Source organism: Klebsiella sp. HMSC09D12 (genome assembly GCF_001808475.1).
In the GTDB taxonomy this organism is placed as follows: Bacteria; Pseudomonadota; Gammaproteobacteria; order Enterobacterales; family Enterobacteriaceae; genus Klebsiella; species Klebsiella oxytoca.
In genome coordinates, this window is record NZ_KV793507.1 from 1 (window position 1) to 56,401 (window position 56,401).

Annotated in this window: 55 protein-coding genes (1 of these 55 cut by a window edge); 20 read left to right on the top strand and 35 right to left on the bottom strand. The window is 54.9% G+C overall.

From position 1 onward, the window contains the following. The 9 genes from HMPREF3178_RS31960 to fkpA all read right to left on the bottom strand — a co-directional run. The coding region (locus HMPREF3178_RS31960; RefSeq protein WP_001560014.1) for a hypothetical protein at positions 1–73 on the bottom strand (73 nt) is incomplete at its 3' end. A gap of 70 nt (positions 74–143) precedes the next feature. Then, positions 144–2,258, bottom strand: a complete 2,115-nt coding sequence (gene fusA, locus HMPREF3178_RS25920) for an elongation factor G (RefSeq protein WP_004115957.1) — start codon at positions 2,256–2,258, stop codon at positions 144–146. A gap of 96 nt (positions 2,259–2,354) precedes the next feature. Further along, positions 2,355–2,825, bottom strand: a complete 471-nt coding sequence (gene rpsG, locus HMPREF3178_RS25925; protein ID WP_004106370.1) for a 30S ribosomal protein S7 — start codon at positions 2,823–2,825, stop codon at positions 2,355–2,357. A 95-nt stretch (positions 2,826–2,920) separates the two neighbouring features. Beyond that, a complete protein-coding gene (rpsL, locus tag HMPREF3178_RS25930) occupies positions 2,921–3,295 on the bottom strand; it encodes a 30S ribosomal protein S12 (RefSeq protein WP_002920115.1) in 375 nt (124 codons plus the stop codon). 124 nt (positions 3,296–3,419) lie between these two features. Further along, positions 3,420–3,707 (bottom strand): sulfurtransferase complex subunit TusB, encoded by a 288-nt coding sequence (gene tusB / locus HMPREF3178_RS25935; protein WP_017145328.1) that lies wholly within the window; start codon positions 3,705–3,707, stop codon positions 3,420–3,422. 35 nt (positions 3,708–3,742) lie between these two features. Beyond that, positions 3,743–4,102 (bottom strand): sulfurtransferase complex subunit TusC, encoded by a 360-nt coding sequence (gene tusC / locus HMPREF3178_RS25940; RefSeq protein WP_017145327.1) that lies wholly within the window; start codon positions 4,100–4,102, stop codon positions 3,743–3,745. After that, the gene (gene tusD, locus HMPREF3178_RS25945) at positions 4,102–4,488 is read right to left on the bottom strand and encodes a sulfurtransferase complex subunit TusD (protein ID WP_004106378.1); all 387 of its coding nucleotides are present in this window, start codon (positions 4,486–4,488) and stop codon (positions 4,102–4,104) included. The genes tusC and tusD overlap by 1 nt, the downstream gene beginning before the upstream one ends. Further along, positions 4,488–5,210 (bottom strand): helix-turn-helix transcriptional regulator, encoded by a 723-nt coding sequence (locus tag HMPREF3178_RS25950; RefSeq protein ID WP_004106380.1) that lies wholly within the window; start codon positions 5,208–5,210, stop codon positions 4,488–4,490. Before HMPREF3178_RS25950 ends, tusD begins: the two co-directional genes overlap by 1 nt. Positions 5,211–5,376: 166 nt before the next feature. After that, positions 5,377–6,213: an FKBP-type peptidyl-prolyl cis-trans isomerase gene (gene fkpA, locus HMPREF3178_RS25955; RefSeq protein WP_004106382.1), complete on the bottom strand. Its 837-nt coding sequence runs from the start codon at positions 6,211–6,213 to the stop codon at positions 5,377–5,379. A gap of 222 nt (positions 6,214–6,435) precedes the next feature. Here fkpA and HMPREF3178_RS25960 point away from each other — a divergent pair, with 222 nt between their 5' ends. Continuing rightward, entirely contained in the window at positions 6,436–6,654 is a 219-nt protein-coding gene (locus tag HMPREF3178_RS25960) for a protein SlyX (protein ID WP_017145326.1), read from the top strand. Between the two features lie 59 nt (positions 6,655–6,713). On the opposite strand, the gene slyD is transcribed toward HMPREF3178_RS25960, so the two are convergent. From slyD to kefG, 4 genes are all read right to left on the bottom strand, one after another. After that, positions 6,714–7,301 (bottom strand): peptidylprolyl isomerase, encoded by a 588-nt coding sequence (slyD, locus tag HMPREF3178_RS25965; RefSeq protein WP_004106387.1) that lies wholly within the window; start codon positions 7,299–7,301, stop codon positions 6,714–6,716. A gap of 94 nt (positions 7,302–7,395) precedes the next feature. Then, positions 7,396–7,596 (bottom strand): YheV family putative zinc ribbon protein, encoded by a 201-nt coding sequence (locus HMPREF3178_RS25970; RefSeq protein ID WP_004106389.1) that lies wholly within the window; start codon positions 7,594–7,596, stop codon positions 7,396–7,398. Positions 7,597–7,607: 11 nt separating this feature from the next. Beyond that, complete coding sequence (kefB, locus tag HMPREF3178_RS25975; RefSeq protein WP_004106390.1) at positions 7,608–9,413, bottom strand: glutathione-regulated potassium-efflux system protein KefB; 1,806 nt, start codon at positions 9,411–9,413, stop codon at positions 7,608–7,610. Continuing rightward, positions 9,400–9,963, bottom strand: coding sequence for a glutathione-regulated potassium-efflux system ancillary protein KefG (kefG, locus tag HMPREF3178_RS25980; RefSeq protein ID WP_024274771.1), 564 nt, complete (start codon positions 9,961–9,963; stop codon positions 9,400–9,402). Before kefG ends, kefB begins: the two co-directional genes overlap by 14 nt. 172 nt (positions 9,964–10,135) lie before the next feature. Here kefG and HMPREF3178_RS25985 point away from each other — a divergent pair, with 172 nt between their 5' ends. The 4 genes from HMPREF3178_RS25985 (at position 10,136) to HMPREF3178_RS26000 (ending at position 14,351) form a co-directional block, all read left to right on the top strand. Further along, the gene (locus tag HMPREF3178_RS25985; protein WP_004106394.1) at positions 10,136–12,040 is read left to right on the top strand and encodes an ABC transporter ATP-binding protein; all 1,905 of its coding nucleotides are present in this window, start codon (positions 10,136–10,138) and stop codon (positions 12,038–12,040) included. A 192-nt stretch (positions 12,041–12,232) separates the two neighbouring features. Continuing rightward, positions 12,233–13,231, top strand: a complete 999-nt coding sequence (locus HMPREF3178_RS25990) for a hydrolase (RefSeq protein WP_160886763.1) — start codon at positions 12,233–12,235, stop codon at positions 13,229–13,231. Continuing rightward, on the top strand, positions 13,228–13,446 hold the full coding sequence (locus tag HMPREF3178_RS25995) for a YheU family protein (RefSeq protein WP_004106398.1): 219 nt from the start codon (positions 13,228–13,230) through the stop codon (positions 13,444–13,446). The genes HMPREF3178_RS25990 and HMPREF3178_RS25995 overlap by 4 nt, the downstream gene beginning before the upstream one ends. 35 nt (positions 13,447–13,481) lie before the next feature. Next, positions 13,482–14,351 (top strand): phosphoribulokinase, encoded by an 870-nt coding sequence (locus tag HMPREF3178_RS26000; RefSeq protein ID WP_004106399.1) that lies wholly within the window; start codon positions 13,482–13,484, stop codon positions 14,349–14,351. A 46-nt stretch (positions 14,352–14,397) separates the two neighbouring features. Here HMPREF3178_RS26000 and HMPREF3178_RS26005 read toward each other — a convergent pair whose 3' ends face one another. Next, the gene (locus HMPREF3178_RS26005) at positions 14,398–14,802 is read right to left on the bottom strand and encodes an OsmC family protein (protein WP_004106401.1); all 405 of its coding nucleotides are present in this window, start codon (positions 14,800–14,802) and stop codon (positions 14,398–14,400) included. A 304-nt stretch (positions 14,803–15,106) separates the two neighbouring features. Here HMPREF3178_RS26005 and crp point away from each other — a divergent pair, with 304 nt between their 5' ends. Continuing rightward, positions 15,107–15,739, top strand: coding sequence for a cAMP-activated global transcriptional regulator CRP (gene crp, locus HMPREF3178_RS26010; RefSeq protein ID WP_000242758.1), 633 nt, complete (start codon positions 15,107–15,109; stop codon positions 15,737–15,739). 51 nt (positions 15,740–15,790) lie between these two features. Continuing rightward, positions 15,791–17,869: a YccS/YhfK family putative transporter gene (locus tag HMPREF3178_RS26015; RefSeq protein ID WP_017145325.1), complete on the top strand. Its 2,079-nt coding sequence runs from the start codon at positions 15,791–15,793 to the stop codon at positions 17,867–17,869. On the opposite strand, the gene argD is transcribed toward HMPREF3178_RS26015, so the two are convergent. The 5 genes from argD to ppiA form a co-directional block, all read right to left on the bottom strand. Then, positions 17,859–19,079, bottom strand: coding sequence for a bifunctional acetylornithine/succinyldiaminopimelate transaminase (gene argD, locus HMPREF3178_RS26020; protein ID WP_004106406.1), 1,221 nt, complete (start codon positions 19,077–19,079; stop codon positions 17,859–17,861). The two genes, HMPREF3178_RS26015 and argD, sit on opposite strands and share 11 nt — an antisense overlap. A 90-nt stretch (positions 19,080–19,169) precedes the next feature. Further along, the gene (gene pabA / locus HMPREF3178_RS26025) at positions 19,170–19,733 is read right to left on the bottom strand and encodes an aminodeoxychorismate synthase component 2 (RefSeq protein ID WP_004106408.1); all 564 of its coding nucleotides are present in this window, start codon (positions 19,731–19,733) and stop codon (positions 19,170–19,172) included. Between the two features lie 31 nt (positions 19,734–19,764). Continuing rightward, positions 19,765–20,367 carry a putative adenosine monophosphate-protein transferase Fic gene (locus tag HMPREF3178_RS26030; protein WP_004106410.1) on the bottom strand — a complete coding sequence of 201 codons (603 nt, stop codon included), beginning with the start codon at positions 20,365–20,367 and terminating at the stop codon, positions 19,765–19,767. Then, complete coding sequence (locus HMPREF3178_RS26035; RefSeq protein WP_004106412.1) at positions 20,357–20,524, bottom strand: YhfG family protein; 168 nt, start codon at positions 20,522–20,524, stop codon at positions 20,357–20,359. Before HMPREF3178_RS26035 ends, HMPREF3178_RS26030 begins: the two co-directional genes overlap by 11 nt. 107 nt (positions 20,525–20,631) lie before the next feature. Next, positions 20,632–21,201, bottom strand: a complete 570-nt coding sequence (ppiA, locus tag HMPREF3178_RS26040; protein WP_004854889.1) for a peptidylprolyl isomerase A — start codon at positions 21,199–21,201, stop codon at positions 20,632–20,634. Positions 21,202–21,478: 277 nt separating this feature from the next. Between ppiA and tsgA the strand changes: the two genes are divergently transcribed. Next, positions 21,479–22,663: an MFS transporter TsgA gene (gene tsgA, locus HMPREF3178_RS26045; RefSeq protein ID WP_016810003.1), complete on the top strand. Its 1,185-nt coding sequence runs from the start codon at positions 21,479–21,481 to the stop codon at positions 22,661–22,663. Here tsgA and HMPREF3178_RS26050 read toward each other — a convergent pair. Next, positions 22,660–23,982: a cytosine deaminase gene (locus HMPREF3178_RS26050; protein ID WP_017145324.1), complete on the bottom strand. Its 1,323-nt coding sequence runs from the start codon at positions 23,980–23,982 to the stop codon at positions 22,660–22,662. The genes tsgA and HMPREF3178_RS26050 overlap by 4 nt on opposite strands. A 240-nt stretch (positions 23,983–24,222) precedes the next feature. Here HMPREF3178_RS26050 and nirB point away from each other — a divergent pair, with 240 nt between their 5' ends. From nirB to HMPREF3178_RS26075, 5 genes are all read left to right on the top strand, one after another. Continuing rightward, on the top strand, positions 24,223–26,766 hold the full coding sequence (nirB, locus tag HMPREF3178_RS26055) for an NADPH-nitrite reductase large subunit (RefSeq protein ID WP_017145323.1): 2,544 nt from the start codon (positions 24,223–24,225) through the stop codon (positions 26,764–26,766). After that, a complete protein-coding gene (gene nirD, locus HMPREF3178_RS26060; protein WP_004106426.1) occupies positions 26,763–27,089 on the top strand; it encodes a nitrite reductase small subunit NirD in 327 nt (108 codons plus the stop codon). The genes nirB and nirD overlap by 4 nt, the downstream gene beginning before the upstream one ends. 138 nt (positions 27,090–27,227) lie before the next feature. Further along, positions 27,228–28,034 carry a nitrite transporter NirC gene (gene nirC / locus HMPREF3178_RS26065; RefSeq protein ID WP_004106428.1) on the top strand — a complete coding sequence of 269 codons (807 nt, stop codon included), beginning with the start codon at positions 27,228–27,230 and terminating at the stop codon, positions 28,032–28,034. Positions 28,035–28,254: 220 nt separating this feature from the next. Continuing rightward, positions 28,255–29,628 (top strand): siroheme synthase CysG, encoded by a 1,374-nt coding sequence (gene cysG, locus HMPREF3178_RS26070; protein ID WP_004106431.1) that lies wholly within the window; start codon positions 28,255–28,257, stop codon positions 29,626–29,628. Between the two features lie 231 nt (positions 29,629–29,859). Next, on the top strand, positions 29,860–30,033 hold the full coding sequence (locus HMPREF3178_RS26075) for a YhfL family protein (RefSeq protein ID WP_016810006.1): 174 nt from the start codon (positions 29,860–29,862) through the stop codon (positions 30,031–30,033). A 252-nt stretch (positions 30,034–30,285) separates the two neighbouring features. Here the strand turns inward: HMPREF3178_RS26075 and trpS are convergent, their stop codons facing one another. From trpS to HMPREF3178_RS26135, 12 genes are all read right to left on the bottom strand, one after another. Continuing rightward, positions 30,286–31,290, bottom strand: coding sequence for a tryptophan--tRNA ligase (gene trpS, locus HMPREF3178_RS26080; RefSeq protein ID WP_004115985.1), 1,005 nt, complete (start codon positions 31,288–31,290; stop codon positions 30,286–30,288). Positions 31,291–31,293: 3 nt separating this feature from the next. Beyond that, entirely contained in the window at positions 31,294–32,043 is a 750-nt protein-coding gene (gene gph, locus HMPREF3178_RS26085; protein WP_004106435.1) for a phosphoglycolate phosphatase, read from the bottom strand. Beyond that, positions 32,036–32,713 carry a ribulose-phosphate 3-epimerase gene (gene rpe, locus HMPREF3178_RS26090; RefSeq protein WP_004106437.1) on the bottom strand — a complete coding sequence of 226 codons (678 nt, stop codon included), beginning with the start codon at positions 32,711–32,713 and terminating at the stop codon, positions 32,036–32,038. Before rpe ends, gph begins: the two co-directional genes overlap by 8 nt. Positions 32,714–32,730: 17 nt before the next feature. Continuing rightward, complete coding sequence (dam, locus tag HMPREF3178_RS26095; protein WP_004106438.1) at positions 32,731–33,558, bottom strand: adenine-specific DNA-methyltransferase; 828 nt, start codon at positions 33,556–33,558, stop codon at positions 32,731–32,733. A gap of 78 nt (positions 33,559–33,636) precedes the next feature. Further along, positions 33,637–34,947 (bottom strand): cell division protein DamX, encoded by a 1,311-nt coding sequence (damX, locus tag HMPREF3178_RS26100; RefSeq protein WP_017145322.1) that lies wholly within the window; start codon positions 34,945–34,947, stop codon positions 33,637–33,639. Positions 34,948–35,031: 84 nt separating this feature from the next. Further along, positions 35,032–36,126, bottom strand: a complete 1,095-nt coding sequence (aroB, locus tag HMPREF3178_RS26105) for a 3-dehydroquinate synthase (protein WP_017145321.1) — start codon at positions 36,124–36,126, stop codon at positions 35,032–35,034. 54 nt (positions 36,127–36,180) lie between these two features. Further along, complete coding sequence (gene aroK, locus HMPREF3178_RS26110; RefSeq protein WP_004106441.1) at positions 36,181–36,702, bottom strand: shikimate kinase AroK; 522 nt, start codon at positions 36,700–36,702, stop codon at positions 36,181–36,183. 269 nt (positions 36,703–36,971) lie between these two features. Further along, positions 36,972–38,213: a DNA uptake porin HofQ gene (gene hofQ, locus HMPREF3178_RS26115; RefSeq protein WP_017145320.1), complete on the bottom strand. Its 1,242-nt coding sequence runs from the start codon at positions 38,211–38,213 to the stop codon at positions 36,972–36,974. Then, positions 38,122–38,529: a HofP DNA utilization family protein gene (locus HMPREF3178_RS26120; protein ID WP_032704790.1), complete on the bottom strand. Its 408-nt coding sequence runs from the start codon at positions 38,527–38,529 to the stop codon at positions 38,122–38,124. The genes hofQ and HMPREF3178_RS26120 overlap by 92 nt, the downstream gene beginning before the upstream one ends. Continuing rightward, positions 38,519–38,959: a HofO family protein gene (locus HMPREF3178_RS26125; RefSeq protein ID WP_017145319.1), complete on the bottom strand. Its 441-nt coding sequence runs from the start codon at positions 38,957–38,959 to the stop codon at positions 38,519–38,521. Before HMPREF3178_RS26125 ends, HMPREF3178_RS26120 begins: the two co-directional genes overlap by 11 nt. Beyond that, the gene (locus HMPREF3178_RS26130) at positions 38,943–39,482 is read right to left on the bottom strand and encodes a PilN domain-containing protein (protein WP_004115993.1); all 540 of its coding nucleotides are present in this window, start codon (positions 39,480–39,482) and stop codon (positions 38,943–38,945) included. The genes HMPREF3178_RS26125 and HMPREF3178_RS26130 overlap by 17 nt, the downstream gene beginning before the upstream one ends. Then, positions 39,479–40,270, bottom strand: coding sequence for a type IV pilus biogenesis protein PilM (locus HMPREF3178_RS26135; RefSeq protein WP_004115994.1), 792 nt, complete (start codon positions 40,268–40,270; stop codon positions 39,479–39,481). Before HMPREF3178_RS26135 ends, HMPREF3178_RS26130 begins: the two co-directional genes overlap by 4 nt. Before the next feature lie 117 nt (positions 40,271–40,387). On the opposite strand from HMPREF3178_RS26135, the gene mrcA reads away from it, so the two are divergent. Then, on the top strand, positions 40,388–42,946 hold the full coding sequence (mrcA, locus tag HMPREF3178_RS26140; protein ID WP_017145318.1) for a peptidoglycan glycosyltransferase/peptidoglycan DD-transpeptidase MrcA: 2,559 nt from the start codon (positions 40,388–40,390) through the stop codon (positions 42,944–42,946). 159 nt (positions 42,947–43,105) lie between these two features. Here mrcA and nudE read toward each other — a convergent pair whose 3' ends face one another. After that, complete coding sequence (gene nudE / locus HMPREF3178_RS26145; protein ID WP_004106453.1) at positions 43,106–43,666, bottom strand: ADP compounds hydrolase NudE; 561 nt, start codon at positions 43,664–43,666, stop codon at positions 43,106–43,108. Between the two features lie 330 nt (positions 43,667–43,996). Between nudE and HMPREF3178_RS26150 the strand changes: the two genes are divergently transcribed. The 5 genes from HMPREF3178_RS26150 to pckA all read left to right on the top strand — a co-directional run bounded on the left by HMPREF3178_RS26150 (position 43,997) and on the right by pckA (position 50,142). Continuing rightward, positions 43,997–46,126, top strand: coding sequence for an intracellular growth attenuator family protein (locus HMPREF3178_RS26150; RefSeq protein ID WP_004106455.1), 2,130 nt, complete (start codon positions 43,997–43,999; stop codon positions 46,124–46,126). A 60-nt stretch (positions 46,127–46,186) separates the two neighbouring features. Next, positions 46,187–46,870 carry a GMP/IMP nucleotidase gene (gene yrfG / locus HMPREF3178_RS26155; RefSeq protein WP_017145316.1) on the top strand — a complete coding sequence of 228 codons (684 nt, stop codon included), beginning with the start codon at positions 46,187–46,189 and terminating at the stop codon, positions 46,868–46,870. After that, a complete protein-coding gene (gene hslR / locus HMPREF3178_RS26160) occupies positions 46,867–47,268 on the top strand; it encodes a ribosome-associated heat shock protein Hsp15 (protein WP_004115998.1) in 402 nt (133 codons plus the stop codon). The genes yrfG and hslR overlap by 4 nt, the downstream gene beginning before the upstream one ends. 18 nt (positions 47,269–47,286) lie before the next feature. Then, a complete protein-coding gene (gene hslO, locus HMPREF3178_RS26165) occupies positions 47,287–48,171 on the top strand; it encodes an Hsp33 family molecular chaperone HslO (RefSeq protein WP_017145315.1) in 885 nt (294 codons plus the stop codon). A gap of 348 nt (positions 48,172–48,519) precedes the next feature. Further along, entirely contained in the window at positions 48,520–50,142 is a 1,623-nt protein-coding gene (gene pckA / locus HMPREF3178_RS26170) for a phosphoenolpyruvate carboxykinase (ATP) (RefSeq protein ID WP_004106463.1), read from the top strand. A gap of 59 nt (positions 50,143–50,201) precedes the next feature. On the opposite strand, the gene malQ is transcribed toward pckA, so the two are convergent. Both malQ and malP read right to left on the bottom strand, forming a co-directional pair. After that, a complete protein-coding gene (malQ, locus tag HMPREF3178_RS26175) occupies positions 50,202–52,295 on the bottom strand; it encodes a 4-alpha-glucanotransferase (protein ID WP_017145314.1) in 2,094 nt (697 codons plus the stop codon). Positions 52,296–52,305: 10 nt separating this feature from the next. Further along, positions 52,306–54,696 (bottom strand): maltodextrin phosphorylase, encoded by a 2,391-nt coding sequence (gene malP, locus HMPREF3178_RS26180; protein WP_004106468.1) that lies wholly within the window; start codon positions 54,694–54,696, stop codon positions 52,306–52,308. A 619-nt stretch (positions 54,697–55,315) separates the two neighbouring features. Between malP and malT the strand changes: the two genes are divergently transcribed. Next, on the top strand, positions 55,316–56,401 hold the 5' portion of the coding sequence (gene malT / locus HMPREF3178_RS26185) for an HTH-type transcriptional regulator MalT (RefSeq protein WP_016810016.1). Its footprint extends 1,620 nt past the window's final position; the window shows 1,086 of its 2,706 coding nt (coding positions 1–1,086); the start codon lies at positions 55,316–55,318; its stop codon lies off the right edge, out of view.

The following is a 56,401-nucleotide window of genomic DNA, read 5'->3' on the forward strand; positions in this document are numbered from 1 at the left end:
TACCATGGTCAACGTGGCCGATAGTACCGACGTTGACGTGCGGTTTTGTACGTTCAAATTTTTCTTTAGACACGGCTATATTCCTTACTATAGTGCTCTCCCCTTCAGGAGAGAGCACGGGACTTTGGTTTTAACCCTGCGGCTTATTTACCACGGGCTTCGATTACGGCCTGAGCAACGTTGTTCGGCGCATCATCATACTTCAGGAACTCCATGGAGTAAGAAGCACGACCTTTGGTCAGAGAACGCAGCTGAGTTGCATATCCGAACATTTCAGACAGCGGAACTTCAGCGTGGATCACAACGCCAGTCACGTTGGATTCCTGACCGCGCAGCATACCGCGACGACGGCTAAGGTCACCGATAACGTCACCAGTGTTCTCTTCCGGAGTTTCTACTTCAACCTTCATGATCGGCTCAAGCAGAACTGGTTTCGCTTTCTTAAAGCCATCTTTGAAGGCAATAGAAGCGGCCAGTTTAAACGCCAGTTCAGAGGAGTCAACGTCGTGGTAAGAACCGAAGTGCAGACGCACGCCCAGATCAACTACCGGATAACCAGCCAGAGGGCCAGCTTTCAGCTGCTCCTGGATGCCTTTATCAACGGCCGGGATGTATTCACCAGGAATTACACCACCTTTAATGTCGTTGATGAACTCGTAACCTTTCGGGTTAGAGCCCGGCTCCAGCGGGTACATGTCGATAACGACGTGACCATACTGACCGCGACCACCAGACTGTTTAGCGTGTTTACCTTCGATATCGGTAACTTTCGCGCGAATCGCTTCACGGTAAGCAACCTGAGGTTTACCGACGTTCGCTTCAACGTTGAATTCACGTTTCATACGGTCAACGATGATGTCGAGGTGCAGCTCACCCATACCGGCGATGATAGTCTGGTTAGATTCTTCATCAGTCCATACGCGGAAAGACGGGTCTTCTTTAGCCAGACGGCCCAGAGCCAGACCCATTTTTTCCTGGTCAGCTTTGGTTTTCGGTTCAACGGCGATAGAGATTACCGGCTCAGGGAATTCCATACGCTCCAGAATGATCGGCGCGTTAGGATCACACAGAGTATCACCCGTAGTAACGTCTTTCAGACCGATAGCAGCAGCGATATCGCCCGCGCGAACTTCTTTGATCTCTTCACGTTTGTTAGCGTGCATCTGTACGATACGACCGAAACGCTCACGAGCAGCTTTCACGGAGTTCAGGATGGTATCACCAGAGTTAACCACACCAGAGTACACGCGGAAGAAGGTCAGGTTACCCACGAACGGGTCGGTAGCGATTTTGAATGCCAGAGCAGCAAACGGCTCATCATCGCTAGCGTGACGCTCAGCAGGAGTATCTTTACCATCGTCCAGGATACCGTTGATCGCAGGAACGTCGACCGGGGATGGCAGGTAGTCAACTACCGCATCCAGCATCGCCTGTACGCCTTTGTTCTTGAACGCAGAACCACAGGTTACAAGGATGATTTCGTTGTTCAGAACGCGCTGACGCAGAGCAGTTTTAATCTCTTCTTCAGTCAGTTCTTCGCCACCCAGGTATTTTTCCATCAGCTCTTCAGAAGCTTCAGCAGCGGACTCGATCAGGTTCTGGTGCCATTCTTCGGCCAGTTCCTGCATGTCTGCCGGAATATCTTCGTAAGTGAAGGTTACGCCTGCATCTTCTTCGTTCCAGTTGATGGCTTTCATTTTCACCAGGTCAACAACACCGGTGAACGCTTCTTCAGCGCCAATCGCCAGCTGCAGCGGAACAGGGTTCGCGCCCAGACGGGTTTTGATCTGACCAACAACTTTCAGGAAGTTCGCACCCATACGGTCCATTTTGTTAACGAACGCAATGCGCGGAACTTTATATTTGTTTGCCTGACGCCATACGGTTTCAGACTGAGGCTGAACACCACCAACTGCGCAGTAAACCATTACTGCACCATCAAGCACACGCATGGAACGTTCTACTTCGATAGTGAAGTCAACGTGCCCCGGGGTGTCGATGATGTTTACGCGATGCGGTTCATACTGCTTAGCCATACCTGACCAGAATGCAGTAGTCGCTGCGGAGGTGATAGTAATACCACGCTCTTGCTCCTGCTCCATCCAGTCCATGGTGGCAGCGCCGTCATGAACTTCACCGATTTTGTGGTTTACACCGGTGTAGAACAGAATACGTTCGGTAGTAGTAGTTTTACCGGCGTCGATGTGCGCACTGATACCGATGTTACGGTAGCGTGCGATGGGTGTTGTACGAGCCATTTGATTCCTCGTTTATTTCTTTAGGCGTTCAGTTAAGTTATCCAAAACGGGCGACTTACCTGAAGCGCCCGCCTGGTGACTAAGACTCCGAAGGGATTACCAACGGTAGTGTGCGAACGCCTTGTTGGCTTCTGCCATACGGTGAACGTCTTCACGTTTCTTAACTGCAGTACCTTTGTTGTCTGCAGCATCAGAAAGTTCGTTCGCCAGACGCAGAGCCATGGATTTATCACCACGTTTACGAGCAGCTTCAACGATCCAACGCATTGCCAGAGCATTACGACGAACCGGACGGACTTCAACTGGAACCTGATAAGTAGAACCACCAACACGGCGGGACTTAACTTCGACAGTCGGGCGAACGTTGTCGAGAGCGACTTCGAATGCTTCCAGTTCATTTTTACCAGAGCGCTGAGCCAGGGTCTCCAGCGCGCTGTATACGATTGCTTCTGCAGTAGATTTTTTACCATCTACCATCAGGATATTTACAAATTTAGCCAGCAGTTCTGATCCGAACTTAGGATCCGGCAGGATTTTACGCTGACCAATGACGCGACGACGTGGCATGGAAATACTCCGTTGTTAATTCAGGATTGTCCAAAACTCTAAGAGTTTAGTTTGACATTAATATAAAACGTTTGGCCTTACTTAACGGAGAACCATTAAGCCTTAGGACGCTTCACGCCATACTTGGAGCGAGCTTGCTTACGGTCTTTAACGCCGGAGCAGTCAAGCGCACCACGAACGGTGTGGTAACGAACACCCGGAAGGTCTTTAACACGACCGCCACGGATCAGGATCACGGAGTGCTCCTGCAGGTTGTGACCTTCACCACCGATGTAGGAGGTGACTTCGAAACCGTTAGTCAGACGCACACGGCAAACTTTACGCAGTGCGGAGTTCGGTTTCTTAGGAGTGGTGGTATATACACGAGTACATACGCCACGTTTCTGCGGGCAGGCTTCCAGCGCCGGCACGTTGCTCTTTGCAACTTTGCGCGCGCGTGGTTTGCGTACCAGCTGGTTAATTGTTGCCATTAAATAGCTCCTGGTTTTAGCTTTTGCTTCGTAAACACGTAATAAATCGCCTCATATAATATGAGGACGCAGAATTTTAGGGCGGTGCCGAAAAGGTGTCAAGAAATATACAACAATCCCGCCATTACCAGGACAACTGACCGGCATGTTTGACTGAAAGTCTGACGAAATCAGTATAGCTAACCCTGACGACACTGTCCGCAATTTGACCAGCCAGCCCGCGGGCTTCGATATCGTCTTGCAGAGCGTAGAGGGATATGGGGGCAGATTGCAGGATTTCAAGGAAGCGGCCTTGCGCGACAGCGGCGGTAACGCCGTCCGACAGCAGCAGCAGCTCGTCACCTTTTTTTATCAAACGGAGCATAGCCGCAATGTCGGCGTGCCAGGGGGATGTGCTTAATGTGTGGAGCATTCAGACCTCAGACCTCAGACCTCAGACCTCAGACCTCAGAAACGCAGTATCACGTTAAAATCGTCCAGCCGGGCGCGCAGAGCCTCTGGCTCCAGCCATTCACCGTCCACGACCCACGGCGTGGCGGAAGTCAGGCCGCGCTCGCGCGCTGAAACCGCGCAAATCCAGCACTGTTCAATATCGTATAGCGACAGGAGTTTAAAGGTAGAGATATAATCGCGCGCCAGCACTGCGGCTGGCCGCTGCTCCGGAAGGAGCTGAAATACGCCATCCCCGACGAAGAAGACGCCAATCTCTTCCGTCAGTGCGGATGTCGCCAGCAGGGCATCCAGCCCTTCCCTGCCCGATGCTGAGCCATGGGGTGCGGACGAAAAAATAAAGGCTATGCGTTTCATCAAAACTGCACCATCCGGTCGCAGGTTAAGGCAGCTTCCGCCAACGCACCTAATCCACTCAGCGTAAAGCCCGGCTGCAAATTATGCGCTGGCAAACTCAGCTGCTGCGCCTCCTGTGCATCGGTTATGCCACGGCGTAAAGCTGCGGCTACACAGATATGTAAGGAGACGCCGTGTTCATCATGTAATGCCTGCCAGGCCCGGACCAGATCAAACTCATCGCTGGCGGGGGCAGTTAGCTGATTCGCATTGTAGACGCCTTCACGATAGAAAAAGATACTGAGCAATTCGTGGCCTTCCTGCAACACGGCTCGGGCAAACTGCAGTGCGCTGCTGGCCTGCTGCGTACCATAAGCCGGCCCCGTCACCGTAATGGCAAAACGCATTATTTATCCAGCCCCTGGAAATCTCCGCTTTTGAACTGACGAATATAGAGATATACCGTGTGCTTAGAGATGTTCAGCCGATCCGCTACCTGATTAATGGCGTCTTTGATATCAAAGATCCCTTTCTCATAGAGGTTCAGAACGATCTGACGATTTTTGGCGTTGTTAGAAACGTTGCGGTCGGCATTCACCTCTTCAATAGTGAACTCAAGCGTCTGTGCAACCAGGTCGTCAACCGATGAAGCAAAGTTGACCTGTGAATTGACTTCTGTCGTTTCTGGCGGAATAAAGGTGCTCATTATTTGCGAGAACGGCACGTCAAGGTTCATGTTGATGCACAGCAGGCCAATAACCCGATGGTCACGGTTGCGGATAGCGATGGTCACTGATTTCATCAGTACGCCGCTTTTGGCGCGAGTAAAATAGCATTTGGAAACGCTGCTATCGGCCCCAGTCATATCGTGCAACATGCGCAACGCAAGGTCGGTAATTGGCGAGCCGATCTGACGGCCGGTATGTTCACCGTTGGCGATACGAATAGCGGAACATTTTAAGTCCTGCAATGAGTGCAGTACGATTTCACAGTGGGAACCGATGAGCATCGCTAACCCGTCCACTACCGCTTCATAGGATTTAAGGATATCGAAGTCGGTCTGGTCAAAAGGACGTTGATCCAGCAAATCAAGCTCGCTGGTCTCGTTGGTTAAAAGCGACCTGGACATGGAAAAAAGCACTCCTTTTCAGGAGCCTGTCGTTATCGTCAGGGCAGGCTCATCATCATTATTAATCTATCTAAAGTAATACAGCGCCTGAGGTTCTTTCCAGTTTTAATTATATCTGCCCTCAATAAAAAAGCCGCCGCCCCTGGAGGCGGCGGCTTGAGCCAGATTACTTCTTCGCGTCAGCGGCTGGCGCTTCGGCCGCAGCTTCAGGCTTGGCGTCCGCTTTCGGAGCCGGTTTGATGTCCAACAGCTCTACATCAAATACCAGAGTGGAGTTAGCCGGGATACCCGGTACGCCGGTTTTGCCGTAAGCCAGATCCGGTGGAATGACCAGCTGAATTTTACCGCCTTTCTTGATGTTCTTCAGGCCTTCAGTCCAGCCAGGGATTACGCCGTCCAGACGGAAGGACAGCGGTTCGCCACGGGTGTAAGAGTTATCAAACTCTTTACCATCGATCAGCGTACCTTTGTAGTTAACAACAACGGTATCGCTGTCTTTCGGCGCTTCGCCCGTACCCGCTTTCTCTACTTTGTACAGCAGACCGGAATTCGCTTTTTTCACACCCTGCTTTTTCGCATAGGCATCGCGATAAGCTTTACCTTTTGCCTCATTCTCAGCAGCATCTTTTTCCATTTTCTGCTGGGCAGCGGTTTTTACGCGAGTTTCAAACGCCTGCAGAGTCTGTTCGATCTCCTGATCGGACAGCTTGCTCTTATCGGCAAAAGCGTCCTGAACGCCGGCAATCAGCTGAGCTTTATCTAATTTGATGCCCAGTTTTTCTTGTTCTTTCAGGGAGTTTTCCATGTAACGTCCCAGCGATGCACCCAGCGCATATGCAGATTTCTGATCGTCATTTTTGAATGCCGATTTGCTGTCCGTTGCAGGTGCCGCTTTCGCTTCGGTGGCTGCTTTGGTCACAGTTTCAGCAGCAAAGGTCAGCGGTGCATTCAGGGCGACGGCCATTGTGGTCGCCAGCAGCGTTACTTTAAACAGTGATTTCATCCATTTCTCCAGGGCCGGGGCATCTCACCCCAGGGTTATCATAAAAAACAAAAAACGTACTATAGAACGTTGCAGAACAAATCAACATACAGACGTACCTGAATATCGCCTCATTTCAGACTATTTTTGTATGAATTAGTTTCCTGTCAGGCGTAACGATGCTGCGTGAATGCTGAAACTTCAGTAGAATCCGCCCGCAGGATCAGACAGAAGAGGTTACTCATGCACGATAGCACTTTAGAGACTCGCCTTGCGGAGCTGGAGAGCAGACTGGCGTTTCAGGAAATCACCATTGAAGACCTCAACAAGACCGTCACCGCCCACGAGATAGAAATGGCCAGGATGCGCGAACATATGAACCTGATGGTGGAAAAGCTGAAAGCTACTCAGCCCTCGCATATGGCTTCACAGGCAGAAGAAACGCCTCCACCGCACTATTAAGACGTAAAAAAAGCGGGTCTCCCCGCTTTTTTCTATTCCAGAACGCTAGCGCGATGGAATTAGTGGCAACCGCAGCCGCCGTTACCGCCGCAGCCGCCTTTGCCATGTTCATGGTCATGGCCGTGACCGTGGCCACCGCAGCAACCGTCATGATCGTGGTCGTGACCGTGATCGTGGCCGTGAGCGCCATGTACATGACCGTGTTCCAGCTCTTCCGCCGTTGCTTCGCGAAGCGCGACAACTTCAACGTTGAACTTCAGATTCTGGCCAGCCAGCATGTGGTTACCGTCAACAACAACGTGTTCGTCACCCACTTCGGTGATTTCTACCGGTACCGGGCCCTGATCGGTTTCCGCGAGGAAGCGCATGCCAACCTGCAGCTCGTCAACGCCCATAAACACGTCTTTAGGAACGCGCTGTACCAGGTTTTCGTCGTACTGGCCGTACGCGTCATTAGCGCCGACTTCTACGTCAAATTTGTCGCCCACTTCGTGACCATCCAGCGCGCTTTCCAGGCCGGAAATCAGGGAACCGTGACCATGCAGGTAGTCCAGCGGCGCGCTTACCGGAGACTCATCAACCAACACACCGTCTTCTGTACGTACCTGATAGGCCAGGCTGACCACCAGGTCTTTTGCTACTTTCATGATATCTCCTGAGCATGGGAAGAATAGTGGCGCAGATTGTAGCGGAATTCTGCAGCCGTGTACCCTTTAGCTTAAAAAAAGCCGCCCGATAACGCTAGTCCGGATGAAAAATGCCTATCACTTGCTCTTCTTTGCGAACATGCTCGCGGACCTCTTTATCCGCCTCTCGCATCTGGTGTCCACACTTAACGCACTCAACTATATCGACATTATTCTCACGCCACATCGCCAGCGAATCCTGAGCCTGGCACGCCGGGCATTTCGCCCCGGCAATAAAACGTTTACGCACAGCCATATCATTTACCTTTATTCAAATTCATCCCAGCCGTCTAACTGTCTGCTCTCTTTTTGCATCTCACGCTGAAAAATTTCCTCCAGCTCGCGCCTGGCTTCGCGCACGCGGGATATCTGCAGAGTATCACTATGAACCGGCATTAACTCACGCAACATTCGCATATCAAGACGCCGAAAATGCAGCTGCGCGCGCTGCGCCTGATGAGGATGCATGCCTAGCGAGATAAGCGCTTTACGCCCTAGCTCGAGCGCGCTGGAGAAGGTTTCACGAGAAAACTGCGCCACTCCCGCCTGCAGCAGTTCATGCGCCTCGACGCGTCCTCGCGCTCGCGCCAGAATATGAAGATGTGGAAAGTGTTGTTGACACATCTCGACCAGCTTCATGGTATCTTCCGGCTCATTGCAGGTAATGACGATCGACTGCGCCTCTTCGGCTCCTGCCGAGCGCAGGAGCTCCAGCTGCGTCGCATCGCCAAAGTAGACCTTATAGCCATATTGGCGCATCAGATTGACCGCGCTGATATCGCGCTCCAGCACCGTAATACGCATTTTGTTAGCCATCAGCAGGCGGCCAATCACCTGACCAAAGCGCCCAAAACCAACGATAATGACCTGCGGTTTATCATCTTCGACCCACGGAGCCTCGCCCTCCTCTTCGGATTGATTGAATCGGCGAGAGAGTATTTTGTCGATTAGCTTCATCAACAGCGGCGTGGTCATCATCGACAATGTCACCGTCACCAGCAGTAGAGCCATTTGATCGTTCTGAAAAAGGCGCATCGAGGCAGGTAATGAGAACAGCACAAAAGCGAATTCTCCCCCCTGGCTCAGCACTCCGGCAAACTGCACCCGTTCTGCGCTACGCAGGCCGTACACCCGCGCAAGGAGATACAGCACGACGCCTTTTACCGACACCAGTATTGCGACGCTGGCCGCTACCCATAGCAGGTGGGTATAGAGCACGCCAAGGTTCAGCGCCATGCCAACGGAAATAAAAAACAGCCCGAGCAGGAGCCCTTTAAAGGGCTCAATAGCGATTTCCAGTTCGTGGCGATACTCACTCTCGGCCAGCAGAACGCCGGCGATAAAGGTCCCCAGCGCCATCGACAAACCGAGCGCATCCATAAATAAAGCCGATGCAAGAACCAGCAGCAGCGTCGCTGCGGTGAAGACCTCCCGCACGCCGGATCCGGCGATAAAACGAAACACCGGCCTCAGCAGAAAACGGCCGCCAACCAGCATTCCGCCAAAGGCCAGGACCTTCATCCCGATGGTGAGCCAATTAAAGTGGTCGTCACCTGAACCGGCAAACAGGGGCACCACCGCCAGGGCCGGGATAACGGCCAGATCCTGAAACAGCAGTACGGAGAATCCCAGTTGCCCGGACTCGCTGCGGCTCATGCCTTTCTCACGCATCAGCTGCAGCGCCATCGCGGTTGAAGACATCGCCAGCCCAAGTCCGCCCACCACCGCTGCGCGCCATGAGAAGTCGCTAAGCATGAGCAAGCCGCCAAGAATGAGCGCGCTGAAAGCGACCTGCGCGGCGCCTACGCCGAAAATTGAGCTTCTTAGCCGCCAGAGCTTGGACGGATTCAGCTCCAGCCCAATAATAAACATCAGAAAGACGACGCCTAATTCTGAGAAGTGAAGGATTTCATCAACATCGCTGATAAACCCTAACCCCCAGGGGCCAATGGCGATACCGGCCAGCAGATACCCCAGCACGGCGCCAATACCCAGCCTCGCCGCCAGCGGTACCGCCACCACCGCGGCAAACAGAAATAACACCCCGGCCAGCAGTAAATCAGCTCCCGCCATTTGTACCTCCAGCCGTTACAGGATTAGCCAGCCAGTCGCGGTAGGCACGAGCGCGGCTTTTCAGATCGTCAGGCGATTGCCGCCGCGCCCAGTAGACGATAATCGGGCTTATCCAGTGCATGCGGCACATGCCGGCGGTCAGTTCGAAAGGGCGAAGAATGTCATTTATTGGATAGCGATGGGCATCGCGTCGATAGGCGCTCTCCGGCTCCCCGGTGGTAATCACGCTACGCCAGTACTTTCCCGCCAGCTGGTTCCCTCCCGCCCCGCTGGCAAAACCACGGCTGAGCACCCTATCCAGCCACTCTTTCATCAGCGCCGGACAGCTCCAGGTATAAAGCGGATGCTGAAAAACAATCACCTCATGCTGGCGCAGGAGATCCTGCTCATGGGCGATATCGATAAAAAAATCCGGATAGTGCGCGTAAAGATCGTGCACGGTAACATTCGACAACTGTAAGGCCGGTTCAAGCAAAACCCGGTTGGCCACGGAATCCTGAGATTCTGGGTGGGCATACAGCAGCAAAACCTTCGCTGTCTGAGACATCATTCCCCTCCCGAACGTCTTCTGGCGGCCTGTGCAGCGGCTGCGTCCCGACGCAACCAGAATGACTTTGTGTATCGTCTTCATTTTGGGCTACCATTGCGGCCCGGTTGAGCGATTCGCTCCACACTACATTATCATAATGACAAATTAACATAGTCAGAACATACGGCGCCTTATGATTGTTTTCTCCTCGTTACAAATTCGTCGCGGCGTACGCGTCCTGCTGGACAACGCCAGCGCCACCATCAACCCAGGGCAAAAAGTCGGCCTGGTGGGTAAAAACGGCTGCGGTAAATCCACGCTGCTTTCGCTTTTGAAAAACGAGATTAGCGCCGACGGCGGCTCGATGACTTTTCCCGGTAGCTGGCAGCTGGCCTGGGTTAACCAGGAAACGCCAGCCCTTCCTCAGCCGGCTATAGACTATGTTATTGACGGCGATCGCGAATTCCGCAAGCTGGAGGCGGATTTGCACGCGGCCAACGAACGAAATGACGGACATGCCATTGCGACGGTCCACGGTAAGCTGGATGCCATCGATGCCTGGACCATAAGATCCCGCGCGGCCAGCCTGCTGCACGGCCTCGGTTTCAGCAATGAACAGCTTGAGAGGCCGGTGAGCGACTTTTCCGGCGGCTGGCGCATGCGTCTTAACCTCGCCCAGGCGCTTATTTGCCGTTCCGATCTGCTACTGCTTGATGAACCGACTAACCACCTCGACCTCGACGCGGTAATCTGGCTGGAGAAGTGGCTCAAAAGCTACAGCGGCACGCTGATCCTGATCTCCCACGATCGCGACTTCCTTGACCCAATCGTCGACAAAATTATTCATATCGAACAGCAAACGATGTTCGAATATACCGGCAACTACAGCTCTTTCGAAGTGCAGCGCGCAACCCGCCTTTCTCAACAACAAGCGATGTATGAGAGCCAGCAGCAGCGCGTGGCCCATCTGCAGAGCTATATCGATCGTTTCCGCGCGAAAGCGACCAAAGCCAAGCAAGCGCAAAGCCGTATCAAAATGCTCGAGCGTATGGAGCTCATCGCCCCTGCCCACGTTGATAATCCGTTCCACTTTAGCTTCCGTGCGCCGGAAAGCCTGCCCAATCCACTGCTGAAGATGGAAAAAGTCAGCGCCGGCTATGGCGAGCGCGTCATTCTCGATTCGATCAAGCTGAATCTGGTTCCAGGGTCGCGCATCGGTCTGCTGGGGCGTAACGGAGCGGGTAAATCCACGCTGATTAAGCTGCTGGCCGGCGAGCTACAGCCGCTGCGCGGTGAAATTGGCCTGGCGAAAGGCATCAAGCTTGGCTACTTTGCTCAGCACCAGCTTGAATTCCTGCGCGCGGACGAATCCCCGCTCCAGCATCTTGCCCGCCTGGCGCCGCAGGAGCTGGAGCAGAAACTGCGCGACTATCTGGGCGGTTTCGGGTTCCAGAGCGACAAAGTCAACGAAGAGACAAAGCGTTTCTCCGGCGGCGAGAAGGCGCGCCTGGTGCTGGCGCTGATCGTCTGGCAACGCCCTAACCTGCTGCTGCTTGATGAACCGACCAACCACCTCGATCTCGACATGCGCCAGGCGCTAACTGAAGCGTTAATTGATTTTGAAGGCGCCCTGGTGGTGGTCTCCCACGACCGCCATCTGATTCGTTCCACTACCGACGATCTTTATCTGGTGCACGATAGCAAAGTCGAACCTTTCGACGGCGATCTCGAAGATTACCAGCAGTGGTTGAGCGACTCGCAAAAGCAGGAAAGCCAGGCATCGGAAGAACCGAAAGAAAACGGCAACAGCGCCCAGGCGCGTAAAGATCAGAAACGCCGCGAAGCCGAGCTGCGTACGCAAACCCAGCCGCTGCGTAAAGAGATTATCCGTCTGGAAAAAGAGATGGAGAAGCTCAACGCCCAGCTGGCGCAGGCGGAAGAGAAGCTCGGCGACAGCGGCCTGTACGATCAAAGCCGTAAAGCAGAGCTTACCGAATGTTTACAGCAGCAGGCCAGCGCAAAGTCCGGCCTCGAAGAGTGTGAAATGGCCTGGCTGGATGCGCAGGAACAGCTGGAGCAGATGCTGCAGGAAGGCTAGCGGCAACATGCGCTACAGCGAGGCGGGGAAACCCGCCTGTTTACCTCTCTCTCCGCGGCTTTTTACACGTAACCTGCCTACCGATTAGCCGCAAGACCACATATTGGCTAACCTGCGTACTTCATGCGCGGTATAGTATGGATAAAGATTATTAATTGCTCTGGTGCTATGGTTGATATCACTCCTACAGAAATGACGCCCCCGGAAAACGACTCGCAGCAGTTTCATCCGATGCGCGGCGTAGGCAATCGTCATTTGCAAACCATGTTGCCGCGGCTAATCCGTCGCAAACTCCGTTTCACTCCCCACTGGCAGCGTCTTGAACTGCCGGATGGCGACTTTGTCGATCTGGCCTGGAGTGAAGATCCTTCTCAGGCACGCCATAAACCCAGACTGGTGGTATTTCATGGTCTGGAGGGCAGCCTGCACAGCCCTTACGCACACGGACTTATCCATGCGGCAATGCAGCGCGGCTGGCTGGGCGTGGTGATGCATTTTCGCGGCTGTAGCGGCGAACCCAACCGAAATAACCGCATCTACCATTCGGGCGAAACGGAAGACGGCTCCTGGTTTCTGCGCTGGCTCCAGCGCGAATACGGTTCGGCCCCGACCGCAGCGGTAGGTTATTCGCTCGGGGGCAATATGCTGGGCTGCCTGCTGGCAAAAGAAGGCGACGATATTCCGGTCGATGCCGCGGTGATCGTCTCGGCTCCGTTTATGCTGGAAGCCTGTAGCTATCATATGGATAAAGGTTTCTCACGCGTTTATCAGCGCTATTTGCTTAATCTGCTAAAAGCCAACGCCGCACGTAAGCTAAAAGCCTATCCTGGCTCTCTGCCCGTCGATTTACGTCAGCTAAAAAGCATGCGCCGTATCCGCGAATTTGACGACAGCATCACCGCGAGGATCCACGGTTTTGCCGATGCGCTGGACTATTATCGCCAGTGCAGCGCCATGCCGCGCTTAAGCGATATCACGAAGCCCACGCTGATTATTCACGCAAAAGACGACCCTTTTATGGACCATCACTCGATACCGCCGCAGGAACAATTGCCGGCGAATGTCGAGTATCAGCTGACGGAGCACGGCGGGCACGTTGGGTTCGTCGGCGGTACCTTGCGTAAGCCAGAGATGTGGCTTGAAAGACGCATTCCGGATTGGCTAACCCGCTGGTTAGGAGGAAAATTATGATCATACCCTGGCAAGAGCTCGCTCCCGAAACGCTGGATAGCCTGATCGAAAGTTTTGTCTTGCGCGAAGGCACCGATTATGGTGAACATGAACGTTCGCTGGTTGATAAAGTCTCTGATGTAAAACAGCAGCTAAAAAGCGGAGAGGCCGTGCTGGTATGGTCAGAGCTGCACGAGACGGTCAACATCATGCCCCGCAAGCAGTTTCACGGCTAAGGCGGCACACACTATCGTTTATCCAGGGAGTTGTTATGTCTGCCAAACATCCGGTGATTGCCGTCACGGGCTCCAGCGGCGCGGGTACCACAACCACCAGCCTCGCTTTCCGCAAAATCTTCGCCCAGCTGAATCTGCATGCCGCTGAAGTCGAAGGGGATAGCTTTCACCGCTACACCCGCCCGGAAATGGACATGGCGATCCGCAAAGCGCGGGATCAGGGCAAACATATCAGCTACTTCGGCCCAGAGGCCAACGACTTTGGCCTGCTGGAACAGACGTTTTCTGAGTATGGGCTAAGCGGCAAAGGCCAGTCGCGCAAGTATTTACATACCTATGACGAAGCCGTGCCGTGGAACCAGGTTCCGGGGACCTTCACGCCCTGGCAGCCGCTGCCCGAGCCGACTGACGTCCTCTTTTACGAAGGCCTGCACGGCGGCGTCGTGACGCCGCAGCACAACGTCGCAAACCATGTCGACCTTCTGGTCGGCGTGGTGCCCATCGTCAATCTTGAGTGGATCCAGAAGCTTATCCGCGACACCAGCGAACGCGGCCACTCTCGGGAGGCGGTGATGGACTCGGTGGTCCGCTCGATGGAGGACTACATCAACTTTATCACCCCGCAGTTTTCGCGCACCCATCTCAACTTCCAGCGCGTCCCCACGGTGGATACGTCCAATCCCTTTGCGGCCAAAGCCATCCCTTCCCTGGATGAAAGCTTCGTGGTGATTCATTTCCGCAACCTGAAAAATATCGATTTTCCGTGGCTTCTGGCGATGCTTCAGGGTTCGTTTATCTCACATATGAACACGCTGGTGGTACCGGGCGGAAAAATGGGGCTGGCGATGGAGCTGATTATGGCGCCGCTGGTTGAACGGCTGATGGAAGGCAAGAAAATAAGCTAGCTGCGATCGCCCCGGCGGCAACATAACCTACCGGGGTCGGTTCCGTTTATCCTTCGATCACTTCATAAGAGTGAGTAATGTTTACCGCCTTCTCAAGCATCAGCGCCACCGAGCAGTATTTTTCCGCCGACAGGTCAACGGCGCGGGAAACGGCCGCGTCTTTCAACTCCTTACCGGTCACGATAAAGTGCAGATTGATATGGGTAAACAGACGCGGCGCCTCTTCGCGACGCTCCGAGGTCAGCTTAACTTCGCAGTTGGTGACGTTATGACGCCCCTTCTGCAAAATGGAAACCACGTCAATCGCGCTGCACCCGCCTGCCGCCATCAGCACCATTTCCATCGGGCTGGGCGCTTTATCCCCGGAATTACCGTCCATCAGAATCTGGTGGCCAGAAGCCGACTCACCGATGAAGGTTAACCCTTCAACCCACTTCACTCGCGCTTGCATAAATTTAACTCCAGGGCTGTAATTTTCCTGACAGATTACGCGTAGATAACAATTCTCGCAACGGAAGGCGACCTGGGTCATGCTGAAGCGAGACACCAGGAGACATGCGGCGAAAGCTATGCTAAAACAGTCTGGATGCTACAGTAATACATTGATGTACTGCATGTATGCAGAGGAGTTCACATTACAGGCTGCAGAACACTTTCAGCCGGATTCCCAGGTATAGGGATTCAATACGATTGCATGCCCGGATGCCGTGTAGTGTCGGCACCCGGAGATAGCTTATAACAGAGGATAACCGCGCATGGTGCTTGGCAAACCGCAAACAGACCCTACCCTTGAATGGTTCTTGTCTCATTGCCACATTCATAAGTACCCATCAAAGAGCACGCTGATCCACCAGGGTGAAAAAGCAGAAACGTTGTACTACATCGTTAAGGGCTCCGTGGCTGTACTCATCAAGGATGAAGAAGGTAAAGAGATGATCCTCTCTTACCTCAACCAGGGCGATTTCATCGGTGAATTAGGCCTGTTTGAAGAAGGTCAGGAGCGTAGCGCCTGGGTACGTGCGAAAACCGCATGTGAAGTGGCCGAAATCTCCTACAAAAAATTCCGTCAGCTGATCCAGGTTAACCCGGATATCCTGATGCGTCTCTCTTCGCAGATGGCGCGCCGTCTGCAGGTTACGTCGGAAAAAGTGGGCAACCTCGCTTTCCTCGACGTGACTGGTCGTATCGCCCAGACGCTGCTGAACCTGGCAAAACAGCCGGATGCGATGACCCACCCGGACGGTATGCAAATTAAAATTACCCGCCAGGAAATCGGTCAGATTGTCGGATGCTCTCGCGAAACCGTTGGCCGCATCCTGAAAATGCTGGAAGATCAAAACCTGATCTCGGCACACGGTAAAACTATCGTCGTCTACGGTACCCGTTAAGTCGGTAAAACGGCGTATTGCCTGACAATACGCCGTTTTTGTTTTTCCCTCATGTGGCGCAGGCTGATTTACCACCCGGAAGTCAACTATGCACTGCGGCAAACGCTGGTGTTGTGTCTGCCGGTTGCGATAGGGCTTCTGTTCGGTCATCTACAGCAGGGTCTGCTGTTTTCTCTTGTTCCCGCCTGCTGCAACGTTGCCGGGCTGGATACACCGCATAAGCGTTTCTTTAAACGCCTGATTATCGGCGGCTGCCTGTTTGCCGGCAGTAGCCTGATCGTTCAACTCCTTCTGCAGCGAGAAATACCTTTGCCGCTGATCCTCACGGGTCTGGCGCTCATCCTCGGCGTCACGGCCGAAATCAGCTCGCTGCACGCAAGGCTGCTGCCCGCCTCGCTTATCGCGGCTATATTTACGCTCAGTCTCGCGGGCAACATGCCGATTTGGGAGCCGCTGCTAATCTACGCGCTCGGGACGTTATGGTATGGCGTTTTTAACTGGATCTGGTTCTGGCTATGGCGCGAACAGCCGCTGCGCGAATCCTTAAGTCTGCTGTATCGCGAGCTGGCCAATTATTGCGAGGCCAAATACAGTCTGCTTACCCAGCATACGGACCCCTCAACATCGTTGCCGCCGCTGCTTAATCGACAGCAAAAGGTGGTAGATCTGATAACCCAGTGCTATCAGCAGATGCATATGCTGGCAGCCAATCAGCGCAGCGATCATAAACGCCTGCTGCGCGCATTCCAGGTTGGACTGGACCTGCAGGAGCATATTTCCGTCAGCCTTCATCAGCCGGAAGAGGTGCAAAAACTGGTGGAGCGCAGCCATGCGGAAGCGGTGATTCGCTGGAACGCGCAAACCGTTGCCGCCCGCCTGCGGGTGCTGGCGGACGATCTCCTTTACCACCGTTATCCTCAGCGCTTTCAGATGGATAAACAGATCGGTGCGCTGGAAAAAATCGCCTGGCAGCATTCCGATAACCCGGTCGGGCAGTTTTGCGCCTGGCATTTCAGCCGTATTGCCCGGGTTCTGCCCACCCAGCGGCCGCTGTACGCGCGTAACCTGATGGCGGATAAAACCCGTCGCCTGCCGCTGCTGCCTGCCCTGAAAAACTATCTGTCGCTTAAGTCGCCGGCCTTACGAAATGCGGCGCGTATCAGCGTGATGCTGAGCGTCGCCAGCCTGATGGGCAGCGCGCTGAACCTGCCAAAACCCTACTGGATCCTGATGACGGTTCTGTTCGTGACGCAAAACGGCTACGGCGCCACCCGAGTACGCATCGTCCACCGGGCTGCAGGAACCATTGCCGGGCTGGTCATTGCCGGACTGACGCTGCACTTTCACGTCCCTGAAGGCTATACGCTGACCGCGATGCTCTTTATCACGCTGTTAAGCTATCTGATTATCCGCAAGAACTACGGCTGGGCGATGGTCGGATTTACGGTAACGGCAGTGTATACCCTGCAGCTACTCACCCTGAACGGAGAACAGTTTATCGTTGCCAGGCTGATTGATACGCTGATTGGCTGCCTGATCGCCTTCGGGGGTATGGTCTGGCTATGGCCGCAATGGCAAAGCGGCCTGCTGCGCAAAAATGCCCACGATGCGCTGGAAGCCGATCAGGATGCTATCAGGCTGATCCTCAGCGACGACCATCAGGCCCCGGCGCTGGCCTATCAGCGAATGCGCGTCAACCAGGCGCATAACGCGCTGTTTAACTCGCTGAATCAGGCAATGCAGGAACCCGGTTTTAACTCGCACTATCTGGAAGATATGAAGCTGTGGGTTACCCACAGCCAGTTTATTGTCGAGCATATCAACGCCATGACCACCCTGGCGCGCGAGCACAATATGCTCACGCCAGATCTGGCGCAACGTTATCTGGAGTCCTGCGAGATTGCGCTCCAGCGCTGCCAGCAGCGGCTGGATTCCGATGGGCCGGGCAGCGCAGGAGATGTGAATATCATGGAGGCGCAGGATGCTGAGGTTCCTCGCGGCCCGCTCAGTACAATGGAGCAGCATCTGCAGCGCATCCTCGGGCATCTGAACACCATGCACACGATTTCATCGGTGGCATGGCGTCAGCGTCCGCATCATGGCATCTGGCTGCGCGCCACTAAGCGCTGAGCACCCGCTCAACAGCCTGGGCAAAGCGCGTCATGCCTTCAGCAATATCGCTATCATCAATCACCAGCGACGGTACAAAGCGCATCACGTCCGGTCCGGCATTGAGCACCATGACGCCAGCCTCTGCGGCGGCGTATAGGAAATCGCGCGCCTTCCCGTGATACTGCGGCTTAAGCTCGGCGCCGATAAGCAGCCCCATGCCGCGGATATCGCTGAACAGATCGAACCGCGCGTCAATTTGCTGAAGGTGCTCAACAAACAGCTCGCGCTTCGCGGTGACGCCGTCCAGCACTTCCGGTGTGTTAATCAGATCGAACGCCGCTCCGCCCACCGCGCAGGCCAGGGGGTTACCGCCGTAGGTCGAACCATGAGAACCGGCGTGGAACGCGCTGGCGATGTCATGGGTGGTCAGCATCGCGCTGATAGGGAAACCGCCGCCCAGCGCCTTAGCGCTGGTCAGAATATCCGGCGTTACGCCATAGTGCATATAAGCAAACAGCGAGCCCGTGCGCCCCATACCGCACTGAACTTCATCAAAGACCAGCAAAGCCTGATGCTGGTCGCACAGATCGCGCAAGCCTTGCAGAAATTCCGGCGTCGCTGCGGTCACGCCGCCTTCTCCCTGAATCGGCTCGACCACCACCGCGCAGGTATGATCGTCCATCACGGCTTTCACCGCGTGTAAATCGTTAAACGGCACGTGAACGATATCGGCCGGTTTAGGCCCAAAGCCATCGGAATATTTCGGCTGCCCGCCGACGGAGACGGTAAACAGCGATCGACCGTGGAATGCGTTATGGAAGGCGATAATTTTGGTTTTGTACGGACTATGGCGAGTGACGGTATAGTGGCGCGCCAGCTTAAAAGCCGTTTCGTTGGCTTCGGTTCCGGAGTTCATAAACACGACGCGATCGGCGAACGTCGCATCAACCAGCTTACGCCCCAGGCGCAGGGCCGGTTCGTTGGTAAAAACGTTGCTGGTATGCCACAGCTTTTCACCCTGTTCATGGAGTGCCGCCACCAGCGCCGGATGGCAATGTCCGAGCGCAGTCACGGCAATACCCCCGGCGAAATCAACGTACTCTTTCCCCTGCTGATCCCATACCCGGCTTCCTTTGCCCTTCACCGGAATAAACTCCGCCGGTGCATAAATTGGCAAAATAACCTCATCGAATGTCGCGCGGGTGATCGCCGGTTGTTCAGTTGCCATGTCGTGCCCATCCCTCTTCGTTATGCGATAGTGATTATGATAATCTAATCACAAAATATGCATAAAAAATCAACCCATGGCAACTACAAATCACCGATTGAAGAAGTTTGCCAGCAGCTGGTGGCCCTGTTCGCTGAGAATGCTCTCCGGATGAAATTGCACGCCCTCAAGGTCGAATTCGCGGTGGCGAATGCCCATAATCTCCCCCTCCTCGCTGCGGGCGGTCACCTCAAAGCATTCAGGCAGCGTTAGCGGGTCAATCAGCAGGGAGTGGTAGCGGGTCACGGTTAGCGGATTATTGAGGCCACGAAATACCCCCTGGCCACGATGGCTAATGGGGGACGTTTTCCCGTGCATGACTTTGGCCGCCCGCACGATCGCGGCGCCGAAAACCTGGGCTATCGCCTGGTGGCCCAGGCAAACGCCTAAGATTGGCGTCTTGCCGGAGAAGTGGCGAATAACCGCCAGCGAAATCCCGGACTCATTCGGCGTGCAGGGCCCCGGCGAAATAACGATTTTCGCGGGCGCCAGCGCAACAATTTCCGCTAACGTCAGCTCGTCATTACGCCTGACCTGCACTTCTGCCCCAAGTTCGCAGAAATACTGGTACAGATTCCAGGTAAAAGAATCGTAGTTATCGATAAGTAGGATCATAGCGGCTCCGGGAACAAAGAACCGCGCTATTCTACTCAGTTTCCGCAGCTTCGCTTACCACTTTACGAAATATCGTCTGCAGTGGAGAAAGGTCGCCCATTGCGCCACTCTGGTTGGCCTGGTTCCATACATCGACGGCAATATCACGCCAGTCCAGCGTATAGCCAGCATGAATAGCCAGTTGTTCAAAGAAAATGCGTTGCGCCAGGCCGTTGCCGATTCGGAAAGGATGCAGGACGTTAATTTCGCAGTAGTAATGAGCGAGACGTTCAATGAATTTATCCTGAGCAAGCCCCACCAGATAGCCTTCCTCTTCCAGGGCCTGAAAGAGCGTGTTCCCCTCTTTTTCGATATAGGCGAAATGACAGAAACGGGTGTCGCCCTGATAGATATCCACTTCACGCAGTTGTCCCGCCCAGTCGAAAATATCCTGATAGAGCTGGCGATGAATCGCGCAGAGATGAGGCAAGCCGCGCACCAGTGGCCCGAGTTCGATGGTTGCCGCGCGTAGCGCGGTCAGCTCCCACGCCGCCTGCTCAAGGCGCTGTGCCTGGCGGATACCTAAACGGTTACGCATGACCTGCAGACCGGAGTAAAGATAAGGATCCCGGCCCTCACCAAATTTATCGCTCATAGTGGCTCCTTAACGCCGCAATACGCGCCAGGGCTTCTTCGGGAGTAAGGTTGATTAGCGGAATATCGACGCCCTCCAGCCGCCGGCTGGCCTGAAAATTCACGTTGCGTCGATCCTCCCAGAGTCGGGATTTCTGTTTTTCGGTGAGCTTTTTCATTTAACACCTCCCTGACATGTCCGCAGTAGCCACAAGTATAAGCGGCAAAAAGCGATTTCGCAGGGAAGCGGGGAATGCGCGGGTGAGCGTTACCCACGCAATTAAGATTACGGCAGTACTTTTGCGGAAAGAATAACGATAGGTTTGGACGGAACATTTTGATACGGCCCAACGTTGTGAGTCGGCACCTGAGAAATTTTATCCGCGACGTCCATGCCTTTGACTACTTTACCAAACACCGCATAGCCGAAATCACGCTGGCCATGATCGAGGAAGGCGTTATCCGCAATATTGATAAAGAACTGGCTGGTTGCGCTGTCCTGATCGGCAGTACGCGCCATGGCGATGGTGCCGCGCGTATTGCGCAGACCGTTGTCGGCTTCATTTTTAATCGGCGGATTAGGCTGTTTCTGCTGCATCTGTTCGTTAAAGCCGCCGCCCTGCACCATAAAGCCCGGGATCACACGGTGAAAAGTGGTGTTGTTATAAAAACCGCTGTTCACGTACTTGAGGAAGTTATCAACCGAGATGGGCGCTTTCTGGCTATTCAGCTCAAGCTCAATATTGCCCGCAGACGTGGTCAGCAACACATGAGGATCCCCCTTTGCCGCCATGGCCGGGGAAAATGCTGAAATGGCGAAAACGGCAGCCACCGCCGCGAGAGTTGATTTGAGCATGGAAATTCCTTAACGGAGCAGAATAAAAACCGAGTGCTTTGATTCTAAAGAGCCTTTGCATCCTGGGCTAGCCTTTTACCTAATTTTACTTAGCTGAAACACTTGTAACGATGGGTCAGGCGCTCCGCCAAATAATCAAATGTGATACAAGTCACACTAACAATTGCAAAAAACTATAAATTTCAGAATAAACGTTTGCTTGAATCACGCTAACGCATAAAATCTGTCCGCCCGGCGCAGAGTCAACGCGCTTTACATTTCTATTCACAGGCCTGTCATGACTAACAGCAATCGTATCAAGCTCACATGGATCAGCTTCTTCTCCTACGCCCTGACCGGCGCGTTGGTGATTGTCACCGGGATGGTGATGGGAAACATCGCAGATTATTTTCATCTGCCCGTCTCCAGCATGAGCAACACCTTTACCTTTCTTAATGCCGGTATCCTGATCTCTATCTTCCTGAACGCCTGGCTGATGGAAATTGTTCCGCTGAAAACGCAACTGCGCTTTGGCTTTATCCTGATGGTTCTGGCCGTCGCCGGTTTGATGTTCAGCCATAGCCTGGCGCTGTTTTCCGCCTCGATGTTCGTGCTTGGGCTGGTCAGCGGGATCACCATGTCGATTGGTACCTTCTTGATTACCCATATGTACGAAGGTCGTCAGCGCGGCGCGCGGCTGCTGTTCACCGACTCCTTCTTCAGCATGGCGGGGATGATCTTCCCGATGCTGGCCGCCTATCTGCTGGCGCGCAGCATCGAATGGTACTGGGTTTATGCCTGCATCGGCCTGGTCTACGTCGCTATTTTCATTCTGACCTTCGGCTGTGAATTCCCGGTCCTGGGCAAAAAAGCCCTGCAGGATAGCCAGCTGGTCGTGAAAGAAAAATGGGGTATCGGCGTGCTGTTTCTTTCCATCGCCGCCCTGTGCTACATCCTCGGCCAGTTGGGGTTCATCTCCTGGGTACCGGAATACGCCAAAGGCCTGGGCATGAGCCTTGGCGATGCGGGTAAGCTGGTAAGCGATTTCTGGATGTCGTACATGATCGGCATGTGGTCATTCAGCTTCATCCTGCGCTTCTTTGACCTGCAGCGTATCCTGACCGTGCTGGCGGGCGTGGCGACGGTGCTGATGTATCTGTTTATTAACGGTTCGCCGGAGCATATGCCGTGGTTTATTCTCACCCTCGGCTTCTTCTCCAGCGCCATCTATACGTCGATCATCACCCTGGGGTCACTGCAAACTAAAGTGTCTTCGCCTAAGCTGGTGAACTTCATCCTGACCTGCGGCACCGTGGGTACCATGCTGACTTTCGTCGTTACCGGCCCTATCGTTGCCGCCAGCGGACCGTTGGCAGCGCTGCATACCGCTAACGGCCTCTATGCCGTGGTCTTTGTGATGTGTCTGATCCTCGGCTTCGTCTCCCGCCACCGCCAGAACAACGCGGCAGCGGAATCGCACTAAGCCTCAGGCCCCTTTGTTCCGGCAAAGGGGCTATTTCGGGTAAAGAACAGCTCCTCCCCGCCCCGATCCATCTGGACCCAGGTTTGCGCCAGCTGCGTGGTAGCGATAACTCTCCCCTGGCGAATTGACCAACGAACCGGAACCTGACAACGCACAGCCTCAAACCCGTTTTCCGCAGGGAGAATCACCAGATTCGCCGTGTTCCCCGTCGCAATACCGTAATCGCTCAGGCCAAACGTTCGCGCGCTATTTTCCGTCACCAGCTTGAGTCCATCGTTAATCTGCTGATAGCCCATCATCTGACAAACGTGCAGCCCCATGTGCAGCACCTGCAGCATGTTGCCGGTTCCCAGCGGATACCAGGGATCAAAGACATCGTCATGGCCAAAGCAGACGTTAATGCCCGCCGCCATCAGCTCCTTCACGCGCGTGATGCCGCGGCGTTTCGGATAGTCGTCAAACCGTCCCTGAAGGTGAATATTGACCAGCGGGTTAGCCACGAAGTTAATGCCGGACAGTTTCAGCAAACGAAAAAGACGTGATGTATAAGCGCCATTGTAGGAGTGCATCGCGGTGGTATGGCTGGCGGTCACTCTCGGCCCAATCCCCTCTTTTAACGCCAGGGCCGCCACGGTCTCAAGGAATCGCGACTGTTCATCATCGATTTCATCACAGTGGATATCTAAAGGCCGCTGATACTTTTTCGCCAGACGAAAAGCGGTGTGCAGGGACTCCACGCCATATTCGCGAGTGAATTCAAAATGCGGGATGGCGCCCACCACATCGGCGCCCAGCCGCAGGGCTTCTTCCAGCAGAGCCTCACCATTGGGATAGGATAAAATCCCCTCTTGTGGGAAGGCGACAATCTGCAAATCTACCCACGGCGCGACTTCCTGCTTCACCTCCAGCATGGCTTTGAGCGCGGTCAGCGTCGGATCGGAAACGTCGACGTGGGTGCGCACAAACTGAATACCGTTGGCAATTTGCCATTTCAACGTCTTCCAGGCGCGGGCTTTCACGTCTTCATGGCTCAACAGCGCCTTACGCTCCGCCCATCGCTCAATCCCTTCAAACAGGGTACCGGACTGATTCCAGTTCGGCTCGCCGGCGGTCTGGGTCGTATCGAGGTGAATATGCGGTTCAATAAAAGGGGGGATGGCCAGCCCGCCGCGCGCATTCAGCACTTCAAAATTCTCTTTGCGCGCCTCCCCCATAGGGGTGATATCCCCGAAGCGCCCCTTGTCTATCGCTATCTGCCATAACCCTTCGCGATCGGGCAGACGAACGTTCTCAATTAACCAAAGCGGCGCTGCTGTCATATCGATGACTCCCGTAATTGTTGCTGAAATTTTACTCAACCCGCCGTGGGTATCCGTTGCTAATTTTGTACATAAAAAAAGCAATAAGGAAAAGCCAGCGTTTTCCGTCACTTATAAAAATACTGACAAATCATAAACATACCACTTAAGTAGTAGGTAAAGGTGTAATTGATTTGCATCAATAAGTGTCGCGGCTGAATCGTTAAGGTAGGCGGTAATATAAAAGAAATCGAGGCAAAAATGAGCAAAGTCAGACTCGCTATCATTGGTAATGGTATGGTCGGCCACCGCTTTATTGAGGACCTTCTTGATAAATCCGACGCCAGCCTGTTCGATATTACCGTCTTCTGTGAAGAACCCCGTATCGCCTACGACCGCGTACACCTCTCCTCCTACTTCTCTCACCATACCGCCGAAGAGCTCTCTTTGGTACGGGAAGGTTTCTACGAGAAGCACGGCGTTAAGGTACTGGTCGGTGAACGCGCCATTACCATCAACCGCCAGGAGAAGGTCATCCACTCCAGCGCAGGCCGTACCGTTTTCTATGACAAGCTGATTATGGCAACCGGCTCCTATCCGTGGATCCCGCCGATAAAAGGTTCTGAAACTCAGGACTGCTTTGTTTATCGCACTATTGAAGACCTGAACGCTATTGAAGCCTGCGCCCGTCGCAGCAAGCGCGGCGCCGTCGTCGGCGGCGGTCTGTTAGGCCTGGAAGCCGCTGGGGCGCTAAAAAACCTCGGCGTTGAAACCCACGTCATTGAATTCGCCCCCATGCTGATGGCGGAACAGCTGGATCAGATGGGCGGCGAACAGCTGCGCCGTAAGATTGAAAGCATGGGCGTGCGGGTGCACACCAGCAAAAATACCAAAGAGATTGTCCAGGAAGGACGCGAAGCGCGTAAAACCATGCGTTTTGCCGACGGCAGCGAGCTGGAAGTTGACTTCATCGTTTTCTCTACCGGTATCCGCCCGCGCGATAAGCTGGCCACCCAGTGCGGTCTGGAAGTCGCTCCACGCGGCGGCATTGTGATCAATGACGCCTGTCAGACTTCTGACCCGGATATCTACGCCATCGGGGAATGTGCCAGCTGGAATAACCGCGTTTATGGCCTGGTCGCCCCGGGCTATAAAATGGCCCAGGTTACCGTTGACCATATCCTGAAAACAGAAAACGCCTTTGAAGGCGCGGATCTGAGCGCCAAGCTAAAGCTGCTGGGCGTTGACGTCGGCGGGATTGGCGACGCTCACGGACGCACGCCAGGCGCGCGCAGCTACGTTTACCTCGACGAAAGCAAAGAGGTCTACAAACGCCTCATCGTGAGTGAAGATAATAAAACTCTGCTCGGTGCGGTGCTGGTGGGCGACACCAGCGATTACGGCAATCTGCTGCAGCTGGTGCTCAATGCGATCGAACTGCCGGAAAACCCGGACTCGCTGATCCTCCCGGCGCATGCGGGCAGCGGTAAGCCGTCAATTGGCGTGGATAAACTGCCGGACAGCGCACAAATTTGCTCCTGCTTTGACGTCACCAAAGGCGCATTGATTGCCGCTATTAATAAAGGCTGCCACACCGTGGCGGCGCTGAAAGCAGAAACCAAAGCCGGCACCGGCTGCGGCGGCTGTATCCCGCTGGTGACTCAGGTTCTCAACGCCGAACTGGCGAAACAGGGCATCGAAGTCAACAATAACCTGTGCGAGCACTTTGCGTACTCCCGTCAGGAACTGTTCCACCTCATCCGCGTGGAAGGCATCAAAACCTTTGAAGAGCTGCTGGCAAAACACGGTAAAGGCTACGGCTGTGAGGTTTGTAAACCGACCGTTGGCTCGCTGCTGGCCTCCTGCTGGAACGAATATATTCTGAAACCGCAGCACACCCCGCTGCAGGATACCAACGACAACTTCCTGGCCAATATCCAGAAAGACGGCACCTACTCCGTTGTTCCCCGCTCTGCCGGCGGTGAAATCACCCCGGAAGGGCTGGTGGCGGTGGGCCGCATCGCTCGTGAATTTAACCTGTATACCAAGATCACCGGCTCCCAACGTATCGGCCTGTTTGGCGCACAAAAAGACGATCTGCCAGAAATCTGGCGTCAGCTGATCGACGCGGGCTTCGAAACCGGTCACGCATACGCTAAGGCGCTGCGAATGGCGAAAACCTGCGTAGGCAGCACCTGGTGCCGCTACGGCGTGGGCGATAGCGTCGGCTTCGGCGTAGAGCTGGAAAACCGCTACAAAGGCATCCGTACGCCGCACAAAATGAAGTTTGGCGTCTCGGGCTGTACCCGCGAATGCGCGGAAGCTCAGGGTAAAGACGTCGGCATCATCGCCACGGAGAAAGGCTGGAACCTTTACGTCTGCGGTAACGGCGGTATGAAACCCCGCCACGCGGATCTGCTCGCAGCGGATCTGGATCGCGAAACATTAATGAAATATCTCGACCGCTTCATGATGTTCTATATCCGTACCGCCGACAAACTGACCCGTACCGCACCGTGGTTAGATAACCTGGAAGGCGGCATCGATTATCTGAAGTCGGTCATCATCGACGACAAGCTGGGACTGAACGAGCATCTGGAAGAAGAGATGGCTCGCCTGCGTGCAGCGGTAGTCTGCGAGTGGACAGAAACCGTTAACTCGCCAGCGGCCCAGGTACGCTTCAAACACTTTATCAACAGCGACAAGCGCGACCCTAACGTCCAGGTCGTGCCTGAGCGTGAGCAACATCGCCCGGCCACGCCGTACGAACGTATCCCGGTAACTCTGGTGGAGGAAAACGCATGAGCCAGTGGAAAAATATCTGCAAACTCGATGACATCCTGCCGGAAACCGGCGTCTGCGCGCTGTTAGGCGATAAACAAGTGGCGATTTTCCGCCCGTATCACGGTGACCAGGTGTTTGCGATTAGCAATATCGACCCGTTCTTCGAGTCCAGCGTCCTCTCTCGCGGCCTGATCGCCGAGCATCAGGGCGAGCTGTGGGTGGCCAGCCCGCTGAAAAAGCAGCGCTTCCGCCTGCGTGACGGCCTGTGTATGGAAGATGAAAGCCATTCGGTGGCGCACTATGAAGCCCGAGTGAAAGACGGCATCGTGCAATTACGCGGTTAAGCAATTTAAGGGAGGCACAACGCCTCCCTTTTTTTTAAATTTTTTACCTTCAATTGATGACACAACATCATCTGTGCTGCGTCGCGAAGGCTGCCAACCAGGAAGCAGCGCAAAGGATGAGGTGTTAAAGGAAATCCTATGTTTACGGACACAATAAACAAGTGCGCGGCCAACGCCGCCCGCATTGCGCGCCTTTCGGCCAATAATCCAATCAGCTTCTGGGTCAGCTCAATGATGGCGGGAGCCTATGTCGGCCTCGGCATCATTCTTATTTTTACCCTCGGCAACCTGCTCGATCCTGCGGTCCGCCCGCTGGTGATGGGCGCCACCTTTGGCATTGCGTTAACGCTGGTGATTATCGCCGGCTCTGAATTGTTCACCGGCCACACCATGTTCCTTACGCTGGGCGTGAAAGCGGGCACCATCAGCCGGAGTCAGATGTGGGCGATTCTGCCCCAGACCTGGATGGGTAATCTGCTGGGTTCGGTTTTCGTGGCGCTGCTGTATTGCTGGGGTAGCGGCAGCCTGCTGCCGGTCGATAGCAGCCTCGTGCATACCGTCGCGCTGGCAAAAACCAGCCAATCCGCGATGGCGCTCTTTTTCAAAGGCGCGCTGTGTAACTGGCTGGTGTGTCTGGCGATCTGGATGGCGATTCGTACCGAGGGCGCGGCCAAATTTATCGCCATCTGGTGGTGTCTACTGGCGTTTATCGCGTCCGGCTATGAGCACTCCGTCGCCAACATGACGCTTTTTGCCCTCTCCTGGTTTGGCCATCACAGCGATGCGTATACCCTTGCGGGAATAGGTCACAATTTGTTATGGGTAACACTCGGCAATACTTTGTCCGGTGTCGTATTTATGGGATTGGGTTATTGGTATGCTACGCCGAAATCGGAGCGCCCCGCCCCGGAAAAAACTAACGAGACTGAGAGTCTGGCTCAGTAGGCGTAATCGGTGAAGGCAGGTTGAACGCGGACAGCGCGAAACAACCGGAACGTACACGTAGTACGTGAGGATGATTCGCTACGCTCACCCTTCGGGCCGCCCTAAAGGGCGTTCAAAACTCGATGAATTTTGTGTGAGCACTGCCCAGGTTCAACCTGACAAATAAAATAGCCTGATAGCCAGATTCTAAGGCTGCTGCCAATAATTAAGAGGGAATGTCGTGGACCATTTGCCTATATTTTGCCAATTACGCGATCGTGACTGTTTGTTAGTCGGCGGCGGCGATGTGGCTGAACGTAAAGCTCGCCTGTTACTGGACGCTGGCGCCAGATTGACGGTTAATGCCCTGGATTTTGTGCCGCAATTCCAGGTATGGGCCGATGCAAACATGCTAACCCTGGTCCAGGGCGAGTTTAATCCTGCGCTGCTGGATAACTGCTGGCTGGCCATCGCTGCTACCGATAACGAAGCGGTTAATCAACAGGTCAGCGAATCAGCGGAAGAAAGGCGAATATTTTGCAACGTGGTCGATGCGCCTCAGCAAGCCAGCTTTATTATGCCGTCGATTATCGACCGTTCACCGCTGATGGTTGCCGTCTCTTCCGGCGGCACCTCGCCGGTGCTGGCGCGCCTGCTGCGCGAAAAGCTCGAGTCGGTTCTGCCATTACATTTAGGCCAGCTGGCCCACTATGCAGGTCAGCTGCGTTCAAGGGTGAAGAAGCAGTTTGCCACCGTCGGCGAGCGCCGACGCTTCTGGGAGAAGCTGTTTGTTAACGACAGGCTGGCGCAGTCGCTGGCCAACGAGGACCGCCAGGCCGTCGCGGACGCTACGGAGCAGCTGCTGACCGAGCCGCTGGATCATCGCGGCGAAGTAGTGCTGGTAGGCGCAGGTCCTGGCGACGCCGGACTGCTGACCCTCAAAGGCCTTCAGCAAATACAGCAGGCCGATGTAGTGGTTTATGACCGCCTGGTCTCCGACGACATCATGAATCTGGTGCGCCGCGATGCCGATCGGGTCTTCGTGGGAAAACGCTCGGGCTACCACTGCGTACCGCAGGAAGAGATTAACCAGATTCTGCTGCGCGAAGCCCAGGGTGGAAAACGCGTTGTTCGCCTGAAAGGTGGCGATCCGTTTATCTTTGGTCGCGGCGGCGAAGAGCTGGAAACTTTGTGTCATGCGGGTATTCCTTTCTCGGTAGTACCGGGAATTACCGCGGCCTCTGGCTGTTCCGCCTACTCCGGCATCCCCCTGACTCACCGGGATTTTGCCCAGGGCGTGCGCCTGGTCACCGGCCACCTTAAGACCGGCGGCGAACTGGACTGGGAAAACCTGGCGGTAGAGAAACAGACCCTGGTGTTCTACATGGGCCTGAACCAGGCTCCGGCGATCCGGGAAAAACTGATTGCCCACGGCATGGCGGCGGATATGCCCGCTGCCATCGTTGAGAACGGCACGGCGATAACCCAGAAGGTGGTCACCGGTACGTTAGAACAGCTGGATATTCTGGCGAAGCAAATGGCCAGCCCCGCGCTGATTATTGTCGGTCGCGTTGTCGGCCTGCGCGACAAGCTGAACTGGTTCTCAAATCACTAATCTTCCTGGCCCACTATTACCATTAATATTGGGCCATATTTTCTTTCAACATAATCTTGCCGCAAATATATTCCATAATATTTAAAAAGCAATTAAGTTAATTTAATCCTTGGAAATTTGACACCCAAAATAAAATCCTATTAAATCAAAAATAAGAAATGACTCAAAAGCCGTTTCTTATTAGCAATGGAAAGTCAAATATATTATATATCATACAACAGGGATTATCTTATGAAAAACATGCTCAGGTTCGCTGCATTAGCGGCAGTTCTCACGTCGCTCACTGCCTGCACCGGCCACATTGAAAACAAAAATAAAACATGCAGTTATGACTATCTCCTTCATCCTGCAATTTCTATTTCCAAGATGATAGGCGGCTGTGGACCCGCAGCAGATCAGAAATAAAATATCAGGTCGGATTATTCCGGCCTTTTTATATGCGGCCTAAAAACCAGTACAATTAAGAAAGTCATGATTGTGTATGAGCGATACGAATAATGACATTTCGGGCTCGCTGCTTTCCGGCCAATCAACGAGTGCTCCTCGCTAATAAATGCAGAGCGTTTACAGAACCACTGCATCATATGGCATCAGCGATTACCAATGAAAAAGCCGGATGTTTTGCACCCGGCTTTTATTGCTCAACCACCTAACCCATCAGGGTTTGGCGACGAAACCAATCGCTTCGTAAACCGCTTTCAGGGTCACGGAAGCGCGAGCGCTGGCTTTCTCTGCGCCCTCTTTCATGACCTGATTAAGGAAGGCTTCATCACTGCGGAATCGGTGATAGCGCTCCTGCAGTTCGGTCAGCATACCGGAAACGGCTTCTGCCACCTCACCCTTCAGATGACCATACATTTTGCCTTCAAAATGCTGCTCCAGCTCTGGAATGCTCTGACCGGTAACCGCAGAGAGAATATCCAGCAGGTTGGAAACGCCCGCTTTGTTCTGGATGTCGTAGCGAACAACCGGCGGCTCGTCGGAGTCGGTGACCGCGCGTTTGATCTTCTTCACTACCGATTTCGGGTCTTCCAGCAGACCGATAACGTTGTTGCGGTTATCATCTGACTTGGACATCTTTTTGGTCGGCTCCAGCAGCGACATCACGCGCGCGCCGGATTTGGGAATAAACGGTTCCGGAACTTTAAACACGTCGCCATAGATAGCGTTGAAACGCTGGGCGACATCGCGGCTCAGTTCCAGGTGCTGCTTCTGGTCTTCGCCAACCGGGACCTGGTTAGTCTGATACAGCAGAATGTCGGCAGCCATCAATACCGGATAGTCAAACAGACCGGCGTTAATGTTTTCCGCATAGCGCGATGACTTGTCTTTAAACTGGGTCATACGGCTCAGTTCGCCGAAATAGGTGTAGCAGTTCAGCGCCCAGCCCAGCTGCGCATGCTCAGGCACGTGGGACTGAACAAAAATGGTGCTTTTTTTCGGGTCGATACCGCACGCCAGATACAGCGCAAGCGTATCCAGCGTCGCCTTACGCAGCTGCTGCGGATCCTGACGGACGGTAATCGCGTGCTGGTCAACGATGCAGTAAATGCAGTGGTAATCGTCCTGCATGTTTACCCACTGACGCAGCGCACCCATATAGTTGCCAATGGTCAATTCACCTGAGGGCTGTGCGCCACTAAAAACGATGGGCTTGGTCATTTTTTATTCCTGATTTTCACTGTACGGTAGCCCGAAAGCGGGCAAGAGTTCATTAAATTGGTCAAAGATATAATCCGGCTCACTCAACGAAATCGGCTCGCCGTAGTTGTAGCCGTAGGTCAATCCGATAGAGCAGCAGCCGGCGGCCTTCGCGGCCTGAATATCATTGCGCGAGTCGCCAACGAACAGCAGCTCTGCGGGCGCCAGCCCCAGTTTCTCCGCGACCATCAGCAGCGGTTCCGGGTGCGGTTTTTTGTTTTTTACGTCATCGCCGCCGATAACAACGGTAAAATATTTGGCGATATCCAGCGACGACAGAATTGGCGCGACAAACGGCGTTGGCTTATTGGTCACCAGCGCCAGCGGCAGGCCTTTTGCGTGCAGCGCGCCCAGCGTATCGGCAACGGCAGGAAACAAAAAGCTCCCCTCTTCCGCCACTTCGCCATAGTAGCGATCGAACAACTTGCGCAAAATGGCCTGTTGCTCAGCCTGCGGGATATCATCATGATCGACGGAAGGTTTGCCCTGCGCCGCTCTGAGCGTCGCGCGCTCCTGACGAGCCCAGGTCAGGGCCCGCTGGATGAGTACGTCAGCGCCGTTACCAATCCAGGTCACGACTCGCTCTTCGCCCGCCATCGGGAGTTCCAGCGCATACAGGGCGTTATCAACGGCAGCGGTCAATCCCGGCGCGCTGTCCACCAGCGTTCCGTCGAGATCAAACGCCACACCGCGAATGTTGTGTAACTTATCCATGGCTAACCTTTGCTAATTCACTACGCATTTGTTCAACGACTTTTTTGTAGTCCGGCTGATCGAAAATAGCCGAGCCAGCAACAAACATATCCGCACCGGCAGCAGCAATCTCAGCGATATTGCTCACTTTTACACCGCCATCCACTTCCAGACGGATGTCGTAGCCGGATTCATCAATGCGACGACGAACTTCACGCAGTTTATCCAGGGTATGCGGAATAAAGGACTGACCACCAAAGCCAGGGTTGACGGACATCAACAGAATGACATCCAGCTTATCCATCACGTAATCGAGGTAGCTCAGGGAGGTCGCCGGGTTAAATACCAGGCCGGCTTTACAGCCGTGCTCTTTGATAAGCTGCAGCGTACGGTCAACGTGTTCGGAAGCTTCCGGATGGAAAGTAATGATGCTGGCGCCCGCGGCGGCAAAATCAGGGATGATGCGGTCAACCGGCTTGACCATCAAATGCACATCAATCGGCGCGGTGATACCGTAATTTCGCAGTGATTTCAGCACCATCGGACCAATGGTCAGATTCGGCACGTAGTGGTTGTCCATCACGTCAAAGTGCACAACATCCGCACCCGCAGCCAACGCATTGGCGGTATCCTCGCCCAGACGGGCAAAATCAGCCGACAGAATCGAAGGGGCAATCAAATACTGCTTCATCCGCATCTCCTTGAAATTTATTTGGTCTTGGGCGGACGGTACAGAGCCAGAAGCTCGTCCACCTTCTTACGTGTACCACCGTTACTGCTGATGCTGCGTCGAACCTTCACAATATGCGTCTCAGCGGCGTTTTTATACCACTCCTGAGTGAGCGGCGTGCGATGGTTGGAAATCAGCACTGGAATACGCTTTTTCATCAGCGATTCCGCTTTTTTAGCCAGCAGCTCCTGCTGCTCCTGGCTAAAGCTATTCGTATGATAGGCCGTGAAGTTAGCCGTTGACGACAGCGGCGCATAGGGCGGATCGCAGTAAACAACGGAACGGTGATCTGCCCGCTTCATGCACTCTTCATAAGATTCACAATGAAACTCGGCATGCTGCGCCTTCTCCGCGAAATGATACAGTTCAGCTTCGGGAAAATAGGGCTTTTTATAACGGCCAAAGGGTACGTTGAACTCCCCGCGCAGGTTGTAGCGACACAGACCATTGTAGCCATGACGGTTCAGATACAGGAACAGCACCGCGCGGCGCAGCGGCTCCTGGCTCTGGTTAAACTCGTCGCGAAACAGATAATACTGTTCAGCAACGTTGTTCTCAGGCGTAAACATCTCTCGCGCCGCCGCAACGTACTCATCGGTTTGCAGTTTGACGATGTTATACAGATCGATCAAATCACTATTGATATCAGCGAGGATATAACGAGAAAAGTCGGTATTAAGAAATACCGACCCGGCGCCCACGAAAGGCTCAATCAAGCAGTCGCCCTGCGGCAAGTGCTTTTTAATATCATCAAGCAGGGGGTATTTGCCCCCTGCCCATTTCAGAAAAGCGCGATTCTTTTTCATGCTGCCTAACTAATTACACATTCTCCGGCTGTGGAGAAAGCTCCGACAGCATCCAGCGCTTCAGACTACACTGCGGCATTATTTCAGGTCAGACTGAACCTGATGCAGCGGTTTTGCCCACGGATTTTTCGCCTGTACATCTGCTGGCAGCGTAGCAACGGCACGTTTCGCTTCATCTTTTGAAGCGTAAATACCGCTCACCAGCACATACCAGGGCTGACCGTTACGCGTAGTCTCGTAGACAACATATTTCTCCAGCTTCTCTTTCTTCGCCCAACTGTTAAGGTTGTTGTAGTTAGAAGAGCTGCTGAGCTGCAGCGTATAGTGGCCGGACGGCGCAGACTTCATCGAACCAACATCACCAGCGCTTTTACCCGTAGTCGCCGCTGTTGCTGCCGGAGCGGCAGCTGCAGTCGCAGCCGGAGCAGTAGATGCTGTCGCGGTGGTCGCCGCAGGAGCGGTAGTCGCAGCCGGTTTAGCCTGTGCGGTAGCGGTAGGCTTAGTGGTCGGCTGAGTTTTTGCCGGGGCCGTAGCTGCGACGCTTTCTGTACGCTTAGGCTGAACCGGAACCTGTTTCGGCTGCGTCGGCGCTTTCGCCGTGGCCTGCGGTTTTGGTTCGATAACCGTATGCTTACGCTCAGCCGGACGCGGCGCTGCCGCCGTCTGACGCTCGGTAGTGGCCTGACGCGGGGCGGCGCCATTGCGCAGCGGCGCAACGGTAGCAGGTTCTGTAGGCAGAGTAGAGTTGGCTACCGCGCTATCAATTTGCCCCTGCTGCTGGGTCAGCGCGTTATTCAGGTCACCCTGAACCTCAACGCGCTGCTGCCCTTGTGGTTCAGCCGTCGCCTGCCCTTGAGTCGGGTTAGACGCGATGGGCGGCAGAGAGACATCCTGCGATTGCGCGTTGTTTGCCGCAGAGGAGTCCTGGGCCGCTGGCTGGGTATTATTGTCCTGATCTCCGGACAAGTTGATGCTCTTCTCGCCGGAAGCGGTTTGCTCGTTGGATGAGGATGGTGATTTCAGCGCGGAACCAACGCCAACGATCAGCAGCAGCAGAACGAGGATGCCCACGCCCATCATGATGTACTGACGGGAGGCCGGTTTTGCCGGCGCTTTCTTACGCTTACGCGGACGACGCTCAACCTGACGCTCTTCGTCATCGCCTTCGTCAGACTCTACTTCTTCTTCGTACTCTTCATACTGCTCTTCATCGCGCTCACGGCGTGCTTTGCTGCCGCGCGTCGGGCGACCATCGTCAGCATCATCAAGATCGACATCATCAAAATTGATTTGCGGATCGGCATCACGCTCTGAAGACTGACGAGAACGACCAGTACGACGATCGCTGCGATCGGCTTTCATATCGTCTTCTGGTTTTAATTCATCCATTTAACACCCCACTAAAAGGCTTATGCTCACGACTATTGCATGTCACCCGAAATGATAACGCCGCGCGAACGCGGCCAGACCTTCTTATTGTTGCGCCTGCTGAGCATCAGCAATCGCGCCAAGAACAACATCATGCGGTACTCCGCCGCGTATCTCGCTCTTCCCTATCGCGAGGGGTAGCACCAGCCGCATCTCGCCTGCCAGTACTTTTTTATCACGCATCATGTGGGGCAAATACGCGTCAGCTGTCATCTCCTGCGGCCCGCACACCGGCAGGCCTGCACGTTGCAGCAGATGGATAATTCGCTGCGTATCCTGCGGATTAAACCGCCCCAAACGCTCGGACGCATGCGCCGCCATCACCATACCGGCAGCAACCGCTTCACCATGTAACCAATTACCGTAGCCCATTTCAGCTTCGATAGCATGACCAAAAGTATGGCCAAGATTGAGTAAAGCACGTAACCCGGTTTCGCGCTCGTCGGCAGCGACAACTTCAGCTTTCAGCTCACAACAGCGACGGATACAGTACGCCATCGCTTTTTCATCCAGCGCCATCAGTGCATCAATATTATTTTCCAGCCAGTCGAAAAATTCGCCGTCAAGAATCACGCCGTACTTGATCACTTCAGCCAGACCGGAAGAGAGCTCACGCTTCGGCAGCGTTTTAAGGCAGTTGAGATCGACAACAACGGAAACTGGCTGCCAGAAGGCGCCAATCATGTTTTTACCGAGAGGGTGGTTGACGGCCGTTTTGCCGCCCACCGAAGAGTCCACCTGCGACAGCAGAGTGGTAGGAACCTGAATAAAGCGCACGCCACGCTGGTAGCTGGCGGCGGCAAATCCGGTTAAATCACCGATCACCCCACCGCCGAGCGCCACTAGCGTCGTGTCGCGGCCGTGTGGTTTTTGCAATAGCGCGGTAAAAACAGTATCCATCACCGCCAGGCTTTTAAACTGCTCGCCGTCGGGAAGAATCACGCTATCGACTTTTACTCCCGCTTGCTCAAGTACGGAGCGTACGGTATCCAGATAAAGCGGCGCCAGCGTTTCATTGGTGACCAGCATAACCTGATCGCCTGATTTCAGTGGCAGGAAGGAAGCTGGATCGTTAAACAAACCAGCCGCGATGGTAATCGGGTAACTACGTTCCCCGAGGGTTACAGTAAGCCTCTCCATAACGCGACGTCCACCTCAGTTGCTTTTACTCTGACGCACTTTATTAAGCCAGAATCAATTGCTTTCCAGCATATGAATAATCTGGTTTGCTACCACTTTCGCGCTTTGATCGTCAGTGCGGATAGTGACATCAGCAATCTCTTCGTACAGTGGATTGCGCTCATCTGCCAACGCTTCCAGAACTTCGCGAGGCGGCGCATCAACTTGTAACAAAGGACGCTTTTTATCGCGCTGCGTACGGGCAAGCTGCTTTTCGATAGTTGTTTCCAGGTACACCACCACGCCGCGGGCGGAGAGACGGTTACGCGTTTCACGGGATTTTACAGAGCCACCGCCGGTTGCCAGCACGATTCCCTGTTTTTCCGTCAACTCATTGATGATTTTTTCTTCACGGTCGCGGAAGCCGTCTTCGCCTTCTACATCAAAGACCCAACCCACATCTGCGCCAGTGCGTTTCTCAATTTCTTGATCGGAATCGTAAAATTCCATGTTGAGCTGTTGGGCTAACTGGCGCCCAATAGTGCTTTTGCCGGCACCCATAGGCCCAACCAGAAAGATATTGCGTTTCTCTGCCATTTTTTCGGTACTACTAAGACTATTCGTTAATGGTAAACCCGCTTCGCAGACACCCAGCGCAGCAGGACATGAACTGAAACCTCATATGCAATAGAGCGAGAGTCAGACTAAAAATTATCTCAATACTCCGGCTGGTTTGGCAACAGAATAAATCACCGGACAAGAAAGGGAGGATTGATGTCGTACCCGACTCTCAAATCGGTACCCCTTGTATGCTAAATCCGTCCTCACGTCAAACACCTGAAACGTGTTTAGCATGAAAAACCCGCTTAATGCACTGCCAGAATACGTGGAGTGATGAAGACAACCAGTTCACGTCGTTCGTTATCCTTGCCGTCGCGGCGAAACAGTTGGCCAAACCAGGGGATGTCGCTAAGGAGAGGAATACCCTCGCGAGAAGTTTTATTTTTTTGCGCAAAGATACCGCCTAAAGCCAGGGTCTCGCCGCTTTTAACCTCTACCTGAGTTTCTATTTCTTGTTTATCAATAGCCAATACTTCGCCATTATCCTGTTTGAGCACCTGGCCCGGCGTATTTTCGCTAATTCTGAGTTTTAAACGTACGCGGTTTTGATGTAACACCGTCGGCGTTACCTCCATCCCCAGCACCGCCTCTTTAAACTCCACAGAGGTTGCGCCGCTTTCGCCGCTGGAGACCTGATAAGGTATCTCGCTTCCTTGCTTAATGCTGGCGGGCTGCATATGCGAAGCCAGCAGTCGAGGGCTGGCGATGATGTCTACCTGCTGCTTCCGCTCAAGCGCGGAGAGCTCCAGCTCCAGAAGCCGCCCGCTGATGCGGCCGATGTTAAACCCGGCCCTTGTACTGGCATCCCCTACCGCCAGGTTGCTGCTCAAGGTGGTTAACTTACCCGAGCCTGGCGGGCTGCTCGCTTCTGCCAGGCTCCATTTAACGCCCAGTTCCCGCAGGCTGGTTTCGCTCATTGAAACGATATGCGCCGCCAGCTCGACCTGACCTACGGGTACATCCATCTCCTGGGCCCATGCTTTTAACGCCGGAAGGTGCCGGGCATCATCTCGAATCAACAGACGGTTGGTTCGCTTATCGACCGTCAGATGTCCGCGAGCGCTCAGCAATTTTTCGCCGGCTTTAGCCAGATCCTCCGCATCAGCATAGCGAAGGGTCACGCTATGCCCCTGCAAAGGGAGATTCTGCAGAAGCTTTGCTCTTTCCGCCTCAAGGTTCATCTGCTGCGCCTTTTGCCACGCCTGGGTGTGTACGTAGAGAACCGAACCTTGCTGAGTAAGGGTCAAACCGGCGCTGTCGATCACCGATCGCAACGCCTGCAGCCAGGGAACCTCATTCAGATGAAGAGATACCGAGCCGCTGACGTCAGGTGCGATCACGAGATTTTTTTGCTTTAGCTCCGCCAACGACTGGAGTACCTGAGCCACCGGGGCATCATCGATGACCAGCGACACGGGAAGATCCTTTTTTGCCGCGTCGCCCATCAGCGGCAGGAGCAGAAAAAGCAGGCTTATCCATCGCATCATTCTTTATTCCCTTTCGCAGCCAGACCCACTGTGCAGGTTCACACCCGGGGCCGGTTAATATGGTTATTTTCTCTGCCGTCAGCAGCGTCACCCGCCAGCCCGCGGGTAAAATCGTCTCCGTCCTCACCCGACGCCACTTCCCGGCGCTATCCTGCAAAATGCCAATAAGCGCCAGCGGGTCGCCGACAGCTCCGCCATAGCGCCACTGGCTAAGCTGCGCCGTCCGGCAGCGATCCACCGGGGGGCGGAACGGATCGCGTTCCACCGCCAGCAGCGGAAGTGGGAACAGCAGCCAGTACCACCATTTAAGGCGCATCTTCCGCCCCCAGATGCAAAGTCAACCGTAGAGCCTGTTTTTCCGGCTGCACAGAGAAAGCCGTAGCTCGCATCCCGCAGCGGGCAAGCCAGGAAAAGAGCGCAGGCACCGCTTGCCAGTCAGCCTCCAGCTGCATCTCGCCCCCGCCGCCCATCGGCCGCCAGGCGATAAGCGCCACCCCAGCCACCGGGAGCTCAATGGGAGAAAATGGCTGGGTCGCTGCGTCATCTATTCCGGCGGCACGTAGCGCGCTCACCAGCGACAGCAGTTTTCGCCACTGCATCTGTATGCGCGGCGAGAGCTCCACTGGCGTTTCTGTCTGGGAAGTCAGCATGAGCCAGCGCCCGATTGCGGCAATCAGAACCAGCAGGAGAGGTATTGCTAACAGACTTTTACGCTCCGCCAGCAAGCGTTCAATGCTCCCCCGCATGTTCGTCCTCTCCAACCATGGAAAAGTGAAATAGCCAGCGCCCTTCGCTATCGCGGTGCGTTTCCCCTGCCTTTGCCGGAAGAAAACCGCTAATGTTTGCCAGCGCCTTTTCCAGCGCGGCTAACCCTTTAAGATTCAACGTTAGCCCGCTCAGCGACAGAGCGTTCTGGCGGTATTCCAGATGGGTTAACCAGGCATCTTCCGGCATACGCGCCGCTATCTCCTGCAGCCTTGGCTGCCACGCGGCGGTTTTTTCGCGCCGCAGGCGGCGCAGGCGCTGTTGCTCCCTGTGCTGTAGCTGCTGACGCATGGTGCGCTCACGCTGCTGTAATGCGCTGTAAAGCTGGTTATCAGCGTTTAGCTTAACGGTTGCCAGCCAGTGAGCGGCCCGTTTGTTGAGCCGTGGGGCAAGCAGCGCCGCAAGCAGGATAAGCAGTAAACCGACGCTCACCAGGCCGCCTATGCGCAGGCGCTGTTTTCGCCGCGTTTCGCGCCAGGGAAGAAAGTTGACGATGTGGCTCATAGCTGGCGCGCTCCCAGCGCCAACCCCAGAGCAACGGTATAGCTGTCGCCGCAGCTCGGCAGAGGCGGCTGCAGGCGATCGATGACGCTCCAGGCGTCAAAGCTCTGCCCGTCGCACGGCGCTGAAGTGCAGAGACGAAATGCTCCGGCGTTTACCCGGGAAACCATGTGGGGAAAAGAGGGAGCGTCGCTGCACAAACAGTATCCCCAGTTCTCGGCGGTTGCCCAAAGCCAGCTCGCTTCGTCGCGCCACGCCAGCCCCTGCGTTTCAACCGGCAGCCAGGGGATAAAAGCGCTAAGCGCGCTGGCATCCGGGACAATCCCCACCACTCTTAACCTGAGGCGGGTTGCCAGCCGGCATAGCGCGTTGACGTCTAAGCGCTGCGCAGCGGTAACCCGCCAGCCATCGACCGCAGCAGATTGGGCATAATCGACGCACAGCGAAGAGGCGGGCATTTCCAGCTGCTGCGCCATGGCGCTGGTTATCCATGTCGCCTGCTCGCTTTCTCTTAATGAAATCTGCGGACGCGGGAGCTGCTTCTGCAGCGTTCGCGCCGCCGGGAAGGCAATGCAGACTTGATGCTGCAAAGGCAGCTCCCGCCGCCAGCTTTGCAACTGGTGGGCCAGCGACTCAACGTCCACTACCATCCCCTGACGCACGGTGCCGGGCATTAATGGGATATTCCACCAGCGGCGCAGCGCCCAGCGTGAGCGCTCATGCAACAACGCGACAATAGCAATATGGTCCTGCTGAATATGCATTCCTATGCGCCAGTTTCTAAAAGCCATGCCTACGATCTCCTTATCAGCCGATATGCTTCGCTATATCAATGCTCCAGGCTTGCCTTTATACTACTGCGCGTTTGTTTATAAACTGCCCAATGAAAACTAAATGAGAAATCTCCGGTGAAGTTCGTAAAGTATCTTTTTATCCTTGCAGTCTGTTGCGTACTGCTGGGAGCAGGCTCGATTTTTGGTCTCTATAAATATATAGAGCCGCAGCTCCCCGACGTCGCAACGCTGAAGGATGTGCGCCTGCAAATCCCGATGCAGGTCTATAGCGCGGATGGCGAGCTGATCGCGCAATATGGCGAAAAACGCCGTATTCCCGTCACGCTGCAGCAAATGCCGCCTGAGCTGATTAAAGCGTTTATCGCCACCGAAGATAGCCGTTTTTATGAGCATCATGGCGTTGACCCTGTCGGGATTTTCCGCGCCGCCAGCGTCGCGATGTTCTCCGGTCACGCCTCGCAGGGCGCCAGTACGATTACCCAACAGCTGGCGCGTAACTTCTTCCTGAGCCCCGAAAAAACGTTGATGCGTAAGGTGAAAGAGGCCTTCCTCGCGATCCGCATCGAGCAGTTACTCAATAAAGATGAAATTCTTGAGCTGTACCTGAACAAAATCTATCTTGGCTATCGCGCCTACGGCGTCGGCGCGGCCGCGCAGGTCTACTTTGGCAAATCCGTCGATCAGCTTACGCTGAGCGAGATGGCGGTGATTGCAGGCCTGCCTAAAGCGCCGTCAACCTTTAACCCGCTCTATTCCATGGATCGTGCAACCGCCCGCCGCAACGTTGTTCTCTCGCGTATGCTGAGCGAAGGCTACATCACGCAGGCGCAGTACGATCAGGCGCGTAGCCAGCCTATTGACGCAAGCTACCATACCCCGGAAATCGCCTTCTCCTCGCCGTATCTCAGCGAAATGGTGCGTCAGGAGATGGTCAGCCGCTACGGCGAGCAGGCTTATGAAGACGGCTATCGTGTCTACACCACCATCACCCGTAAAAATCAGCAGGCAGCCCAGCAGGCGGTGCGGAATAACGTGCTGGATTACGATATGCGCCACGGCTATCGCGGGCCGGAAAAGGTGCTGTGGAAAGTGGGTGAAACGCCGTGGGATAACCAGAAAATCATCGATACCCTGAAAAAAATCCCAGGCTCCGGACCGCTCTCTCCGGCGGTTATCACTTCGGCAAATCCGCAGGAAGCCGTCGCGCTACTGAGCAACGGAACCTCGGTGTCGCTGAATATGGAAGGCGTCCGCTGGGCGCGGCGCTTTATCTCCGATACTCAACAGGGCGCCACGCCGCGTAAGGTGAACGATGTCGTGCAGACCGGACAACAGGTCTGGGTTCGCCAGGTAGGCAACAGCTGGTGGCTGGCGCAGGTGCCGGACGTCAACTCGGCGCTGGTATCGATCAACCCGCAAAACGGGGCGATCATTGCGCTGGTCGGCGGTTTCGATTTCAACCAAAGCAAGTTCAACCGCGCCACTCAAGCGCTGCGTCAGGTTGGCTCTAACATTAAACCGTTCCTCTACACCGCGGCGATGGATAAAGGCCTGACCCTGGCGAGCATGCTCAACGACGTGCCGATTTCCCGCTGGGATGCCGGTTCCGGCTCCGACTGGCGGCCGAAAAACTCCCCGCCGCAGTATGCGGGTCCTATCCGCCTGCGCCAGGGTTTGGGTCAATCAAAGAACGTGGTAATGGTCCGCGCGATGCGGGCTATGGGCGTGGATTACGCGGCTGAGTATCTGCAGCGCTTCGGCTTCCCGGCGCAGAACATCGTGCGGACCGAATCACTGGCCCTGGGCTCCGCATCGTTCACGCCGCTGCAGGTTGCGCGCGGCTACTCGGTTATGGCTAACGGCGGTTTCCTGGTTAGCCCTTATTTCATCAGCAAAATCGAGAACGATCAGGGCGGCGTCATTTTTGAAGAGCGGCCAAAAATTGCCTGCCCACAGTGCAATATTCCGGTGATTTACGGCGATACGCCGAAGTCTGATGTGCTGGAAAATAAAGACGTTGAGGACGTAGCGACCTCGCAGGATCCGCAAAATCCCGGCGTTCCTCCGCAGCCGCAGCTGGCGCAGGCAAACCAGTCTCTGGTCGCGCAAAGTGGCGCTCCGGAGTATGCGCCGCACGTGATCAACACGCCGCTGGCGTTCCTGATTAAAAGCGCCCTCAACACCAATATCTTCGGCGAACCCGGCTGGATGGGTACCGGCTGGCGAGCAGGCCGCGACCTGCAGCGTCACGATATCGGCGGCAAAACCGGGACCACTAACAGCTCAAAAGATGCGTGGTTCTCCGGCTATGGCCCTGGCGTGGTGACATCGGTATGGATTGGCTTTGACGACCACCGTCGCGATCTCGGCCGCACCACCGCCTCCGGCGCCATCAAAAATCAGATATCGGGCTACGAAGGTGGCGCCAAAAGCGCTCAGCCGGCCTGGGATGATTTTATGAAAAGGGTGCTGGAAGGCGTACCGGAAGAGCCGCTCACGCCGCCGCCGGGCATTATTACGGTCAACATTGACCGCAGCACCGGTCAGTTAGCCAGCGGCGGGAACAGCCGCGCAGAGTACTTTATTGAGGGAACTCAACCTACCCAGCAGGCCGTTCACGAAGTGGGCACCACCATCACCGATGGCGGGGGCGAGTCTCACGAACTGTTCTGACAAAAAAAGCGCCTGCGGGCGCTTTTTTCTTTGGCTGATGGTCACCATTTTAGAGACGTTGCCCGCCGCCTAGCCAGGCGGCTGGCGCCTTACCCGCCCAGGCGGTGCGGTACAGGCATTCACGCCGCAGGCAACGGGCGTTTTTTACCTGCGAGTGCGTTAAAGTCGCCCCTGAGCCTGAAGCCATTCCCGCAGCAGGAACAGCGCGCTCACGTTACGGGCTTCGTTGAAGTCTTCTTCATCAAGCAGCGTCATCAGCTGCGATAGCGGCCAGCGAACCTGCGGCAGCGGCTCTGGCTCATCGCCAGGCAGCGATTCCGGATACAGATCTTCCGCCACCAGGATATTCATCTTGCTGGAGAAATAGGACGGAGCCATGCTGAGCTTTTTCAAAAACGTCAGCTTTTGCGCGCCAAATCCGACCTCTTCTTTCAGTTCGCGGTTGGCGGCTTCCATAACGCTTTCGCCAGGATCGATCAGGCCTTTCGAAAAGCCCAGCTCATAGGACTCGGTACCAACAGCGTATTCGCGAATCAGGATTATGTGGTCATCGACAATCGGCACAATCATCACGGCTTCACGGGTAGAAGGCCGCATCCGTTCATATACGCGGCGCACCCCGTTGCTGAACTCAAGGTCCACGCTTTCAACATTAAAAAGGCGCGAGCGCGCGACTGTTTCAACGTTGAGAATGGTGGGTTTTTGTAATGATTTGCTCATTGTCATCGGTCTATGCTGTGATTACAGAGGGCATTGTGCGATACGCAGCACGGTTTCGGCAATCCAATTCGCCACTAATTTACATAGTTGCAACCTTTTCGTTTTGAAACCTATTATCACAAAGACTCAAAAGTCAATAGGTTGACCAGTATTTGAGAATATACCGATTCCTGGATTTTAACGTTTTTGATAAGGTTGTATGCTGCTGCATTGCACAATAAATGTTCCCGCTTTGACAGGATAAGTGCCGATGGCAACGGCTGTTTTACCTGCATGATGAATGGCAACCGACGATACCAATAAGAAAAGAATAACTATGATGGGATGGGCATGGGCACCTTTCTGATATTTTTGTTAGCTCTGCTAATCTGCGCATTGCTTATCGGGTGGTGGTATCGCTCGCATGCCAGACGTCGCCGCCTGCCGCTGCTGCACGCCTTTAGCGATGCCGCTACGCGCAACCTCTCCGATGAAGAGCGCAGCGCCGTAGAAAAATACCTCGAAAGTCTCAGCCGCAACCAGCAGTTGCCAGCTTCAGGCGCCAGTACCGCGCCGCTAAACCTGATGCTGAACGAACAGAGCGATACCGTTTATAGCGTTACCCGAGCGATCACTCGCTACGGCATCACCACGGACGATCTCAACAAATGGCGCTACTTCCTTGATTCAGTAGAAATTCATCTGCCCCCATTCTGGGAGCAACATATTAATGACGAGAACAGCGTCGAATTAATCTCCACCACGAGCCTACCGCTGGTGATTGCGCTTAACGGGCAGACGCTGAGCGACTATCCGCAGGAGTCCCGTGGTTTCGCCCTTGAACAAGCCCCGGCGACCCAGGCATCTATCCGCGGGGAAGAGAGCGAACAAATTGAGCTGCTCAACATCCGCCCGGAAACGCCCGAAGAGCACGCACTGAGCCGCCCCGACGGCCTTCGCGAAGCTATTCTGGCAGTCTCCGCGTTCCTGCTGTTTTATTGTAGCCTGATCGCCCCCGACGTCTTTTCGCCTTGGCTTCTCGGCGGCGGTATACTGCTACTTCTTGCCAGCGTATGGGGAATCTACGCGCCGCCGCGCAAAACGTCGCTGCGGGAAATTCATTGTTTGCGCGGTATGCCTAAACGCTGGGGGTTGTTTGGTGAAAACACCCAGGAGCATACCAACAATATTTCTCTCGGCATTATTGACCTCATCTACCCGCGCCACTGGCAACCGTGGATCGCGCAGGACCTTGGCCAGCAAACGGATATCGACATCTATCTCAGCCGCCATGTAGTCCGCCAGGGACGCTATCTGTCGCTGCACGATGAGGTTAAAAACTTCCCGCTTCAATACTGGCTTCGTAGCACGATTATCGCCCTGGGAGCACTACTGGTGGTTGTCATGCTGTGGGCCAGCGTTCCGCTAAACATGCCGTTTAAATTCACGCTGTCATGGCTAAAAGGCGCACAGACCATCGAAGCCACTACGGTCGCCCAGCTGGAGAAATCGAAAATTCGCATTGGCGATACGCTGCGCCTGAAAGGCTCGGGAATGTGTAACATTCACACCCCGGGCGCGTGGACAGCAAAAGAGAACTCGCCGTTTATGCCGTTCGATTGTTCACAAATCGTCTGGAATGATGCGCCTCCCCTGCCCCTGCCGGAGTCAGATATCGTCAGTAAGGCCGCCGCGCTGATGCAGACCGTTCAGCGCCAGCTCCACCCCGAATCCGATGACGATTCGCGGGTCAGCCCGGCGCTACGCTCCGCTATTCAGAAATCCGGCATGGTGCTGTTGGATGACTTTGGCGATATCGTCACCAAAACCAACGACCTGTGCTCTGCGAAAGACGATTGCGTTCGCCTGAAGAATGCGCTGGTTAACCTTGGTAACACCCGTAACTGGGAAACGCTGACCAAACGCGCCAGCGCGGGCAAACTGGACGGGGTTAACGTGCTGCTGCGTCCGGTAAGCGCGGAGTCGCTGGAGAATCTGGTTACCACCTCCACCGCGCCGTTCGTCAGTCGGGAAACCTCACGTGCCGCTCAGGCGCTGAATAGCCCGGCGCCTGGCGGTTTTCTGATTGCCAGCGATGAAGGCAGCGACTTGGTCAATCAGCCCTGGCCAAGCACCGGATTATACGACTTCCCTGCACACCAGCAGTGGAGTGAACTACGGCGCCTGGCGAGCATGTTGATGCACACGCCGTTCCAGGCTGAAGGTATCGTCACCAGCCTTTATACCGATGCTAACGGCACGCAGCATATCAACCTGCACCGTATCCCTGACCGCACTGGCCTGTGGCGCTACCTCGGGACAACGCTGCTGCTGCTGGCCATGCTGGGCTGCACGGCGTATCACGGCATCCAGGCTTTTCGTCGCTATCAGCGCCATCGCCAGCGCCAGGAAGAGATCCAGAAATACTACGAAAGCTGCCTGAATCCGGTTCTGCTCTCCTCGCCGGACCCGCAAGAATAATTCTCTGTACGGCGGGGTGTGATACCCTGTCGCGCAATTTCCCTTCGCTGGAGACTTACCATGCATTTTGATATCGCCTGGCAGGAGGTTGATACCGTTCTGCTGGATATGGACGGCACGCTGCTCGACCTCGCTTTCGACAACTACTTCTGGCAAAAACTGGTTCCCGTAACCTGGGGCGCCGCGCGCGGGCTCAACCTGCAGGAAGCCAGAGACGCGATGCGCCAGGAATATCATGCCGTGCAACATACGCTAAACTGGTACTGCCTGGACTACTGGAGCGAGCGCCTGGGTTTGGATATTTGTGCGATGACCAGCGAGCAGGGGCCAAGGGCGACGCTGCGTGATGATACCGTGCCTTTCCTTGAGGCGCTTAAAACCAGCGGTAAGCGCCGGATTTTGCTGACTAACGCGCATCCGCACAATCTGGCGGTGAAGCTAAAACATACCGGGCTGGATGCGCACCTTGATTTATTGCTTTCCACCCACACATTTGGTTATCCGAAAGAAGATCAGCGTCTGTGGCACGCTGTGGCTGAAGAGACCGGCTTCGACGCGCGTAATACGCTCTTCGTCGACGATAACGAGGCGATTCTGGACGCGGCGGCGGAGTTTGGCATCCGCTATTGCCTGGGCATCACCAACCCAGATTCCGGACTGGCGGAAAAAAGCTACGTTCGTCATCCCGGGTTGAATGACTACCGGCATCTGATCCCCTCGCTGACCCTACAGGAGAGGCCATGAAAGAAAAACCCGTCGTAGCCGTCAGGCTGGACAAATGGCTGTGGGCAGCCCGCATTTATAAAACCCGAGCGCTGGCGCGCGAGATGATTGAAGGCGGCAAGGTACACTACAACGGACAGCGTAGTAAGCCGGGAAAAGTGGTCGAACTCAACGCCACCCTGACGATCCGCCAGGGCAATGATGAACGCACTATCGTGGTAAAAGGCATTACCGAACAGCGCAGACCTGCCAGCGAAGCCGTCGCGCTCTATGAAGAGACGGCAGAGAGCATCGAGAAACGCGAGAAAATGGCGCTGGCGCGAAAAATGAACGCGCTAACCATGCCGCATCCCGACAGGCGTCCGGATAAGAAAGAGCGCCGCGACCTGATGAGATTTAAACACGGCGATAGTGAATAACTGTGGCCCGCAAGAGAGATGATTATGACTCAACACGATCAATTACACCGCTATCTGTTTGAAAACTATGCCGTACGCGGTGAGCTGGTGACAGTTTCTGAAACGTTAGAACAGATCCTGACTAACCATATCTATCCGCAGCCGGTGAAAACCGTGCTCGCGGAACTGCTGGTCGCCACCAGTCTGCTGACCGCGACGCTGAAATTCGCTGGCGATATCACCGTTCAGCTGCAGGGCGATGGCCCGCTGTCGCTGGCGGTGATCAACGGCAACAACCAGCAGCAGATGCGCGGCGTAGCCCGCGTCCAGGGCGAGATCCCGGATGGAGCGGATCTGAAAACTATGGTCGGTAACGGATATCTGGTCATCACCATCTCTCCGGAAGAGGGCGAGCGCTATCAGGGCGTGGTCGGCCTTGAGGGAGACACGCTGGCAGCCTGCCTGGAAGATTACTTCCAGCGTTCCGAACAGCTGCCGACCCGGCTGATCATCCGCAGCGGCGAGCACGAAGGCAAACCGATAGCCGGCGGCATGCTGCTGCAGGTTCTGCCGGCGCAAGATGCGCAGGCGGCTGATTTTGAACATCTGAGCACGCTGACCGAAACCATCAAAGCTGAAGAGCTGTTTACCCTGCCAGCGAACGATGTGCTCTGGCGTTTGTATCACGAAGAGGAAGTCACCGTTTACGAACCGCAGAACGTCGAGTTTAAGTGCACCTGCTCTCGCGAACGCTGCGCCGGCGCGCTGAAAACGCTGCCCGATGAGGAGATTGATAGCATCCTCGCCGATGAGGGTGAGATCGATATGCACTGCGACTACTGCGGAAATCATTACATCTTTAATGCAATGGATATTGCCGAGATCCGCAACAACGCCTCTCCGGCCGACCCGCAGCTCCACTAATCCTCAATTCGTCAGGAGCGAGCTCTCCTCTCGTTCCTGACGTCAACCTTTTTCATCCGCGTGATGAATCGATTCCCCATGAAAGAGTTACGTAATTTTCTTTCAGGTAAGCGATTACATTCACATTTCAACAGTTTTTTTAATTACTTTTTAACCATTAAGAAACATCTACCCCCACCGACGCATCAATTCCTGAGATAATCCCCTATGCCTCGTGACAGGAGTCACAACGTTTTTCGTAAGTCCGTCGTTTGTCGAGATACGTAAATCTATGAGCCTGGTCGCGGTCTATACCCCGTAATAACCCCTACAATTTAAAGCAGTACATATTGGCTAAGGAGCAGTGACATGCGCGTTAATAATGGTTTAACCCCGCAGGATCTCAAGGCTTATGGTATCAATGACGTCCAGGATATCGTCCATAACCCCAGCTACGATACTTTGTATCAAGAAGAGCTCGCCCCCAATCTGGAAGGTTATGAACGTGGCGTATTAACAAATCTTGGTGCAATCGCCGTAGATACCGGTATTTTTACCGGCCGTTCTCCAAAAGATAAGTATATCGTTCGTGACGACACCACCCGCGATACGGTGTGGTGGGCTGATAAAGGCAAAGGCAAGAACGACAATAAACCGCTGTCAGAGGAAACGTGGCAGCACCTGAAAGGACTGGTCACCCGCCAGCTCTCCGGCAAACGTCTCTTCATCGTTGACGCCTTCTGCGGCGCTAACGCCGACACCCGCCTGAGCGTCCGCTTTATTACCGAAGTCGCCTGGCAGGCGCATTTCGTGAAGAACATGTTTATTCGCCCGAGCGATGAAGAACTGGCAAACTTTGAGCCGGATTTCATCGTGATGAACGGCGCCAAATGCACCAACCCGCAGTGGAAAGAGCAGGGTCTGAACTCCGAAAACTTCGTCGCCTTTAACCTGACCGAGCGCATCCAGCTGATCGGCGGTACCTGGTACGGCGGCGAAATGAAAAAAGGGATGTTCTCGATCATGAACTACCTGCTGCCGCTGAAGGGCATCGCTTCCATGCACTGCTCCGCCAACGTCGGGGAAAAAGAGGATGTCGCTATCTTCTTCGGGCTTTCCGGTACTGGCAAAACCACCCTTTCCACCGACCCGAAACGCCGCCTGATTGGCGATGATGAACACGGTTGGGACGACGACGGGGTATTTAACTTCGAAGGCGGCTGCTACGCTAAGACGATTAAGCTTTCAGAAGCCGCAGAACCGGATATCTATCATGCGATTCGCCGCGATGCTTTGCTGGAGAACGTGGTCGTACTGGCCGACGGCACCATCGACTTTAACGACGGTTCGAAGACCGAAAATACCCGCGTCTCCTATCCGATCTACCATATCGAAAACATCGTTAAGCCGATATCCAAAGCGGGTCATGCCACTAAGGTTATCTTCCTGACCGCCGACGCGTTTGGCGTTCTACCTCCGGTTTCTCGCCTGACCGCCGACCAGACCCAGTACCACTTCCTGTCTGGCTTTACCGCCAAGCTGGCCGGTACCGAGCGCGGCGTCACGGAGCCGACGCCAACCTTCTCCGCCTGCTTCGGCGCCGCGTTCCTTTCGCTGCACCCGACGCAATACGCTGAAGTGCTGGTAAAACGCATGCAGGCCTCCGGCGCGCAGGCCTATCTGGTCAACACCGGCTGGAACGGCACCGGCAAACGTATCTCGATCAAAGATACCCGCGCCATTATCGATGCGATCCTTGACGGTTCGCTGGACAATGCCGAAACCTTCACGCTACCGATGTTTGAGCTGCAGATCCCGACCGAGCTTCCGGGCGTGGATACTCATATCCTCGATCCGCGCAACACCTACGGATCGCCGGAGCAGTGGCAGGAAAAAGCGGAGCAGCTGGCGAAACTGTTTATCGAGAACTTCGAGAAGTACACCGATACGCCAGCGGGCGCTGCGCTGGTGGCCGCAGGGCCAAAACTCTAATCGGTTCAGCAGAAAATACAAAGCCGGGAATCACTTCCCGGCTTTTTTAACGCTCCCAATCAGGCGGATTTCTTCTTACTTGCCGACTTACGCCGCTTATCCAGATCCTTAATCAGCTTATTCACCTGCTCATCGGCAAACATCGCCTCGAGCGTGGTGGAGAGCTTGCGACGCCAGTTTGGATACTCCGTGCTGGTGCCGGGAATATTGACCGGCTCGGCCATCTCCAGCCAATCTTCCGGCTGCAGGCCCAGCAGCGCGCTGTTGCTGTCGGCAATATAGCGCTGCATACCGCGATTCAGGGTTGAGGTCATCGCCATCAGCGACGCTTTATGCCCGGTACGCTTCGGCAGACAGCCGTAGCGGTGCAGAGCATCCAGCAGCCCCTGCTTCGCCAGCTCGCGATCCTGATAAAGTCCGCGCAGCACCACCTCATCCGGATACAGGCCAAGCGATTTCCCCAGCGTCAGGTCGCCGCTTTCCCAGTAGCCGCGCAGCGTTGGCAGGTCATGCGTCGTTGCCACAGCCATTGATTGCTCCGGATACGCCTTCGGCGCACGGAAAGTCTTCTCGTGGTCATTTTCGAAATAGAGCACTTTGTAAGAGTAAACGCCGCTTTTTCGCAGCTTACCGACGATCTCAACCGGTACGGTTCCCAGATCCTCGCCGATCACCATACAGCGGTGACGCTTACTCTCAAGCGCCAGAATCGACAACAGATCGTCTACCGGATACTGAACGTAAGCACCGTGATCGGCCGTCTCACCGTAAGGGATCCACCACAGACGCAGCACCGACATCACGTGATCGATGCGCAGCGCCCCGCAGTTTTGCATATTAGCGCGCAACAGCTCGACAAATGGCTCATAGGCGCGCGCCACCATGATATGCGGGTCCATCGGCGGCAGGCCCCAGTTCTGTCCCAGCGGACCCAGAATGTCCGGCGGCGCCCCGACGGAGGCTTTCAGACAGTACAGCTCGCGATCGCACCAGGTTTCCGCTCCGCCTTCCGCAACGCCGACCGCCAGATCGCGATACAGGCCGATCGGCATGGCATCGTTCTGGCTGGTATGCCAGCACTCGGCGAACTGGGTGTAAGCGAGCCATTGCAGCCACAGGTAAAAATTCACCTCGTCGGCATGCTCGGTACAGAATGCTTTAACCTCCGGGCTATCGGTATCCTGGTAAGCCTTCGGCCACGCGGGCCAGCCCCAGCGCATCGGATCCTGCTTAACCTGCCAGGCGTGCAGCGCGTCATACGCCGCCTGCCAGTACAGACTTTCGCCCTCACGGGTCACAAACTGACGGAACTCCGCCGTCGTCTCATCATTGCGCGCGGAAAAACCTTTCCAGGCCATGCGCAGCGCAGTGAGCTTAAGAGCGGTCACGGCGGTATAGTCAACGTCATCGGTCTGGCGCGCGGCCTGTAAGGCTTGCTGCGTAGCCGATGATTGCCACCATTTTTGCGCCTCTTTGCTGTGACGGAAATCGTCTACCGCGTTGACGTCGATATAGATAACGTTGAGCCAACGGCGTGAAGAGGGGCTGTACGGGCTGGCGCTCTCCGGGTTAGCCGGGTAGAGCGCGTGAATCGGGTTAAGCCCAATAAACGCGCCGCCGCGGCGAGCGATTTCCGGCAGCATAGCGCGCAAATCGCCGAAGTCGCCAATTCCCCAGTTCTTCTCCGAGCGCAGCGTATACAGCTGCACGCAGGTTCCCCACAGCTTCTTACCATCCTTCAGCGCCTGCGGTTCATAGCAGCGCGCGGGCGCGACGATAACCCGACAGTGGCTGCGCTCGCCGTCCTGAGTCAGCGTCAGCGTGTGATACCCTTCCGGCAATTTTGCCGGCAGCGGCAGCGTTTCTCCGCCACGCGCCTGGCCCTGATACTGTTTCCCTTCTTCGGTGGTGAGGATCCAGTGAAACTCCCCCTGGCCCGCCACCGGCAGAGACATCTTTTTGCCATAGGTGAACACCTGCACCGCAGGCAGCGGATCAACCGTCGCCTTCACGGCAGTCGCTGTACGATGCATCGCATCAAGCAGCCGCTGCTTGGTCGCCGCAGCAATAGACTGCGGCTTACCGTGAGCATTGATGTAGCTTGGGCTTATCCCCGCCGCCAGGGCAGCGTTATCAAGGCGTTTACTCTCCATAGGCCTGTCCTTAGCGTTTTGCCTGCCAGATACGTTGCTGATAATCGCGAATCGAACGGTCGGAGCTGAACATGCCGCAGCGCGCGGTGTTCAGAATCGTTGCGCGCGTCCAGGCTTCCTGGTCGCGATACAGCTCATCAACCTGCTTCTGCGCCGCCACGTAGGCTTCAAAATCCGCCAGCACCAGGTACGGGTCGCCGCCTTTCAGCAGACTGTGCAACATCTGGTCGAAGGCATGCTTATCGCCATCGCTATATTTACCGCTCTCCAGCTCTTTCAGCACCGCATCCAGCAGCTTATCTTTCTTCCGCCACTTCAGCGGGTCGTAACCTTTGGCCTTCAGCGCTTTCACTTCTTCCACAGTATGACCGAAGATGAAGATGTTCTCTTCGCCCACCTGCTCAGCAATTTCAACGTTGGCGCCGTCGAGGGTTCCCACGGTCAGCGCGCCGTTCAGCGCCAGCTTCATATTGCCGGTACCGGAGGCCTCTTTGCCCGCCGTAGAGATCTGCTCAGAGACATCCGCCGCCGGGATCAGCATTTCCGCCGCCGAGACGCAGTAGTCCGGCAGGAATACGACTTTCAGCTTATCGCCTACCAGCGGATCGTTATTGATCGCTGCGGCAACTTTGTTGATCGCCCAGATAATATTCTTCGCCAGGTAGTAGCCCGGAGCCGCTTTCGCACCGAACAGGAACACGCGCGGTACGCGGTCGGCCTGCGGGTTCTCGCGGATTTCTTTGTACTGCGCGAGGATATTCAGCAGGTTGAGGTGCTGGCGTTTATATTCGTGCAGACGCTTAATCTGAATATCGAAAATCGCCTGCGGATTAATCTCGATACCGGTACGCCGCTTCACGAACTCCGCCAGACGAACCTTGTTGGCCAGCTTAATCTCACGATACGTCTGACGGAACGTCGCGTCATCAGCATATTTTTCGAGGTTGATCAGCTGGTCGAGATCGTTGGCCCACTCTTTCTTCAGCGTTTTATCCAGCAGCGCGGCCAGCGCCGGGTTACACTGCTTGATCCAACGACGCGGGGTAATGCCGTTGGTGACGTTATGGAATTTGTTCGGCCACAGCTGGTGATATTCCGGGAACAGATCTTTCACCACCAGATCGGAGTGCAGCGCGGCAACGCCGTTAACCGCAAAGCCGCTGACCACGCACATGTTCGCCATACGAACCTGTTTGTCGTGCACCACCGCCAGCTTCGCCCAAACCTGCTTGTCGCCCGGCCAGGTTTTATCCACCAGCGTTTTAAAGCGGTCGTTAATCTGTTTGATGATCTGCATGTGGCGCGGCAGCAGCGCTTTTACCAGCTTCTCATCCCAGCACTCCAGCGCTTCCGGCATCAGGGTGTGGTTGGTGTAAGCAAAAGTTTTGCTGGTAATCGCCCAGGCGTCGTCCCAGCTCAGCTGATGCTCGTCAATCAGCACGCGCAGCAGCTCCGGAATCGCAATCGTCGGGTGAGTATCGTTCAGCTGAATAACTTCATAATCCGCCAGCTCTGCCAGCTTGCGACCTGCCAGATGATGGCGACGCAGAATATCGGCAACCGAGCAGGCGCACTGGAAGTACTGCTGCATCAGACGCAGTTTTTTACCCGCCTGATGGTTATCGTTCGGGTAGAGGACTTTCGTCAGTTTTTCGGCGTCAATGCCCTGCTGTTCGGCACGCAGGAAATCGCCGTCGTTGAATTTAGTCAGGTTAAAAGGATGCGCGTGCTTAGCCTGCCACAGACGCAGCGGCTGAGCCACGTTGTTGCGGTAGCCCAGCACCGGCAGATCCCAGGCTTCGCCGGTAATCACGAATGCCGGAACCCACTCACCATTTTTAGTCACTTTACCGCCGAGGCCCACCTGTACGTCCAGCGCTTCATTGTGGCGGAACCACGGGTAGTTGCTACGTCCCCAGTCATCCGGCGCTTCCATCTGCTGCCCGTCAGCGAAAGACTGGCGGAACAGACCGTACTGATAGTTCAGGCCGTAGCCGGTGGCCGACTGACCCACGGTTGCCATTGAATCCAGGAAACATGCCGCCAGACGGCCGAGGCCACCGTTGCCCAGGCCCGGGTCGATTTCCTCTTCCAGCAGGTCGGTCAGGTTAACGTCATGCGCCTGTAGCTCATCGCTGACCTGCTGATACCAGCCAAGGTTGAGCAAATTGTTGCCGGTCAGGCGACCAATTAAAAACTCCATTGAGATGTAGTTTACGTGACGCTGCCCTGCGGCCGCTTTCGCTACCGGCTGAGCCGACAACAGCTCGGACAGCGCACCGCTTACGGCGCGCCACCATTGACGCTGGGTCATCTCGGAAGCGGACTGTAAACCAAAATGCTGCCACTGACGCGTCAGTGCAGCCTGAAACTGAGCTTTGTTAAAAGAAGTCTGTGACATAAGAAATCCGGGTCCTTTACTAAAACGTTAGCGTTAGTGTGCCGACCTCCCGGAGTCACGTCCTCATCCCGCCAGGGATTAGCCGGGGAGGAGTAGCAGGGATGAGCGAAAAGTGTGATCGTGGCCACTATTACGTTAGCTTACCGGCAAAATTATGCTGCAAAATTCGCCGCTGCGGAACCCGCAACCTGTCTCTCCTGGCGAACAAAACTTTGTTACAAGCCTGGCTGATAAAAAGGCCATAAAATGCCGTTTTGTAAATATGGCGAAATAAAAGTAAATATTCGCAGAATAAACGGACTTTAATGCAGAAATAACTCAAAAAGATGACTTATAAGAATAAGCCGATAATATTTTAATAAAAACAAACAACTACTTAGATTGTAAAAAAAGATTAGCCTGTGGTGCCTGAATTTCCCGCAAGCCCAGAAACCGCGCACGCTGCCCTCCTTTATATCAATTTCACTCGATGTCAAAATTTGTGACATAGAGCAAATTCAAGAGCATAAAACTCGGACATAACTTGCAATAAAATTCATTATGGCCGACCTTATTGGGTATTAATTACGAAGCGCAAAAAAATTCGCAATCCCTCCCTTGCACAGCGAAATGAAGAACTATGTTGATTCCGTCTAAATTAAGTCGTCCGGTCCGCCTTGAACACACTGTGGTTCGTGAGCGATTACTGGCGAAACTTTCCGGCGCGAACAATTATCGTCTCGCGTTGGTGACCAGCCCGGCTGGATACGGTAAAACCACGCTCGTTTCTCAATGGGCGGCGGGGAAAAATGACCTTGGCTGGTTCTCGCTGGATGAAGGTGATAACCAACAGGAGCGTTTTGCCAGCTATCTCATCGCCGCCGTTCAGCAGGCGACCGGCGGCCACTGTGCAGCCAGCGAGGCCATGGTGCAAAAGCGCCAGTACGCCAGCCTGCCTTCCCTCTTCGCTCAACTGTTTATCGAACTGGCCGACTGGCAGCGCCCGCTATTTCTGGTGATTGATGATTACCATCTAATCACCAACCCGGTTATTCATGATGCAATGCGCTTCTTCCTCCGCCACCAGCCGGAAAATATGACTCTGGTGGTGCTGTCGCGTAATCTGCCGCAGCTGGGTATCGCCAACCTGCGCGTACGCGATCAGCTGCTGGAAATCGGCAGCCAGCAGCTCGCTTTTACCCATCAGGAGGCCAAGCAGTTTTTCGATTGTCGTCTCAGTTCGCCTATTGAGGCCGACGACAGCAAAAGGCTGTGCGACGATGTTGCCGGCTGGGCCACCGCGCTGCAGCTGATTGCCCTCTCGGCGCGCCAGAACAACACTTCCGCGCAACACTCCGCCCGTCGTCTTGCCGGTATTAATGCCAGCCATCTTTCTGACTATCTGGTCGATGAGGTGCTGGATAACGTCGATCCGCGAACGCGTAATTTCCTGCTGAAAAGCTCGCTGCTGCGCTCAATGAACGATGCGCTCATCGTCCGCGTCACCGGCGAAGAGAATGGCCAGATGCAGCTGGAGGAGATTGAACGCCAGGGGCTATTCCTGCAACGGATGGACGATTCCGGCGAATGGTTCCGTTATCATCCGCTGTTTGGTAATTTTCTGCGCCAGCGCTGTCAGTGGGAGCTGGCGGTCGAGCTGCCGGAAATTCACCGCGCGGCGGCCGAGAGCTGGATGGCGCAGGGCTTCCCGACCGAGGCTATCCAT

What these genes read in the sequence shown, in the direction of transcription:
- fusA (WP_004115957.1), bottom strand. Translation starts at nt 2,258, where the DNA reads ATGGCTCGTACAACACCCATCGCACGCTACCGTAACATCGGTATCAGT.
- rpsG (WP_004106370.1), bottom strand. Translation starts at nt 2,825, where the DNA reads ATGCCACGTCGTCGCGTCATTGGTCAGCGTAAAATCCTGCCGGATCCT.
- rpsL (WP_002920115.1), bottom strand. Translation starts at nt 3,295, where the DNA reads ATGGCAACAATTAACCAGCTGGTACGCAAACCACGCGCGCGCAAAGTT.
- tusB (WP_017145328.1), bottom strand. Translation starts at nt 3,707, where the DNA reads ATGCTCCACACATTAAGCACATCCCCCTGGCACGCCGACATTGCGGCT.
- tusC (WP_017145327.1), bottom strand. Translation starts at nt 4,102, where the DNA reads ATGAAACGCATAGCCTTTATTTTTTCGTCCGCACCCCATGGCTCAGCA.
- tusD (WP_004106378.1), bottom strand. Translation starts at nt 4,488, where the DNA reads ATGCGTTTTGCCATTACGGTGACGGGGCCGGCTTATGGTACGCAGCAG.
- HMPREF3178_RS25950 (WP_004106380.1), bottom strand. Translation starts at nt 5,210, where the DNA reads ATGTCCAGGTCGCTTTTAACCAACGAGACCAGCGAGCTTGATTTGCTG.
- fkpA (WP_004106382.1), bottom strand. Translation starts at nt 6,213, where the DNA reads ATGAAATCACTGTTTAAAGTAACGCTGCTGGCGACCACAATGGCCGTC.
- HMPREF3178_RS25960 (WP_017145326.1), top strand. Translation starts at nt 6,436, where the DNA reads ATGCACGATAGCACTTTAGAGACTCGCCTTGCGGAGCTGGAGAGCAGA.
- slyD (WP_004106387.1), bottom strand. Translation starts at nt 7,301, where the DNA reads ATGAAAGTAGCAAAAGACCTGGTGGTCAGCCTGGCCTATCAGGTACGT.
- HMPREF3178_RS25970 (WP_004106389.1), bottom strand. Translation starts at nt 7,596, where the DNA reads ATGGCTGTGCGTAAACGTTTTATTGCCGGGGCGAAATGCCCGGCGTGC.
- kefB (WP_004106390.1), bottom strand. Translation starts at nt 9,413, where the DNA reads ATGGCGGGAGCTGATTTACTGCTGGCCGGGGTGTTATTTCTGTTTGCC.
- kefG (WP_024274771.1), bottom strand. Translation starts at nt 9,963, where the DNA reads ATGATGTCTCAGACAGCGAAGGTTTTGCTGCTGTATGCCCACCCAGAA.
- HMPREF3178_RS25985 (WP_004106394.1), top strand. Translation starts at nt 10,136, where the DNA reads ATGATTGTTTTCTCCTCGTTACAAATTCGTCGCGGCGTACGCGTCCTG.
- HMPREF3178_RS25990 (WP_160886763.1), top strand. Translation starts at nt 12,233, where the DNA reads ATGACGCCCCCGGAAAACGACTCGCAGCAGTTTCATCCGATGCGCGGC.
- HMPREF3178_RS25995 (WP_004106398.1), top strand. Translation starts at nt 13,228, where the DNA reads ATGATCATACCCTGGCAAGAGCTCGCTCCCGAAACGCTGGATAGCCTG.
- HMPREF3178_RS26000 (WP_004106399.1), top strand. Translation starts at nt 13,482, where the DNA reads ATGTCTGCCAAACATCCGGTGATTGCCGTCACGGGCTCCAGCGGCGCG.
- HMPREF3178_RS26005 (WP_004106401.1), bottom strand. Translation starts at nt 14,802, where the DNA reads ATGCAAGCGCGAGTGAAGTGGGTTGAAGGGTTAACCTTCATCGGTGAG.
- crp (WP_000242758.1), top strand. Translation starts at nt 15,107, where the DNA reads ATGGTGCTTGGCAAACCGCAAACAGACCCTACCCTTGAATGGTTCTTG.
- HMPREF3178_RS26015 (WP_017145325.1), top strand. Translation starts at nt 15,791, where the DNA reads ATGTGGCGCAGGCTGATTTACCACCCGGAAGTCAACTATGCACTGCGG.
- argD (WP_004106406.1), bottom strand. Translation starts at nt 19,079, where the DNA reads ATGGCAACTGAACAACCGGCGATCACCCGCGCGACATTCGATGAGGTT.
- pabA (WP_004106408.1), bottom strand. Translation starts at nt 19,733, where the DNA reads ATGATCCTACTTATCGATAACTACGATTCTTTTACCTGGAATCTGTAC.
- HMPREF3178_RS26030 (WP_004106410.1), bottom strand. Translation starts at nt 20,367, where the DNA reads ATGAGCGATAAATTTGGTGAGGGCCGGGATCCTTATCTTTACTCCGGT.
- HMPREF3178_RS26035 (WP_004106412.1), bottom strand. Translation starts at nt 20,524, where the DNA reads ATGAAAAAGCTCACCGAAAAACAGAAATCCCGACTCTGGGAGGATCGA.
- ppiA (WP_004854889.1), bottom strand. Translation starts at nt 21,201, where the DNA reads ATGCTCAAATCAACTCTCGCGGCGGTGGCTGCCGTTTTCGCCATTTCA.
- tsgA (WP_016810003.1), top strand. Translation starts at nt 21,479, where the DNA reads ATGACTAACAGCAATCGTATCAAGCTCACATGGATCAGCTTCTTCTCC.
- HMPREF3178_RS26050 (WP_017145324.1), bottom strand. Translation starts at nt 23,982, where the DNA reads ATGACAGCAGCGCCGCTTTGGTTAATTGAGAACGTTCGTCTGCCCGAT.
- nirB (WP_017145323.1), top strand. Translation starts at nt 24,223, where the DNA reads ATGAGCAAAGTCAGACTCGCTATCATTGGTAATGGTATGGTCGGCCAC.
- nirD (WP_004106426.1), top strand. Translation starts at nt 26,763, where the DNA reads ATGAGCCAGTGGAAAAATATCTGCAAACTCGATGACATCCTGCCGGAA.
- nirC (WP_004106428.1), top strand. Translation starts at nt 27,228, where the DNA reads ATGTTTACGGACACAATAAACAAGTGCGCGGCCAACGCCGCCCGCATT.
- HMPREF3178_RS26075 (WP_016810006.1), top strand. Translation starts at nt 29,860, where the DNA reads ATGAAAAACATGCTCAGGTTCGCTGCATTAGCGGCAGTTCTCACGTCG.
- trpS (WP_004115985.1), bottom strand. Translation starts at nt 31,290, where the DNA reads ATGACCAAGCCCATCGTTTTTAGTGGCGCACAGCCCTCAGGTGAATTG.
- gph (WP_004106435.1), bottom strand. Translation starts at nt 32,043, where the DNA reads ATGGATAAGTTACACAACATTCGCGGTGTGGCGTTTGATCTCGACGGA.
- rpe (WP_004106437.1), bottom strand. Translation starts at nt 32,713, where the DNA reads ATGAAGCAGTATTTGATTGCCCCTTCGATTCTGTCGGCTGATTTTGCC.
- dam (WP_004106438.1), bottom strand. Translation starts at nt 33,558, where the DNA reads ATGAAAAAGAATCGCGCTTTTCTGAAATGGGCAGGGGGCAAATACCCC.
- damX (WP_017145322.1), bottom strand. Translation starts at nt 34,947, where the DNA reads ATGGATGAATTAAAACCAGAAGACGATATGAAAGCCGATCGCAGCGAT.
- aroB (WP_017145321.1), bottom strand. Translation starts at nt 36,126, where the DNA reads ATGGAGAGGCTTACTGTAACCCTCGGGGAACGTAGTTACCCGATTACC.
- aroK (WP_004106441.1), bottom strand. Translation starts at nt 36,702, where the DNA reads ATGGCAGAGAAACGCAATATCTTTCTGGTTGGGCCTATGGGTGCCGGC.
- hofQ (WP_017145320.1), bottom strand. Translation starts at nt 38,213, where the DNA reads ATGATGCGATGGATAAGCCTGCTTTTTCTGCTCCTGCCGCTGATGGGC.
- HMPREF3178_RS26120 (WP_032704790.1), bottom strand. Translation starts at nt 38,529, where the DNA reads ATGCGCCTTAAATGGTGGTACTGGCTGCTGTTCCCACTTCCGCTGCTG.
- HMPREF3178_RS26125 (WP_017145319.1), bottom strand. Translation starts at nt 38,959, where the DNA reads ATGCGGGGGAGCATTGAACGCTTGCTGGCGGAGCGTAAAAGTCTGTTA.
- HMPREF3178_RS26130 (WP_004115993.1), bottom strand. Translation starts at nt 39,482, where the DNA reads ATGAGCCACATCGTCAACTTTCTTCCCTGGCGCGAAACGCGGCGAAAA.
- HMPREF3178_RS26135 (WP_004115994.1), bottom strand. Translation starts at nt 40,270, where the DNA reads ATGGCTTTTAGAAACTGGCGCATAGGAATGCATATTCAGCAGGACCAT.
- nudE (WP_004106453.1), bottom strand. Translation starts at nt 43,666, where the DNA reads ATGAGCAAATCATTACAAAAACCCACCATTCTCAACGTTGAAACAGTC.
- HMPREF3178_RS26150 (WP_004106455.1), top strand. Translation starts at nt 43,997, where the DNA reads ATGGGCACCTTTCTGATATTTTTGTTAGCTCTGCTAATCTGCGCATTG.
- yrfG (WP_017145316.1), top strand. Translation starts at nt 46,187, where the DNA reads ATGCATTTTGATATCGCCTGGCAGGAGGTTGATACCGTTCTGCTGGAT.
- hslR (WP_004115998.1), top strand. Translation starts at nt 46,867, where the DNA reads ATGAAAGAAAAACCCGTCGTAGCCGTCAGGCTGGACAAATGGCTGTGG.
- hslO (WP_017145315.1), top strand. Translation starts at nt 47,287, where the DNA reads ATGATTATGACTCAACACGATCAATTACACCGCTATCTGTTTGAAAAC.
- pckA (WP_004106463.1), top strand. Translation starts at nt 48,520, where the DNA reads ATGCGCGTTAATAATGGTTTAACCCCGCAGGATCTCAAGGCTTATGGT.
- malQ (WP_017145314.1), bottom strand. Translation starts at nt 52,295, where the DNA reads ATGGAGAGTAAACGCCTTGATAACGCTGCCCTGGCGGCGGGGATAAGC.
- malP (WP_004106468.1), bottom strand. Translation starts at nt 54,696, where the DNA reads ATGTCACAGACTTCTTTTAACAAAGCTCAGTTTCAGGCTGCACTGACG.